Origin of the sequence: Acinetobacter sp. YH01019, assembly GCF_013420285.1 — a bacterium.
In the GTDB taxonomy this organism is placed as follows: Bacteria; Pseudomonadota; Gammaproteobacteria; order Pseudomonadales; family Moraxellaceae; genus Acinetobacter; species Acinetobacter gandensis.
The window spans coordinates 57,672-115,214 of the sequence record NZ_VOYM01000002.1 but is presented as its reverse complement, the minus strand read 5'-3'; the positions used below and the strand labels follow the sequence as shown (position 1 = coordinate 115,214).

Genomic DNA, 57,543 nt, shown 5'->3' with positions numbered 1-57,543 from the left:
CACGTAATGACGAGATTTATGATCCGGCACGTGACCGTTTGTTCTTCAAACGTCGTAATGGCATGCGTATTGATGCCATTCGTCAGCAAATTGCCACATGGCAGGCGCAAGGTGCTATTGATGATGTAGAAATGAGTGCTTTGTTGGCTCCATTGCTATATTCAGCCAGTTTTGTCAGTAACACTAGTGGTGTATTTAAAAGCTTTCACCATGGCTGGGGGGGGAAGACCCAAGCCGCGTTGGATCGGATTGGCTCATTATTGTGGTTAACGCCGAGTCGCTTTTGTGAAATTGGCGATCCAAAACGCCCAGCAGCAGAAATGTGGTGTGTCGATGCACAGCACTTAGCGAATCAAATGAGTGGCTTTGAAGTCGATGTGGCCTATCTTGATCCACCGTATAACCAACATGCGTACAGCAGTAATTATCATGTTTTAAATGCTTTAACCTTATGGGATCAGGTCGATCTTCCAACCCCTGATACCAAAGGCTTTAAGAGCGGGATTGACCGTGCATGGCGTAAAGAACGTCCTAGCCCTTATAATTCTTCAAAGCATGCCAAAGAAGCGTATGAAAAATTATTAGAAACCATTAACGCACGTTATATTCTGACCAGCTATTCAACCGATGGTAATATCAGCGCGACTGATTTGTTACAAGCCAACCTTAAACGTGGTCGTGTGAGTTTATTGACGCAAGATGTGCCGCGTTATCGCGTGAGTAAACAACGTCAGTCTGAGCGTGCACGCGTACTCGAATTTATTGTGATTACTGATACGCACGCAAAATCAGGCCCACCTATTCGTCAGTTGTTGAGTCAACTTCACCATTTTGCAGAATTAGGTGGTGTAGATACCTCAGGCGTGAGTACGCAGCTTGATTTGTGGTAAAAAAACACCGCCCATTTTAATCAGGGATTGAATATGTTTACAGGCATTATCGAAAGTTTAGGCAAGGTTGAAAGCATTCAAAATGTAGGCGGTGATGTTCGCCTGCGAATTCAAACAGATCTTGATATGTCTGATGTACATTTGGGTGATTCAATTGCCACCAATGGTATCTGTCTAACGGTCATTGATTTTGGTAGTAACTGGTATGCTGCAGATGTATCTCGTGAAAGCTTAAATCGAACCACGCTTGAACATTGGAAAGCAGGGCAGTCGGTCAATGTGGAAAAAGCCATGTTACCGACCACGCGTTTCGGCGGTCACATTGTCAGTGGTCATGTCGATGCAGTTGGTGAAATTACTATTGTTCGTTCAGATGCACGCTCGATTTATTTTGAAGTCACAGCACCGGCAGAAATTGCACGTTATCTTGCAGAAAAAGGTTCAGTGACTGTGGATGGCATTAGCCTGACCATCAATCACTTACGTGGCAATGTGTTGAGCTTGAATTTGATTCCACATACGGCACACCGAACCAATATTGCTACGTGGAAAGCTGGAACTAAAGTGAACTTAGAAGTGGATGTTTTAGCTCGTTATATTGAACGTTTATTGATGGGTGACAAAGCAGCTGAAACCACACAACAGTCAAAAATTAGTATGGATTTCTTGGCCCAAAATGGTTTCTTAAAATAAGATGAAAGAAACGAAAACCAAACAGTCTGATTGAAAAATTAGACTGTTTTTTTATTTTTGGTGATAATGTGTCGCGGTATTTAAAATACGATGAATAATCAGACAGGTGACAATGATTGATTTTTTGCTGAATCTAGAGCAGTGGTTGCCATTGTTGCTGGAAAATTATGGTGTGTGGATCTATGCCATTTTATTCCTAGTGATATTCGCTGAAACAGGTTCAGTGTTCATGTTTTTTCTGCCGGGAGATAGTCTACTTCTTGCGATTGGTGCATTGTGTTCAACCACCGATGTCATTCATTTGCACACCATGGGCATTATGCTATTTGTTGCATCGGTACTCGGTTATAGCGTGAATTACTATACGGGTAGCGTGTTGGGCATTAAATATTTTAATAAGCATACGCGCTACTTTAAGCCTGAATATATGGTGAAAACCAATAAATATTTTATGAAGCATGGCGGAAAGACCATTTTAGTGGCGCGCTTTGTTCCTTTTGTTCGTTCATTTGCACCGTTTGCAGCAGGTTCAGCGCATATGAACTTAGCAAGTTTTATGTTTTATAACGTATTGGGCGGTTTTATCTGGATTGGATTACTCTTAGGAATTGGATTTTTCTTAGGTCATACTGTGTCTGCAGTTGCTGATTTGGTCTAAATTAAAGTTAATAAATAAAAAAAGCCCAAGTAGGGCTTTTTTTATTGCGTAGTTATTAGTGTTTGGTCACAGTCACGATATCAAGTGGATGGGTGAGTGCTGTTTGAACTGGTAGATTGATAGAAAATTGACCTTTTTCAGATTCACGACTTAAGTACACGGAAATACTGTGAAAATCTGAATGACTCAGCCATAAATCTTTAGCACTAATCTTCCAAGTTTCGCCTACAGCTAAAGCGGATATCTTCTGATTAATCTGTTGGATAATGTCCATGTTTCAGTCCCGTCTGGATGCATGATTATTTTGTTCCCCAAAGTCGATGCCCGCTTCAGGGATATGAACATCATGTTGCAGAAAGATGTCAATTTGATGACAGCTTAGTCAAGGACTGAAAATATGGAGTTCACTTATTCAGTGCTTTGTGTAGAAAAACTTGAATTTTCTAAGATATATTCAATTTCTTCTTGGGCAGCGACTTTTAATTTTTCACGGAAGTCGCGCACGGCTTGTTCAATCTGCGTTTCAGCTTCGAGTTCTAAACGCACCCGTACACTTTCGAGTTCAGACAGGATTTGTCCTTCGCTCACAGAAAGGTGTTGTGATAAACCGGCTAAACCTGTTTCAGGGTTTTTGTGGTAGCGCGAAGCATAGTGCTGTACGTCACGATCTAAATTGACTTGCATCATGGCCAAGGCTTGGGTTTGTGCAGCGAAACGAACTTCTTCATCACGTTTCAGTTGTTCTGCATAAGCCTGTTCAGCCGCACGTTTTTCTTCCAATGCTTTTTCTAAGGCCAATTGTTTACGAATGCGAGCATCTTCAATCAATTGTGCTTTCAGGTCTGCATAAGCAGTTTCAATTTTTTCAAATGAAACTTTCTGCTGCTGTTGATCGTGCGTCAACCACTGTTGAATATCTGTGCTGGGATTCAACACATCGCAAATGCGACCGAGGTCATCAATAAAGGTCTGGCGTACAGCTTCAGGCACATTTAACCAACGCTGTTTAAATTCGGGACCTACATTTAATGCCATGGTGCATCTCCTTGTTCTAGCGGTATCGCATTTCGAATTAAAGTTTATGGGTGTTTGGTTGCACGCCTAATTTTCGATAATGCTTATACTTTTCACGGCCAATGATTTTGGCAGCTTCGTTATTTTCAATAATTTCGATAATGTGACTAAAACTTGCGAACTGTTCAAGTGCTTGATCGTTAAAATTAAACACAATCCAATCCGATTGTTCAGGCAGCTGCGCGGATATACACACGGTTGCATCAACTTGGTCGATACCATGTGGAATGAAGCCTGTGGGATCAAAACTCCACAGGCGTTCATCTAATTGTTGCTGCAAGTCTGCATCAGCACAGTACAACCAAATACGTTCAGGTTGACGCAGAATCTTACGGCATAAACGACAAGCACTTTCGACTTGTCGTTCAGGACTTTTTTCAAATAAATAAAAGCTAACTCTAGCCATTCGCTTGTGCACGATTCGCTAAGAATTGCATCAATAAGGGTACTGGACGACCCGTTGCGCCTTTATTTGCACCTGAATTCCATGCTGTACCGGCAATATCTAAATGCGCCCAACGGTATTCACGTGTGAAGCGCTGTAAGAAACATGCAGCAGTTACTGAGCCTGCTTTAGGACCACCAATGTTTGCGATATCTGCAAATGGAGAGTCCAATTGTTCTTGGTAATCTTCAATCACAGGCATGCGCCATACACGGTCAAAACTGTGTTGACCGGCAGCAGTTAACTCTGCAGCAAGTTCATCATCTGGTGTGAACATCCCTGTCAGCACTGATCCAAGCGCTACCACGCATGCACCTGTTAAGGTTGCAATATCAATAACGAGGGCAGGGTTAAAACGTTTAACATAAGTCAACGTGTCACACAGCACTAAACGACCTTCGGCATCAGTATTTAGAATTTCAACCGTTTGACCGCTCATCGTAGTTACAATATCACCCGGACGTGTTGCATGACCTGAAGGCATGTTTTCGGCAGCAGCAATTGCACCGACAACATGAATCGGTAATTTTGCTTCACAGAGTGCGCGAATGGTACCCAACACAGATGCTGAACCACACATGTCGTATTTCATTTCGTCCATGCCAGCGCCTGGTTTTAATGAAATACCGCCTGTATCAAAAGTTACACCTTTACCAACCAATACAACTGGTGCTTCTTCGCGGTTCGATAAATATTCAATAGTGATAATGCGGCCTGGACGGTCTGAACCTTTGCTGACAGCAAGGAATGCACCCATACCTAAGTCAGCCATTTGCTGTTCATCAAGTACGGTCACTTTTAGTTGCTCTGGGAACTCTGCTGCCAATGCTAGAGCTTGTTCAGCTAGATATTCAGGGAAACAAATATTGCCCGGACGGTTACCTAGATCACGTGTATAGCTTTGACCTAATTGAACTGCTTCAATTAAATCTAACTGTGCTGTGCTGAGTGATGTTTTAGCGGCAATTAAATCAATTTGTGTTAAAGCAAATTCATTTTTCTTTGATTTGTATTCATCAAAGGCATATGCAGCTTGAGTTAAGCTGAGTGCAAACAAGTAATGTTGCTCTTGCGGTAATGCAGAGATGTCTACACTAATATGCTGGAATTTTTTTTGTGATGCTTTAATAATGGTTTGTGCAATTTTTGCAAGTTTATTTACTTGTAATTCAGATACTTTGCCTAGACCCAAAAGTGCACTATTACGACAAGCGGCAACGCTACCGACCAGTGCTAAACTTTCATTTAAAGCAGCTTTAAATTGTGTTGCTTCAATATGGCTATCTAAATCATTGATTTGATAAGTAGTTGCTGCATTTTGAACGTGCTCAGAATCTACTAAAATCAACAAATATTGGCTGGCAGCATTCGGTTGGACAGATGTATTTATAGCAAGTTTCATGTGCGGTATTCATGCCTTTTTAAATTTATAAACCATTAAACCATTGAAACATTTATCTGAATAGAGTTTCAATGCGTAACAAGGGTATAGGTTTTATATTTTTAACATTCGGGTAAACTATCGCTAGTTTTTATTTGCCCTATTTTTGGAAGAATTGAATTGATTATTCGGCGTTATCTGGTCAAGCAAGTGGTGTCAACATCACTCGTCGTGATTTCCTTACTGACCTTGATCATGATGGGTGGCCGTTTGATCAAGTACTTTGGGGTTGCGGCTCAGGGTCGCTTAGATGCAAGTATTTTATTTAGCATCATTGGTTATCGTTTGCCTGAATTCTTAACTTTGATTCTTCCATTGGGTTTCTTTATTGGTTTGATGCTGGTGTTTGGTCGTTTGTACGTTGACCATGAAATGGCAGTATTGAATAGTAGTGGTGTGAGTCGCAATCGATTAGCACGTTTATTGGTGCCGATGGCTGTGGTATTTATGGCGGTTCAAGCCTTCTTAATGTTATGGGCATCACCATGGGGCATCCGTCAATACGAAGCGTTGACTACTTCGCAAGCAGTCCGTACAGGCTTTGACCTCGTACGTCCCAAAGAGTTTATTTCTTCTGGCCCCTATACCATCTATGCAGGTGATTTATCTGAAGATCGTAAAAATCTCAAAGATATTTTCTTCTATCAACGCGCAGAAAAAGATGGTAAGCCAGATGTGATTATCTTGGCGAAAGAAGCTACGCGTGTTGAAGTACCGGATGATAATGCTAATGTGGTGGATTTGGTTGAAGGACGTCGTTATGAAATCTATCCAGGTCAACCACGTTATACACAAGCAGAATTTCAAAGTTATCGTTTACGTTTAGAAAATGATAAAGAAGCGAAATTTGAAAGTACTGAAGTTGAAGCATTAGCGACGACTAAACTTTGGGAAAATCGCCATGACCCTGTCGTTGCAAGTGAATTGGGTTGGCGTATCTTTGTACCGTTTACCATTATTGTGGCATTGATGTTGGCAACGGCATTGTCTGAAGTGAGCCCGCGTCAAGGCCGTTACTTAAAATTATTCCCAGCTTTATTGATCTTCGCCAGCCTAATTGTGGCTTTAATGGCGATTAAAACTCGTATCAGTAAAGATGAAATGGGTATTGCTGCTTATCCACTTGTTTTGGTGATTTATGCAATCGCGGCAGCACTGTTTTCGCGTAAACAAAAGTTGGCACCCAAGATTAAGAAACAAATTCAGCGAGTGAGGTCTTAACAATGTTGGCACGTCGTATAGTTGCAAAACATGTGACCAAAACCACTGCTTTAGCCATGTTAGGTGCGACAGCAGTCTTGGCTGGTTTACAGGTGCTATTTACCTATTTAGGTGAATTGGGCTCATTGAAAGAAGGCTACAATGCATGGAATGCTTTGCAATATGTGTTGTGGAACTCACCAAATTATTTATATGAAATATTACCCATATCCGCTTTGATTGGTGCGGTTTTAGGTCTAGGAACTTTAGCGTCTAACAGTGAATTGATTGTCATGCGTTCTGTGGGCATTAGTCTGTGGCGTATTGTAGGTTGGGTGATTCGCTCAGCGTTAATTCTGGTGGTACTGTCTTTTGCTTTAAGTGAGTGGGTTATTCCACATACCAATGAGCAAGCAAAAAGTGTCAAGAGTCATCGCACTGCGGCTGAATTGGGTGAGGTAAAAGGCTATTGGTCTCGTGAAGGGCAGCGTTTTATTTACATTGATTATGCTAATTCGCAAGGTCAGATCAAAGATGTACAAGTGGTCGATTTTGATGATAACTATCGTCTACGTGGGACCTTGGATGCAGATCAGGGGAACTTCATTAAAGATGGGGCTTGGACACTGCAAAATGCAATTCAAATGGATATGCTAAATACGGGTGATGCAGTAACAAAACAAAATGCAGAGCAGCCTTTATCTTTGGCTTTACAGCCGAAATATGTACATATGGTGACGATCGATCCTGAAGATTTGTCTCCTAGTCAATTGGTCAGCTTCATGAGCTATATGAACGAGTACAGCCAAGTGCCTAAAACCTACCAATTGGCCTTTTGGCAAAAATTCGGTTCACCATTTGCATTGATTGCCTTGGTGGTGATTGCCTGTTCATTTATTTTTGGGCCATTACGTCAACAATCGATGGGTTTTCGCCTGGTCATTGCATTGTTTGCTGGGCTTGGCTTCTTCTACCTTCAAGATTTCCTCGGCTATGCAAGTTTGGTGTATTCGCCATCTCCAGCATGGTTCGTTTTTGTACCGATTATTCTCATGTTTGCAGTAGGTGGTTATCTGCTGCATCGTGCCCGCTAAGTCGGCACAACATTGGGTAAAACAATGCTGCTGACCAAGATTAACTATGGTCGCAACATAGAGTCTTCACCGAAAGTTCGGTAAGATATGATGATTAATTTATAAACGAAAGAGTATTCATTATGACGGATGCAACTGCTGGCAAAATCCCACACGTATTGGTAATTATGGATGGTGTGGGTCATCGCGAAGCGGTCGAAGATAATGCTTTTTTAGCAGCGAAGCGACCAAACTTAACAGCAATGCAAGAAAAACATCCGCATGGATTAATCTCAGGTTCTGGTGAAGACGTTGGTCTTCCAGATGGACAAATGGGTAACTCAGAAGTAGGCCACATGAACCTTGGCGCAGGTCGTGTACTGTATCAAGACTTCACTCGTATTACCAAAGACATTCGTACAGGTGCTTTCTTTGAACAAGAAGTATTAGTCGATGCTGTTGAAAAAGCCAAAGCTGCCAATGGTGCAGTGCATATCATGGGCTTATTGTCTGAAGGCGGTGTTCATTCACATGAAGATCATATCGTCGCTATGGCTGAGCTTGCTTTGAAACGTGGCGCGAAAGTTTATCTACATGCTTTCCTTGATGGTCGTGATACACCACCAAAAAGTGCTCAGCCTTCATTAGAAAAATTAGATGCATTATTTGCGCAATATCCAGGTCAAGGTCGTATTGCGACAATGATTGGTCGCTACTTTGCAATGGACCGTGACAATCGTTGGGACCGTGTAGAACAAGCGTATCGTCTACTGACTGAAGGCGAAGCTGCACGTACAGCACAAACTGCTGTTGAAGGTTTAGAGTTGGCTTATGCAGCAGATGAGAAAGATGAATTTGTAACCGCAACACGTATTGGTGAACTTGCAAAAATTCAAGATGGCGACAGTGTTGTCTTCATGAATTTCCGCGCTGACCGTGCACGCGAAATTACCAAAGCTTTTGTGGAAAAAGACTTTGCGGGCTTTGAGCGTAAAGTTGTTCCAAACTTGTCTAAATTTGTGATGTTGACACGTTATCAAGCAACGATTGATGCGCCTGTGGCATACATGCCAGAAGAATTACACAACTCAATTGGTGAATATCTATCTAACTTGGGTAAAACACAATTACGTATTGCTGAAACTGAAAAATATGCACATGTGACATTTTTCTTCAGTGGTGGTCGTGAAGATGAATATCCGGGTGAAAAACGTATTTTAATTCCATCACCAAGTGTTGCAACTTATGACCTAAAACCGGAAATGAGTGCTTATGAAGTGACGGATGAGTTGGTTGCAGCAATTAACTCAGGTGAATTTGATCTATTGGTTGTGAACTTTGCTAATGGTGATATGGTCGGCCATACAGGTGTGTTTGATGCTGCAGTTAAGGCGGTTGAAGCGGTGGATACGTGCTTAGGTCGAGTATACGAAGCGGTGATGGCAAATAAAGGTCACATGTTGGTTACAGCCGATCACGGTAATGTTGAACAAATGCAAGATTACCAAAGTGGTCAGGTGCATACTCAACATACTACTGAACTTGTTCCGTTCATTTATGTTGGTCCTACTTCAGCAACGATTGCAGAAGGCGGTGTATTAGCAGACGTTGCACCAACGCTATTAACGTTGATGAATGTTCCTGTCCCTGCAGAAATGCAAGGTCGCAATTTAATTACACTGGATGCTTAATTAGCAAAGGATTGGGAATGGCTAGAGCACATTGGACGTCTATTGTAAGCGCTACAGCACTACTGCTGTGCTCAAGTCATTTCGCATGGGGAGCCGACAAAGCAAAGTCGACTTTCGATGAGTTTGATGGAAGTTATGAACAAAGCTATGCCGAAGTACCTGTTGAATCGATTCAACAGTTTGTGCAAATTTATGGCGTGGTTAAAGAAAATTATTTAGTTGAAAAAAATGACGATGCTTTATTTCAGCAAGCCATACAGGGCTTGGTGGGAGGGCTAGACCGTTATTCGCGTTATCTTTCTGCTGAAGACTATAAACAACTATTGCAATATACCGAAGGTGATTTGGCGAGTGTAGATTTTAGTTTGCGCTACGATAATCCCTTACAACAGTGGGTCATTTATAATTTAAAAGCTGATGCTGACTCTGCGAAGCAAGGGCTAAAAAATGGCTTAGCTGTATTTAAAATAGATGATCAAGAACTCAAAAAACTTAATCAAGATCAAGTTCGACATTTGCTCGCCGGTGCAATTGGCTCGACTTTAAATTTGCAATTACTCACTTTGAATCAGCCACTGAATATTGTGCGTAATACCAAAATTGAAACGGATATCGAATCCAAACTCTTGAGTAATCAAGTTTTGGTGTTGAGTGTGCATGTTTTTCAGCAAGACACCGCCAATGAGATTAAACGCTTGATTGAAAGTCATGGGCCGCGTGTAAAAGCAGTATTGTTTGATTTAAGAAATAACCCTGGTGGTTTGCTTTCTGCAGCTGTAGAAAGTGCCGATTTATTTTTAAACCAAGGCATTATTGTTTCGACTAGAAGTCGTTCGGAAGGTGACCAAGAGTTTCAGGCACTCCCGAGTTTTGAGTTTCAAAATTTAAAAGTAGGGATTTTAATTAATAACCGTTCTGCATCAGCGGCTGAAGTATTTACTGCGGCAATGAAAGAGCATAAACGTGCTTGGGTGGCGGGTGAAAAAAGTTATGGCAAAGGTGTGGTACAAAAACTTTTTCCACTAAATAACGGTGCAGCGCTGCAAATGACCGTCTCTCAATATTTAACGCCTAATGGCAAAATGATTGAGGGTATTGGCGTACAGCCTGATTTTAATTACCCACTACAACATGACGCGCGTGACGACAATTATGTCGAGCATGTTGCAGATTTATTATTAACCCAAAAATAAAAAAGAATAAGCCGAGGCTTATTCTTCATCTTCGGTATCCAAACCAAATTTTTTCAAGCGGTAACGTAAAGAGCGAAATGACATTCCCAGTTTTTTTGCTGCCAAAGTACGATTCCAATGGGTTAAATTCAGCGCATTGAGTAATATGTCTTTCTCAATATTTTCCAAATAAAGCTCTAAGCCTTCTTCTGGTAATTTTTTAGGCAAGGCTGTGATATCCGCTGAACCTTGTGATGATACATTGGACTCAGGGTTATTTAGGGCCGAGGTATTTAAGGCACTGTTAGGATGGCGTAATGGTGCACTCTGCAAATGTTGTAAATCAATCTGCTCGTCATCACATAAAGTCATGGCGCGTTCAATAATATTGCGCAGTTCACGAACATTACCTGGATAATATTGACTCAATAAAAAATGCTGAGCGCGAGGGGTTAAGGCTTTTGCTGCAATTTCCCATTCATTGCTAATTTTTTGAATAAAATATTTTGCCAATAATAAAATGTCATCACCACGTTCTCTAAGTGCGGGTAGGGCTAAATCCATGACATGAATGCGGAAATATAGATCCTGACGGAAGCGGCCTTGTTGCACTAAAGCATCTAGGTCTTGATGACTGGCACTGATCACACGGAAATCCACATCGATTTCACAGTCTGAACCTACAGGGCGAATCCGCTTTTCTTGTACAGCACGCAATAATTTGACCTGCATGGACAAAGGCAATTCGGCAATTTCATCTAAAAATAAGCTACCGCCATGAGCAGATTGGATCAGACCTTGTTTGTCTTGGATCGCACCACTAAAGCTGCCTTTTTTATGTCCAAAAAGTTCACTTTCCATTAATTCAGATGGAATTGCACCACAGTTAATGGCAATAAATGGTCCTTCATTACGATTACTGAGACGATGTACTAGATTCGCTACCACTTCTTTGCCTGTACCTGATTCACCGGTAATAAATACTGGTGCTTGTGAACGAGCTAATTTTTTAAGCGTGGTACGTAGTTGTTGAATGGGTAAAGACTGCCCAATCAACATTTTATGTTCAAGACTGTCTTGTTGCGGTTGATTAGAATTAACCGGTTTATTGAGTGCTTTTTGCAACAATTGTTCTAAATGTTTGGTATTGACTGGTTTACTGACAAAGTCAAATGCGCCTGCCTTTAACGCTGCAATGGCAATTTCCATGTTGCCATAGGCAGTCAGTACTGCAACGGGCAGGTTTGGACAGTGTTCATTGATCCAATCCAAAAGCTGCAGCCCATTGCCATCGGGAAGGTTAAGGTCAGTTAAACAGGCATCATACACATGGTTAGATAGTGCTTTTTTTGCATCTTCAATGCGATGAGCAATATGTGTATTGACTCCCATCCGTGACAATGACATTTGCATGAGGGTACATAAATCTTCCTCATCATCGACTAATAATACCAGTGGTTGAGAATCCACATTTCACCCCAAAAAAATTAAAGAACAGCTTGTTGACTGACAATCCTAAAACACGCTCCCTGTTTTTGTTCTACATAGGAAAGCTGCGCTTGGTTCGCTTCACAGAAGCTATGTGCCAAATATAATCCTAAACCAGTTCCAGTAATTTCGGTACTAAAAAATGGTTGAAACAGTTGTGCTTGGTCTTGTGTTGCCACGCCTTGACCAAAATCACGGACATCAATTTGTACTTTTTTGAGTTCGGAACGTACATTAGACTTCCGTCATAAATCAAAAAACGTACAATTTATTTGATCTTAAATTAATCAGCAAAATTATTTAATTCAAGAGATAATCCTTGGATGAAATTCAAAGATATTCAAAAATTATCAGACGTTAAGTTTCGTAGGCTTACCGGTGTTAGTTGGGCTACATTTAACCTCATGTTGGCCGAGCTAAATAAGCAGTTACCTCGTCATATTGGTAAAGGACGACCGCATAAATTACCGTTGGAAGATCGTTTGCTCTTATGTATAGAATATTGGAGAGAATATCGAACATTTTTCCATCTTGGTATGAGTTACGGTGTATCTGAAACGAGTGCAATTCGTATCACACGTGTTATTGAAGATACCTTAATCCGTTCTGGAAAATTTAACTTGCCAAAACAACTTCCTAATCGAGATGAAGTGGATTGGGAAGTTGTTGTGATTGATGCAACTGAAATATTAGTTCAACGTCCAAAAAAAACAGAAGAAATGGTATAGCGGTAAAAAAAAGCGACATACCTTTAAATTTCAATTATCTATGCACTATACAACAGGTGAAATACTGAGTGTATGTGGAAGTCATGGAAGCATGCATGATTTTCAAATATTTAAAAAAAGCATGAGGAAATTAAAATTTAAGCCCTTTTTTATCGTTGATAAGGGGTATTTAGGGATAAAGAAATTGGGTTTTGGATGCCTCATGCCATCTAAAGCAAAGAAAACTGAAAAACTAGATTCTGAATTAAAAAAGTTAAATAGAGAGATTGGTCGTAGACGAATTCAAGTAGAGCATGTATTTGGAAGGATGAAATGTTTTAAGATTTTATCTTGTGTATATAGAAATCGTCGTAAAAGATTAAACCTGCGGTTTAATTTACTTGCTGGCATATACAATTTAGATTGGGTGAAAGATAAACAATTAAATTGATTGAAAAATGATTTATGAAGGAAGTCTATTGATTTCAATATAAGGGTGTGTTGGATCATTATGCCGAATGGCATTACGCACTAAATTAATTAAGATTTGGCGAAGCTGGGCTTCATCAAATCGAATACTGAGTTCAGGCTGGATATTCAAACGAATTTGATTTTGAATATCAGATAGATCTTCTTGAATAAATAATGGAATAAATTGTTCTAATTTCAGTACTGCTGGATGTGTTTCTTTGTTACGCACCATGTTTAGCGTATCTTGAATAATACGATCAATTCGTACGGTTTGACGTGAAATCATGCCGCTGAGCATTTTTTGTTGTTCAGTATCACTGCCGGGTAATAAATCATTCGCATGTACAATTGCGGCTAAAGGGTTGCGGATTTCATGGGCAATACTGGCAGAAAGTTGCCCGAGTGCAGCCAGTTTTAATTGTTGAACCTGTTGGTTAAGTTTCTGTGCATCTTCTAGAACCAATAAGGTTAGAACTTGATGTGGTGCAATTAATTTTTGTACTACGACTTGAATGTGATAACGGCTTTGTTGGGATTGGAATTGAAATTTTTCACCACTTTTTAATTCTTCGAATTTAAGTAATTCAAATAAGTCAGGTTGTGTGGTGTAAAGCGGATATTTATCGCTGTGGTATGAGGTTGGCATCCCGAGTAGGTAACAGGCAGCAGGGTTACTCAATACCACATGGCAATTTTCATCGAGGACTAAATAGCCTGTATCAATCTGCTCCAAGATATAGCGGTTAATATTTTGCAGGCGATGTAATTCGAGAGATTGTGAAAATTTAAATTTTCCATCAACTGGAAGCGGCGAACAGCGACTTGTGCACTGCCGTACACTACGCAAAATAAAAAGGCCAATATGGCGCTATTGGTTAAATTTTTAAGTGACGTAAATTCAAGAATTGAACCTAAAAATAGCTGATAGACCACACAGATCACGGCAACTAAGGTCACAATCAGGGCTTTTTTAGCATCTAGTAGTAAAGAGGCAGCAAAAATGGTGATCACAAATAACAAGCTAAGGTGCAGGTTGGGCCCATCTGTTGCTAAGGTCAAAAGACTTAAGGAAATGACATCGACCACAAACAACATAAGCAGTTGATTGGCAATGTAGACTTTTAAGGTCTTGAGCGACATAAACTGAATACTAGTAAGTACTAAGTATGCAGTTAAGACATAAAGATAAAGCCGTGGATAGGCATATTCGGCATTGAGCTGAGGGTAAGTCAGTAAAAAAACCAGCAGCAAACAAGCACTGATGATAAAGCGATATGCGCTGTACCAAAGCCCCAAATGATACTGGTTCAATTCAGTATGAATTGAACGCTCTGTCATGAAATTAACTACGTGTTATTAGAATGTACGTGTGAGTAGCAATTAAGGTTTGATTAAACCGTAGCGGATAGCCAAGTGAGTGAGTTTGACATCACTATCAATATTCAGTTTTTCAAAAATACGATAACGATATGTATTGACGGTTTTTACACTGACAAAAAGTTTGTCTGAAATTTCCTGTGCACTGATACAGTTGACCACCATCATCGCCACTTGCATTTCACGTTCCGACAAAGCATCAAAAGGGGATTGCTGGGTATCGGATAAATATGAACTAGCCAATTGCTCTGCAATATCGGCACTAAAGTATTTCCCACCTTGCATTACTTTATTTATGGCACGAACCATCTCAGTAACTGGAGCACCTTTGGTGATATAGCCTTTTGCACCCGCTTTTAATAATAATGAAGGGTAGGGTTCTTCCGCTAAGCCGCTCACCGCAACGACTTTGGTTTCAGGTGCTGTTTGTAATAAACGACGCGTGGTTTCTACACCGCCAATGCCAGGCATGTTGACATCTAACAGAACAACATTCGGATGATGTTGACGCACCAAAGTGATGGCATCTTCACCAGATTCAGCTTGTCCAATGACTTGTACTTCAGTGTGGTCTTCGAGCATACGGCAAATACCGGTACGTACCAATTCGTGGTCATCCACCACTAAAACTGTGATCACCTATACTCTCCCTTCAATATAAAACTGTTTTTTTGTTACATAAAGCAAAATAAGCTTGCAATGAAACGACAAAATTAGCAATGCTATTCTTATATGTAATGAAAAACTTCATCCACAATATGTGAGCAAAATATGTTCTTGATTGTGGTAAATGTACGGCATATTGTGGGTAATACGCAAATGTTTAGCATCTTGAGTTGAGTGAGTAATGGTGAAGAAAACAAATAAGTTCCTAATGCACATGTTAGGCATGTCAATTGTATTGGGTATGAGCAGCATCAGCTCTGCTGAAATTGTCATGAATAATGCTGCAAGTCAGCAGTCTAGCCTGAGTTGGTCTTCGGAAGATGCCGAGCAACTTTTAAATGGTGATGTGTCTTCGAGTATTGATGAGCCATCTCCTCAGGGATCAACAAAAGTTACGACATCCGTCCGTAGTAGTAACGGTGTGGTAGCACAATCTGCGCCTTCAAAAACGGTGCGTATTGTTGATACTAATCAATATGCTGGTCAGCCATCAGTTAATGCGCGTGCTGCATTGGTCATGGATGGTCAAACAGGTGAAGTGCTTTACAGTAAAAATAGCAATACGGCACTTCCAATTGCGTCAATTACCAAATTAATGACGGCTGTTGTCATTTCTGACGCACGCTTGAACATGTCTGAGAAAATTACACTACAACAAGCGGATTTTTCTTGCTCTGGTTGTAAAAGTTCGAGTTCAACTTTACGTGCTGGTGACAGCATGAATCGTGCAGAAGCACTGTTATTTGCTTTAATGAAGTCTGAAAATCCAGCTGCATCTGCATTAGCAAGAACCTTCCCAGGTGGCCGTTCTGCCTTTATTTCTGCAATGAATGCGAAAGCACGGTCATTGGGGATGAACTCGACACATTATATGGAATCAACTGGTTTGCATCCTGGCAATGTCGCTTCGGCACGTGATTTAGGTATTTTAGTGAATACTGCATCTCAATATGGCTTGATTCGTCAGTTCTCAACAACACCAAGTTATGACTTTAATTTGGGTTATCGTGTATTAAAATCTAATAATACCAATGCTTTAGTGCGTAATGGTGGTTGGAATATCAATATTTCTAAAACTGGATTTATTAATGAAGCTGGGCGCTGTGTGGTGATGCATACCACTTTAAATAACCGCCCAGCAGTTGTGGTGCTATTGGGAGCAGATTCTTCTGCTGCACGTACTAGTGATGCAACACGTTTAATGAATTGGGCAAGCCAGCTACCAAAACGTATCTAACATGACTTAAGTTTCATAGCAGGATTTGGATTTACTCAACGTCTAAATCTTGTAGTGAAACAAAGCAAATAAAAAGCCCTGCATTTGCAGGGCTTTTTATTTCAATCAAATATTACATATTTGAAAGAATAGAATCACGAACTTGATCCAATGTTGCATCAATTGATAGCATTACTGCATCAGAACATTGTTTGATTGCAGTATCAGGGTCTTTCAAACCATTACCTGTCACAGTACATACAATCACAGAACCTTCAGTAATTTTACCTGCTTTGATATCACGGATTGCACCACCAACAGACGCTGCAGAAGCAGGCTCAACAAATACACCTTCGTACATCGAAAGTAGACGTTGTGCTTCTAAGATTTCAGCATCAGTTAGTTCATCGAACCAACCTTTTGAATCACGTACAACAGCTTTTGCGTGGTTCCAGCTTTGTGGATTACCAATACGGATTGCAGTTGCTACAGTCTCAGGATTTTCAACTGGTGCGCCACGTAAGAACGGTGCAGCACCAGAAGCTTGGTAACCCGCCATGATCGGCAAGCCAGCAGGTTTTGGACCAGTAAAGGCATCAGTTGCAGGGTCATAAACCACTTGCTCAAATTCTTCTTTTGATTGGTTCGCAACTGCTTCGGTATACCCCATCCAGTGAGCAGTGATGTTACCTGCGTTACCTACTGGTAAGCAGTGGTAGTCTGGTGCACGGCCCAATTCATCCACGATTTCGTAAGCAATGGTTTTTTGACCTTGCAAACGGTACGGGTTAATTGAGTTTACAATCGTTACCGGTGCTTTATCTGCAATTTCTTTCACGAGGCGCATACCATCGTCAAAGTTACCGCGAATTTGCATCGTGATCGCACCATACATCATCGCTTGCGCCATTTTACCCATTGCAATTTTGCCTTCAGGGATTAAAACGAACGCTTTCATACCTGCACGTGCAGCATAAGCTGCTGCAGCAGCTGAAGTGTTACCAGTAGATGCACAGATAATGGCTTTAGAGCCTTCTTCAGCAGCTTTTGTTACTGCCATGGTCATACCACGGTCTTTAAATGAACCAGTCGGGTTTAAGCCCTCGTACTTCACATAAATTTCAACATTTTTGCCAATAATGCGCGGAATATTCGCAAGCTTAATCAGTGGGGTATTACCTTCGCCTAAAGAGATTGCTTTAGTGGTGGCAGACACTGGTAAACGGTCGCGATAGCGGTCAACTAAACCAGTATAACGATTGGCATTCGACATGATGATGTTCCAATTGTGTGTAGAGCTTGGCAAGGGGAGAGTGTCCCCTTGACCCGATTAATTATCAAGCGATTCTAAACGAATTCGTACAATTTCGCCATGAATGACGGGCAATGCTTGAATTTGTTGAAGGGCTTCATCCATTTTTGATTCTTTAACTGGATCAGTCAGAATCACGATAGGAATAAGGTCTTTTAAGCGTGGCTGTTGCATGATGGCATCAATACTGATTCCCGCACGGCTTAAAATAGTCGTCACATCAGCAAGAACGCCTGTTTGATCTTCAGCATTAATGCGGATGTAGTATCCAGTGGTCATTTCTTCACGTGGAAGAATGGTCAAATCACTTAAGCTTTCAAAAGCTAATTGCGGAATTGTACCTGAACCATCTTCGGTATAAGAAATGTCACGAACAATATCAACAACGTCAGCAACGACAGCAGATGCTGTTGGTCCAGCACCAGCACCAGCACCGTAATACAGCGTTGGACCAACTGCATTGGCCTGTACTAGTACGGCATTTTTCACACCATTAACATTAGCAATCAGTTGTTCTTCTGGAATCAATGTTGGGTGAACACGAAGCTCAATTCCTGTTGCGGCACGACGAGCAATACCTAGATGCTTAATACGGAAGCCAAGGTCTTCTGCATATTTTACATCTTGTGCTGTGACTTTGCTGATGCCTTCAGTGAACACCTTGTCAAACTGCAATGGAATACCAAATGCAATCGAAGCCAGCAATGTAAGTTTGTGAGCTGCGTCGATGCCTTCAACATCAAAAGTCGGGTCAGCTTCGGCATAACCGAGTTCCTGTGCTTCTTTCAGCACATCGGCAAAGGCACGACCTTTTTCACGCATTTCAGTCAAAATGAAGTTGCCTGTGCCGTTGATGATGCCAGCTAGCCAATCAATTTTGTTTGCAGCCAAACCTTCACGCATGACTTTAATAATTGGAATACCACCAGCAACAGCTGCTTCATAGGCAATTTGTACGTGATGATCATCAGCCAATTTGAACAATTCATTACCGTGTTCAGCTAAAAGTGCTTTGTTGGCAGTCACCACTTGTTTGCCATGAATAATCGCTTCGCGAATCACTTCATAGGCAGGGTGGATGCCACCCATGACTTCAACCACAACATCAACGTCAGGTTGACGAACAATATCTAATAAATCAGCACTTTGTTTTACAGAAGCAGGAAGATCTAAATCAGGACGAGGGCGACGCGTGCCCACATGGGTAATTTCAATTTCACGACCGGTGCGACGTTTAATCTCAGCAGCATTTTCTTTTAGTAGTTTAAGGGCACCACCACCCACAGTACCAAGACCGAGGATTGCCAGACGAACTGGTTTCACGTCACACTCCATTTAATTCATCAATTTCTTAAGTGAGTTTAGATCATAGCTAAAAAAACGCTTGGACTCTAGGGTAGAAATAACTTTATTCCCACCCATAAAAAACATTCATTTAGCCTATAAAAATTAGTTATTTAAGTGCGCTTTCTAGTTCCGCTGCAGACATGTAAGCACCGATATGAACACCTTCAGCATTGTAGATTGCTGGTGTGCCATTTACCCCAATATTTAGCCCCATTTCATACATGCTACGCACAGGGTTTTTGCATGAAGCAGGTGCAATTTGTTGACCAGCAATCGCTTGATCAAATGCAGCATGGCGGTCTTTGCTACACCAAATTGCTTCCATCATTGGCATGTGTTGTTCGCCACGAGGCCAAGCGATGTAACGTACTTCAATACCACGGGCATTGATATCATCCATTTGCTCATGCAATTTGTGGCAATACGGACAGCTCACATCGGTGAATACATAAACCACATGTTTAGTTTTACCTTTGGCTTTATAAACCAGTAAATCTTCAGATTTTAAGTTGTCGAATAATTTTTTATTGGTTTCAGCTTGTAAGTTGTCACCGACATTAAAAAGTTTTTTATCACCTAAACGAACCAAGTCACCTTGGAAGATGTATTTGCCATCGGCTGTGGCATATACCGCAGGCATACCTTCGAAGCTTACCCAAAAAATATTAGGAACTTCTGTAGCTTTCACGCCGATTACTTTGGCATTGATATTGGCTTTTTGAATATTTGACTGCAATGTGTCGATGAGACGTTGTTGAGCATTACGTTCAGACAAGGTTGATGCTTCACCAGTCGCTGGTGTGCTCGCCGTTAATGTTGAGTCTTTCTTTTCGTCGTTATTTGAGTTGGAGCAAGCCATAAGTGCCATGCTTGCAGCAAGTGTAGATGCGAGAAAAAATTTTGAACGGGTAAATAACATAAACAACCCTTTTCTTTTAGCTATATCAAACAGGTGAGTAAGCATAGCAAAAAATAAAGGGCGCGATAGAACTTCTTGGTCTGATATTTACAGCCGTTAAGCTCTTGGATGGAAACTTGCGTGAAGTTGTTGCATGCGAACTTGTGCTACATGGGTATAAATTTGCGTGGTCGATAAATCGCTATGGCCCAGCAGCATTTGTACTACACGCAGATCAGCGCCATGATTCAGCAGATGGGTTGCAAAAGCATGTCTAAGTGTATGTGGTGAGAGTTCAGTTTGTACACCGGCTTGTAAGGCATAACGTTTGATAGCGTACCAAAAATTTTGTCGGCTCATCATACCGCCATGTTGGGTGAGGAAAAGGGCATCGGTTGAACTTTTATATAACTGTGGTCGCGCTTGGGCCAAATATTTTTCCACCCAGTCACAAGCGACTTGACCTAAAGGGACGAGACGTTCTTTATTTCCTTTACCAGTAATACGTAAATAGCCTTGTTTTAGATTAATCAATTCCAAACGTAAATTGAGTAGCTCACTGACACGTAATCCGCATGCATATAAGACTTCAAGCATCGCGCGATCACGTAAGCCAAGTGCGCTGTTGATATCGGGTGCATTAATTAATGCTTCAACATCAGCTTCAGATAAATCTTTGGGCAGGGCACGACCCAGTTTAGGTGTTTTATGTGTTGCAACTGGATTGTCGCTGCGCAATTTTTGTTCACGTAGAAATTTAAAGAATGAACGTAGTGCAGAAAGTGAACGAGCGATAGATCTTGGACTTTTTCCCTGTTTTGTGAGGTTCAACAGCACATCGGCTACATCATCACTGCTCCAGTCTGTCATGCTGTGGTGATGACACTCACTGCATTGAATTAAATCAGATAAATAGGCATTTCTAGTGTGTGGGCTGACTGTCTGAGCCACCAAATAATCACGATATCCTTGTAAGAAACTTAAATTTTCTGGAATGGTTACAGGGGCAGGGATACGTGGTTTTTTATTTAACATGTAAAGCTCATTTGGGTGAATTAAACCAATAAATCACAAGGGTTTAATGCAATGTAATTTAAATTTTCTATACTGTCGATCTTTGAAAGCGAAATGCGAATTGAAATCGAATCCGATTTGTTAATTATTCTCATTTGTTTGTATAATGTTCAAAATTTTTTAGGGTTAGTTGCGTGCGATTATCTGATTTGAAAGTGAAACAAAGCGCGGTCATTCATAAGGTACATCGTAACCAGAATGGCAACGGATCTCATACTGATATGGTGGCGAGCCGTTTGGAAACATTAGGTTTTGTTCCCGGAACCAAGGTACAGGTGATTACCAAAGGTATTTTTGGTGGTGATCCTATTTTAATTCAGGTCGGGTTTACCCGTTTCGCACTCCGTAAGATAGAAGCTGAAAAAGTGGAAATAGCAATGGAAGGGGCATCGGTATGAGTGATGCTTTACGTATTGCCCTTGTTGGTAATCCAAACTGTGGTAAAACCTCATTATTTAACCATTTAACTGGTACACGTCAAAAAGTTGCCAACTATGCAGGGGTAACGGTTGAGCGTAAAGTGGGGCAATTTACTTTACCTTCGGGCAAAGCTGTCCGTGTTTTGGACTTGCCAGGTACATATAGTTTAGACGCCACCAGTCCGGATGAAGAAATTACCCGTGATGTGGTGCAAGGTAAAATTGCAGAAGAAGGTCATCAAGACGCATTTCTATGTGTAGTCGATGCGACCAACTTGAAATTGCACCTCGGTTTGGTCATGGAGATGATTGAGCTTGGTCGTCCTGTTTTACTTGTGCTGAACATGATGGATGAAGCACGTCGTCGTGGCATGCAAATTAATACGCAGAAATTATCGCAACGTTTGGGTATTCCTGTTGTGGAAACGGTTGCTGTGCGTAATGCAGGCATCGAAAACCTGATGGGCGCTTTAGATGCACAAACCTACCGAACACCTAATGTTGAACTGAGTGACATTAATCTGTCAGGCAGCAACCATGAAAAAATCGAACAAATTTTAAAAGATGTCGTCGTGTTTGTTGAACACGAAGACAAACGTTCTGACTTCCTCGATAAAATTTTCTTACATCCTGTGTTGGGTCTAATCAGCCTTGCAGTGATGATGTTTATTATTTTCCAAGCGGTATTTGCTTGGGCTGCGCCATTCATGGATGGAATTGAAACCTTCTTTGGCTGGCTAGGCGAAGTGGTGGGTGAGCATATTGCCCATCCATTGCTGAATAGTTTGGTGGTAGACGGGATTATTGCTGGTGCGGGTGGTGTTGTGGTGTTCTTGCCGCAAATTATTATCCTATTCTTCTTCATTTTAGTGCTTGAAGAATCAGGCTATTTACCACGTGCGGCATTCTTGCTTGATAAGTTGATGTTTAAAGCAGGTTTAAGTGGCCGTGCTTTCATTCCATTACTTTCAAGTTTTGCCTGTGCCATTCCGGGCATTATGGCAACGCGTAGTATTAGTGATCCACGCGATCGTTTAACCACAATTTTGGTTGCACCATTAATGACGTGTTCAGCACGTTTACCCGTGTATGCGTTATTAATTTCAGCATTCATTCCAGAACAAACAGTTTGGGGTGTCTTGAATCTACAAGGGCTTGTGCTGTTTGGCCTGTATATGGCTGGTATTGTGAGCGCATTGGCAGTTGCTACTGTAATTAAAATCTTCCAAAAAGATAAATCGCAACATGCTTTATTGATGGAATTACCAAGTTACCGTTTCCCTGACTTGAAGAGTGTTTGGATTGGTTTATTAGACCGTGCCAAAATCTTCTTAAAACGTGTGGGTGGCATCATCTTCGCGTTGTCTATTTTGCTTTGGTTCTTATGTACTTTCCCACAACCACCAGAAGGTGCGACCTTACCTGACATTGATTATTCATTGGCGGGGATGTTGGGTCATTTAATGCAACCAATCTTTGCACCATTAGGCTTTAACTGGCAGATTTGTATTGCATTGATTCCTGCAATGGCTGCACGTGAAGTTGTGGTTGCTGCACTAGGAACGGTATATGCCTTGTCTGCAACAGATGAAGATGCAATGTCGCAAGGCTTAGCAAGCTTAATCAGTAGTGATGGTTCATTAGGTTGGTCATTGGCAACGGGCTTGTCATTGTTAGTGTGGTTTATTTATGCACCGCATTGTTTGGCAACGCTCGCAACAGTAAAACGTGAAACGGGTTCAATGAAAACAGTTGGGTTCATGACCATCTATTTATTTGGTCTGGCTTATCTGATGTCATTCCTGACGTATCAAATTGCTTCACATTACTTTGGATAATTCAATTTGGGCATGTGGCCTAAATTGTCAGAGGAGATTGAAATGATTGAAATTCTAATAGTCGCTGCTCTCGTGATTTGGAGTGCTGTCGTGGTGTTTAAGAAAGTATTTCCTAAAACATCGAACTCAGTTTTCAACTCCTTGTCCTTATGGTGTGAACGCCAAGGTTGGCATGCACTGGCAAAACGTTTGAAGCCTAAAATGGCGATCGGTTGCGCCGGTGGATGTGGTTGCTCAGAATCTGAGGAACCTGTAGCTAAAAAAGTTGAAGTACAAGCTGTGAAGTGGAAATAATCCTGCGTTGAACTGCTCGTACTAGATTGTTTAAAAACCGTCATTTTAATGGCGGTTTTTTTACGAGCGGACACAAAAAAAATGTGAGAAAGTGAAAACATAAAAAGCATTCAAAACAGCAAAGTGCTAACATTTTGTCAGTTTTAAAAACCGACCAAAATAATGGGGCAGAAATGTTAATACAGCGTGGTGGATTGAAGGTTGTTGCCGGATTGGGTATCTCTGGTGTTGCCGCAGTTAATTTTTTACATAGCCATGGCTACCGCGTTGCAGTCACCGATTCACGAGCAAATCCGCCGGGTCATGATCAGATTCCAAGCGATGTACAAACGAGTTTTGGTCAGCTTGACCAAGAATTATTGCTCCAAGCAGAAGAAATTATTATTAGCCCCGGACTTGATCCTAAACTGCCAGAAATTCAAGCAGCTGTAGCAGCGAATATTCCTGTTGTTTCAGAAATTCAAATTTTACGTCGCGCTACAGACAAGCCCATTGTGGCCATTACAGGTTCAAATGCCAAAAGTACCGTAACCACTTTATTTGGTCTTATGGCTGCAGATGCTGGTAAAAAAGTAGCGGTCGGTGGCAACTTAGGTCGTCCTGCACTGGACTTAACCAAAGACGATCCTGAACTTTATGTGCTTGAATTATCGAGTTTTCAATTAGAAACCACTTCAAATTTAGCGGCTGAAGTTGCTGTTGTATTGAATATGAGTGAAGATCATCTTGATCGCCACGGCGATATGATGGGTTACCACACAGCGAAACATCGTATTTTCCAAGCCGTGAAAAAAGTGGTGTATAACCGTGATGACTCTTTAACTCGTCCCTTGGTTCCAGATGCAACCCCAATGCAAAGTTTTGGTTTAAATGCACCTGATATGAATCAGTTTGGTATTTTAAAAGATCAAGACGGTACGATTTGGTTGGCACGTGGACGTGAGCGTTTACTAAAAAGTGCAGATATGTACATTCAAGGTACGCATAATGTGGCGAATGCCTTAGCATGTCTTGCTTTAGGTGAGGCGATAGGTTTACCACTTGAAAGCATGTTAGACACCTTAAAAACCTTTAAAGGTTTAGAGCACCGCTGTGAATTTGTTAAAGAATTACATGGTGTTCGTTATTATAACGACTCTAAAGGTACAAATATTGGCGCAACACTTGCCGCTATTGATGGTCTCGGTGCTGCAATTGAAGCCAAAGGCGGTAAAGTGGCGATTATTTTAGGTGGTCAAGGTAAAGGGCAGGACTTTACAGCATTGCGTGATGCGCTTTCAAAATATGCCAAAGTTGCTGTTTTGATTGGTGAGGATCGTCCTATTATTGAAAATGCGATTTTAGATACAACGACTTTAATTCACGCTGAAAGTTTGCAGCAAGCGGTTGAGTTATGTCAGCAAAATTCTATTGAAAATGACGTGGTGTTACTTTCACCTGCATGTGCAAGTTTTGATATGTTTAAAGGTTATAGTGAGCGTGGACACCAATTTGTTGATTGTGTGAATGCACTCGTTTAAAAAACGATAAGGAAAGTTGTATGGCTGGGTTAGCTCAGACGACCATAAATAGAATAAATGAAGTTGTAGAACGTTGGATTCCTCGGCTACCTGCCGAGGTCAACGTACGCAATGTTTTAATCTTTTGTGTCTTGGCATTGTTATGTATTGGTTCAATCATGGTGGCATCCGCGTCGATGCCGTATGCAGAACGGATGCATGAAAATGCTTTCCATTACATCACGCGACACGGCATTTCAATTGCCGCCGCAGCTGCAGCAGCTTACATTGCCTACAAAGTGCCGTTAAATGTATGGTTTAACAATACCTTTTTCTTGTGGATTGTGACCATCGTACTGCTGGCGGCAGTTTTGGCAGTCGGTACGGAGGTAAATGGTTCGAAACGTTGGATTCGTATTGCCGGTTTTACCTTACAGGCATCCGAAGTCGCCAAGGTGATGATGGCCATTTTTACTGCTGATTATGTGGTTCGACGTGCAGAAGAAGTGCGTAATAACATTAAAGGTCTGGTGCGTCTTGCGATTATTATGGCTGCAACAGTTGGCCTAGTCATGGCTGAACCCGATTTGGGTGCCACCGTGGTGATTGCATTAACCATGCTTGGCGTGTTCTTCCTTGCAGGTGCGCCATTGATTCAGTTCGCGATTGCTTTTGGTGCCATCATCATGGCTTTTGTGTTCTTGATTTTATTCGAACCTTACCGTTTAGAACGTTTGATGTCATTCTCTAATCCATGGAATGATCCATTGGGAGCGGGCTATCAGTTATCCAATGCCTTAATGGCGTTTGGTCGCGGTGAATGGGTTGGCGTTGGTTTAGGTCACAGTATCCAAAAAATGTCTTATTTACCTGAGGCACATACGGACTTTATGTTGGCTGTATTGGGTGAAGAATTTGGTTTTTTAGGAATTTTTACCGTATTAACATTGTCATTTGTGATGTTGGTGAGCTGTATTCGTATTGGTCATCGAGCGCTACGCCATCAATACTTACGTGCAGGTTATTTGGCCTATGGCATCAGTATTATTTTCTTATTACAAATCTTGGTGAATGCTGGGATGAATATGGGGATGTTGCCAACCAAAGGTTTGACCTTACCATTTATTAGTTATGGTGGTTCATCACTGATTATCTGTGCGGTCATGGTCAGTCTTATTTTGAAAATCGATGCGACCACGAAAGAAGTGAATCCAAGTAAAGAAGAATCAAGCTTCTAAGTTGGAATTGCGTTGTGGATCAGGCTTTGAATGTTCAAGGACTTGAGCGGGCATTTCTGTTCCACAATGCAAACATTTTACAAAGCTGGCCTTAGCTTTAGACAGTGGAATGAGTGGAATAAAAAATAAAGAAAAGTAATTTCGTTGCTGTTTTAGCTCGTAACTACTTCGGTTGCGGCACACAGGGCAATTGAATTGGCTTTTTTCAATGACTTTGGTTTTTGGCCCCAATCCAAATATAAAAAACATTGCACACTCCAATAACACTTAATGATATAGCCATTAAAGCATATTTCTGGTTTGAAGCTATATATTAGAATGCAGGCCAAATAGTATGCGTTTATTGATACATCTGTGGCAGTTCCATGCAATGCGGGATCTTGTCGACGCTCCATTGTGCAATGGCTTGTTTGAGCATGATGTGTGGCATATCTAAGTCGACAGGTGCTTGGTGTAAGGCTTGCAGTGCCTGTTGTAACAGTTGAGGTGCTTGTTTGAGATCTAAGGCCTGCGCCATGTTTTGCTTAGACAGTTTTTGCCCTTGATCATTCATGGCTAAAGGCAAATGCATATATTCTAATCGTGGATAATTTAGTTTTTGCCCCAACCAAATTTGACGTTCCGTATTATCTAAAAGGTCCGCGCCACGAACCACATGGGTCATCCCTTGCAGAAAATCATCGACAACCACTGCAAGCTGATAATTAATAATGCCATCACGACGTTTCAGGACAAAATCACCTAAATCATGTAAAAGATTCGAGCAATGTTGGCCTTGCAAACGATCGTTGAAACAAATGGTTTGATCATCAATTTTGATGCGAATGGCTTGATCGATCAAAGGAAGCTTAAGCTCGCGACAAGTTCCTTGATAGATATGATTAGAGCCGAGCACTTTACGTGTGCATTGACAGGCATACACCAGGTCTTGAGCATGTAATTGCTCAATCACTTGCTCATAGATATCGAGGCGATCTTTCTGAAATATGATTTCGGCATCTGGTTCAAACTGAAAGGCATCAATTGAACGTAAGATATGTTCTTCACTGCCGGGAGAAATGCGGGGAATATCGGTGTCTTCAATTCGGACAACCCAACGGCCATCCTGAGCGCGGGCATCGCAGTAACTGGCGACAGCAGTAATTAAGGAACCAAAATGCAAAGGGCCGGTTGGCGATGGTGCAAACCGACCTGAGTAGCGAGTCAGCGAAACATCGTTTCCCTTCTGCGCAAAAGCCAAGCTGAGCTTGGCTGAGGAATCATCAACAGTCACAATTAACCGTTATTTTGCTTCTCTTTGATCTCTGCAAGTGTTTTGCAGTCGATACATAAAGTCGCTGTTGGACGCGCCTCTAAACGACGTAAACCGATTTCGATACCACAAGTTTCGCAGAAACCGTAGTCATCATTTTTGATCGCTTCAATTGATTGTTCAATTTTACGAATCAATTTACGTTCACGGTCACGGGTACGAAGTTCAATCGCAAATTCTTCTTCTTGCGTAGCACGGTCGTTTACGTCAGGAAGTGCAGTATTTTCATCCTGCATGGTATTGAGTGTACGATCAACTTCAGACATCAACTCAGCTTTCCAAGCCAACAGAATTTGGCGGAAATGCTCAAGCTGACCTTCAGACATGTATTCTTCATTTTTTTTAGGCTGATAAGGCTCAATACCAAATAAGCTAGCAGTAGAACCACCTTCAGTCGCCTTTGGCTTTGTTTTGCGCACGCGTTTCGTAGACTTCTCATCTACTACATCAGTTTGTTCGTCTAAGACTTGATTTTGGTTGTCATTCGCCATATAGGGCATTCCTCATCATATGCATATATCTATACGCAAAAAATATGGTGATATGCAAGTTTTTTATCCACCCACCACAGAGATTCCCCCTGCGGGGGTCGTCATCATATAGACTTTTTTTGCTTATTGATAGTCTTTGATGTTTGGATTCTAACTATCACTTTTCCTTTAGATGCCATAAAGTAAAGCAAAAAAATCAAATTGAAAAGTTAATAACCTGAAATTTCGGCATTAATTTGAGCTTGTTTGATTTTGACCCTTAAAACTTCAGTTTTGAACGCGCCAGTATCTTTTAAATGCAGTACCCGATAGCCCGGTAAGCTTTGATCTATGGCAAAATTTTCACTGAACGGCTTAAATTGTACGCTGGTTGATGGCGTTGATAAAAACTGGACACCATGCCATTCATTACATGAATCTTGATGCACATGTCCGCACAAAACAATTTTGACATTAGCGTGTTTAGCAATGACATCCATTAAATGTTCAGCGTTCTTAAGTTTATGCTGATCAATCCAATGTGACTGCATTGCAAACGGATGATGATGGCAGGCAATAATGATGTGCTGTGAAGGATGTTCAGTCAGCAGCTGATCTAATTGTTCAAGTTGTTGAGCAGAGACCCAGCCATCCACCTTTCCTTTGACAGCACTGTTGAGCAAAATCATGCTCCATTTACCCAAATGGATAATATGTGCTTGGTTTTGGTTTTGATGAAAAGGGAAATGCTCCGCATCATCGTGATTGCCAGGAATTTGGTAAAACGCGAGTTTTTGTTGCTGCATAAATTGAGTATAACGAGCATAAGTCGTCTGTACCGGCACTTGCGCAAGATCGCCAGTATGCACGAGAGCATCAACATGATTGTGATGAAGCTGAATATGCTGTATCACATCATGAAAGCTTTGTTCTGGATTCATACGAACAAACTCAAGATCTTCCTGATCCATCAAATGTGTGTCCGAGATCTGAATGATCGTCCAGTCGAATTGTTCTGAGTCCCTTAAAGTCATGTCCTTCCCCTTAGACATTCCTTGTAGTATGTAATTGCTGTTGCAGCCATTGCAAGGCCATAATGACAGGTGCGTTCTTTAGCCGACCATTGGTCAATAAAGTTGGAATATCTGCATAAGCTAAAATATGCAGTTGAATATTTTCACCTTCATCTGGCATGCCAAATACTCCACCTTGTTCTGGTAATTCTGCTTCTGCACTATATAGATGAAATAATTCTGCACAAGCGCCAGCCGATGGATAAAAGCTAAAAAGGTGCTGAAGGGTGTTTAATTCACAGCCTGACTCTTCCAAACTTTCACGGCGGATACAGCTTTCAGGCGATTCATCTCCGTCAAGTACACCTGCAATAATTTCCAGTTGCCATGGTGACTCAGCATCATCAATTGCACCAATACGGAATTGTTCAATTAAGGCAAATTTTTGTTGTTGATGGTTATAAATCAATACACCAGCCGCTTCTGGGCGATGAATTAATTCACGTTGAATGGTTGGAATCATCTCTTGGCGGTTGAATAAGCGATGTCGCAATTGAACTTTTTCGACCTGAATGAAGCCTTTAAATACGTGCTCACGTCCTTCAAGGCAATAGTCTTTATTGTTATAGGTGGCCTGTTTAATAATATTCATAAGCTCTAATCAGGATGAAACGTTTCATTTCATCCTAACCGAGATTTTGTTGAATACAAAAGATTTTTTTTAGACTTTAGACTTTATGGTACAACTTTTGACCTTGGGCATGATAGGCATCTTTCATGCTTTGATAGCCGGTTTCAATCTCTGTACGTTGTTCCGTGGAAGTCTCTGTATTTTGTTGATTTTTTGCATAATCTCTCACATTTTGAGTGATTTTCATCGAGCAAAACTTAGGGCCACACATTGAACAGAAATGCGCAGATTTATGTGCTTCTTTTGGCATGGTTTCATCATGCATATTTCGTGCAGTGTCAGGGTCTAGGCTTAAGTTAAACTGATCTTCCCAGCGGAATTCGAAGCGTGCTTTTGATAAGGCATTGTCACGGGCCTGTGCACCCGGATGGCCTTTAGCAAGGTCTGCGGCATGAGCTGCAATTTTGTAGGTGATAATGCCATCTTTAACATCCTTTTTATCTGGCAGACCTAAATGCTCTTTTGGCGTTACATAGCAGAGCATTGCTGTGCCATACCAGCCAATCATAGCTGCACCAATGGCGGAGGTAATATGGTCATAACCGGGTGCAATATCTGTTGTAAGCGGCCCTAAAGTATAAAAAGGTGCTTCTTGGCAGACTTCAAGTTGAAGATCCATGTTTTCCTTGATCATGTGCATAGGTACATGGCCAGGGCCTTCAATCATGACTTGTACATCATGTTTCCAAGCACGGTGGGTCAGTTCACCTAATGTTCGTAATTCGCTAAATTGGGCTTCATCGTTGGCATCTTGAATACAGCCTGGACGTAAGCCATCTCCTAGACTAAATGAAACGTCATAGGCTTTCATGATTTCGCAGATTTCATCGAAATGCGTATACAAGAAGTTTTCTTTATGATGTGCTAAACACCACTGCGCCATGATTGAGCCGCCACGCGATACAATTCCAGTGAGTCGATTGGCTGTTAGAGGGACATAACGCAGTAGTACACCTGCATGGATGGTGAAGTAATCGACCCCTTGTTCTGCTTGCTCAATTAAGGTGTCTTTAAAGATGTCCCAAGTCAGGTCTTCAGCAACACCATCAACTTTTTCTAAAGCTTGGTAGATGGGTACGGTGCCAATCGGTACCGGAGAGTTTCGTATAATCCATTCACGGGTTTCGTGAATATTTTTACCCGTTGACAGGTCCATGATGGTGTCTGCGCCCCAACGCGTTGCCCAAGTCATTTTTGACACTTCTTCATCAATGCTCGAACCGAGTGCTGAGTTACCAATGTTGGCATTGATTTTCACTAAGAAATTACGGCCAATGATCATTGGCTCACACTCAGGATGGTTGATGTTGGCAGGAATAATGGCACGACCTTCAGCCACTTCCTGACGCACAAATTCAGGGGTAATTTCAGTTAAGTTTTTTGCCCCGAAGTTTTGTCCGGCATGTTGACGTGCATCGACACCGTCACGTTGACGCTGATTTTCACGAATCGCGATGTATTCCATTTCAGGAGTGATGATACCTTGTTTGGCATAATGCATTTGTGTGACATTGTGTCCGCGCTTCGCTCGGCGTGGTTTTGAAATATGAGCAAAACGGATGTTGGCCGTACGAATATCGCGTAAGCGTTCTTGACCAAATGTTGAGGTTAGGGTGTCAAGGATTTCAGTATCGTTACGCGATTCAATCCAGTTTTCACGGACATTCGGTAAACCTTGATTCAGATCAATCTGTACCGCTGGGTCGGTATAAACGCCAGAAGTGTCATAGACCATAATCGGCAAGTTTTTTTCGCCGCCTAGACCTGTTGGCGTGTCCGTTAATGCAATTTCACGCATTGGTACCTGAATATCAGGGCGTGAACCTTCAATATAGACTTTACGAGATGCGGGTAAAATTCGTGTCAGATCTTTGGCATCTTGCTCATGTTGAGCAGCGCGATCAGCAGCGGTGAGATTCGTTAATTGGTTCATTGCAATGATCCTTATGAAATGACATCAACGAATCAAGCACGACCAAAAACGTGGCGGTTTTTCCCTGGCAGTACAGGTTAAAATTGTGGCTTCAGTTTTCAGATGGCTTGATTCCTACGCAGGTATTAACCTGATCAGGTTCAACGGTACTCATCCTCAAATTTGGCAAGCCAAATTTAGATGATCTCAGCAGGAAATTACCTGCGCTCCGTCAAGCTTTGGGCGGATATTAGCATGAAGAATCGGCAAATACAGTGTCATTTTTAACAGTTCTTAAAGAACACGACAGTTGCCCAGATAATTTAATGCTGGCAGCAAGGCAGGCTTAATAACAAAATGGCCTTAAGGTGATATGAATATTGTCTGAAGTATTGTCTGATGAGATGAGATGAGATTAAGAAGATGAACTGAGGCACAGCGCATCTTTAAAGCAATCTTTTTTATAATTCGGGGATGGATTTTTTAGCCCAATCGCTGCCTGTACTTGTTGAGCACTATGAGTGGTATTTTGCTCAAGTAGTTTCAGGAATTGGCGTGATTGATCCGCTATACGTGATTGATTCAGTTTAGCCAGCTTTTCGATTTCTTCTAAGGAGCTGGCTTGGATACTGAGGCGATCTGAAAAATCGTTTGATACCGGTGTATCTTGCATACCAGTAAACAAAAATTGGCTGTACAGGTACAACAATTGTTGAGCATCTTTTTGATAAGGACTTTCTGGATACTGCTTGAGATAGTCTTCCCAAAATAAAGCACGTGTTGCAATTTCTTGCGGTTCAATCATGAGGGTTTGTTGTAAAAAGACGGGTTGTAGGTTTTGTTCCGCCAGTTTTTCAATAAAGGCTTGCTCGGCATCACTCATATAAGGTGCAAAGACTTTGGCCAAATATTCAGGGCTGCGACGATACTGTAATTGTCCTGCACCGGCATCGAATAATTCCACATAGGCTTGACCTTTATGTTTGAGAAGGTATTGATCGCGAAGAGTCAATTGCTCGTAATGGCTTTGCTGAATGGTCGGGTGCTGTGCCATATCAAAAGCAAATTGTTCAAAAGCCATTTGCTGCTGTGCAGTGCGTTCAACGTGTAAAAAATTACGATACATTTGGTTAGATAAAACTAATAATTTTTTTTGTTGATCAGCTTCTAATAAAGGTAAACAAACTTTTAAATCTTGGTTAATTTGTTCAAGTGCAAAAGTGGTGCGTTGATCGTCAATTTCTTGCATATTCTTTTCAAGCTTCTGACACAGTAAAGACAAATCCACTGCTTCATTTTGAACAGTTTTTTTGTTCGGAAATTCTTGTGCAGGCTGGGGTTCAGGCTGTTGTTGGCATCCAAGCAACATGCTGAAAGACAGGCAGAGTACGCTGAATTTTACTGGCAGATTAAAAAGTTTTGACACAATGACCCGATGCGATAGAGATGAAGTTTGTCCGATGGAATGCCGACTATTTTATAGATGAAACGGGCGCATTATGTGTACTATTATGCAGTTGTTTGTTACAGCGTTGTGAGTAATGTCGAAAAACACCTAAAAACGCGATAAATTGTCTAAGTTGATGTAAAAAATTAATAAAAATCATACGCAAGTTTGCAGATTTATGATTAGTATCTGCTTAGTTTTAAATTTAAATATTCAGCCTTGGGTATTTGAATGTTAGGAATTTACGAAAAAAAATGAACAAAAAATTGGTTTTAAGTGCCTGTTTACTTTTGACGAGTCCATGGAGTTTTGCATTGGATCTTGTCGAGGCTTACGAACGTGCAAAACAAGCAGATCCCAATTGGCAGGCCAATAAACTGCAATATGAAGCAGATAAACTCAATTTAGGTATTGCGAACGGCAACTTACTGCCGACGGTCACAGTCTCAGGTAATGTTACACGTAAAAATCAAAATGCCAATCAAAGTGGAGCTCAAGCCGACTTGTTCATGCCTGATAGTACGACGTCCAAACAAATCGCGTTGACTGCGCGCCAACCTTTGTTTCGTTGGGATGCGTGGGAAGGTTTAAAACAGGTTAAAACATCAATCAATCTCAGTGAAATTAATTTAAAAATTCAAAAACAACAGCATTTATTAAATGTTTCAGAAGCGTATTTTAATGTGTTGCGACAACAAGCGCTTACAGTTGCAAATTTACAAGAAGAACAAGCGCTGTCTGAACAATTGCGTATGATGAATGCGAAGTTGAAAGAAGGTTTGGTGGCAAAAAGTGATGTCAGTGAAGCCAATGCACAGTATCAAAATGCGCGTGCCAATCGTATGGCGACCAATGTTCAATTGGTTTTGGCGCAGGAGCAACTACAACAGTTTATTGGGCCATATCGTGAAAATTTAGCCGTATTACGTGAAGATTTTGAATTTCAAAAACCTGTACCAAATAATGTGCAAGCATGGGAAGAATTAGCGCAAGGCCAGAATCTTGGCATTTTACAAGCGCATTTGCAAAAGCGTTATGCTGAAGATGGCAAACGCGTGGAAAAGGCTGCACTTTACCCACAGATTGAAGCGGTGGGGACTTATGGCTATAACAAGCAAAGTCCTGAATCGATCATGTCGCAAGACGGTCAATTTGATCAAATTGGCATTGAAATGAATTGGAATGTGTTTAATGGTGGCCGTACACAAAAATCCATACGGCAAGCGGCAGTCAACGTTGAGAAAAGCCAAGCACAAGTCGATGCTGCAATACGTAATGCAGAAACGGATGTAAAAAAAGCATATATGCAGGTTGAAACAGATCAGGCCAAGCTACAAGCTCGTAAAGCTGCAATGCAGTCTTCATCTCAAGTGTCTTTGGCTTCACAAGCGCAGTATCAAGAAGGTTTAAAAACTATGGTGGATGTGTTGTTGGCTCAGCGCAATGCATTTTCAGCTCGACAAGACTATTTAAACTCTAAGTATGATTATTTGCTACATGTACTTGAATTGAAAGCATCTGTAGGGAAATTGACCGAAGCTGATTTAGTTGAAATGAATGCATGGCTAGTTGATCAATCCAATCAACCTTCAATTTTGTTAAAGAAATGACTTTCGTCATAAAAGTTTCATAATGAATATGCTTTAATATTGCACGCAATTCTGCCGATTCATATTGCTGTGGAGATCATCCTTTGCCAAATAATCCTGTTTTAAATCATCATATTTCTTCACAATTTAATGAAGAGCTACAGGATGTTCATACCAAATTTATGACTATGGGTGGTTTGGTTGAACAGCAAGTGGCAAATGCCATTCATGCACTTTTGGACACAGATGCATCTATGGCAATTGATGTGCAGTTTCAAGACAATGCTGTCAACCGTATGGAAACAGAAATTGATGAAGCATTGACATTGATTTTAGCTCGTCGTCATCCAGCTGCAATTGATTTGCGTATGGTGATCGCTATGTCAAAAGCCAATACCGACTTAGAGCGTATTGGTGATGAAGCTGCAAAAATTGCTCGTATTGCCCAGAGTTTATGTGAAGAGGGTGGTTCACCACGTGGCTACATGGAAACACGCCATATTGGTAACCAAGTCCGTGTCATGATTCATGATGCACTAGATGCGTTTGCTCGTTTAGATGTTGATCAAGCTTTACGTGTGTTACTGGCGGATGCCGATATTGATCGTGAGTATCAGTCTGCGACGCGTACATTAATGACTTATATGATTGAAGATCCACGTCATATTACACGTGTTATGAATGTCTTGTGGGTGTTGCGTTCGCTTGAGCGTATTGGTGACCATGCACGCAATATTTCTGAGCAGGTGATTTATATGGTGAAAGGCTTAGACGTACGCCATACCAGCGTGGAAGAAATTGAACAGAAAGTTCAACGTTAATCACATCTGAACCCCCAGTTCTAAAAAGCCCATCAGTTGATGGGCTTTTTTTTAATGCAGAAGAGAGGCTGGTTTAACTATGTGTATCTTCATCCTCTTCAAAGGTACGGGCAATTTTTTCAATATTTAAACTTTTAGCCATCGCATCAAAGATCTCTTTATACACACCATCTTGGTGATAAAGCGCGTCATGCTCACCATGCTCAGCTATTTCACCCTCTTTCATGACATAGGTGTAATCCGCATCGATAATTTGCGACAAACTATGAGAAATAATAATGACAGTTCGCCCTTGTTTGATCTCGTCTAAACTTTGCTTAATTTGTTCAGTGGCAATCGCATCTAAACTTGCAGTGGGTTCATCTAAGAAAATAATCGGTGGATTTTTTAAGAACATGCGCGCCAAGGCGATACGTTGTTGTTGCCCCCCTGAAAGCATCAGCGCATCGGCATCATAGCCATTCGGCAGTTGTAAAATTTGTTCATGAATTGATGCTTTACGTGCGGCCTGCATCACGTCTTCGGTACTGGCATCGGTTTTGCCGTAGCGGATATTGTCAAAAATGGAGCCTTGGAAAATATGATTTTTTTGTAATACTAAGCCAATATGATCACGAAGATATTGTGTGTCGATATCTTTTAAATCTATGCCGTCAATGGTTATGGTGCCACTTTGCGGTTCAAAAAATTTATCTAACAAACTGATGAGCGTGGATTTTCCTGCACCAGATAAGCCAACTAAAGCAGTAATTTTATTAGGCTGAATGGTCATATTGATATTTTTCAGCGCATGGTGTCCATTCGGATAATAAAACTCGACATTGCTTAAATCGAACTGACCATGAATATTGGGTTTCTGTGTACCTGATTGTTCGATTTCGTCATCAGCCTCTAAAATCTTAAAGAAACTTTCTGAATAAATCATCGCGTCGTTCACTTCGTCATAAATACGATGTAAGGAGCGTATAGGGGCAGAGACGTTATTGAATAACAAGACGTGAAACATAATCATGCCAATACTCATTTGGCCATCAAGTACAAAATAAGCGGTCAAAATGATAATCAACACAATGCCAATTTGCTCGATAAAGGTCTTTAACCCATCAAACAAAAAACTGATTTGACGTGTTTGCATTTGATTGTCTGTGAGTTCTTTTTGTAATTTCAGCTGTTTCTCAGACTCAATACTTTCACGGTTAAATGATTTAATGACGGTGATCGAGTTAATAATACCGAGAATACCCTGACTTTTCTTTTCACGACCATCACGTAAATTACGTCGCCATCCACCTAGTTTTTGTGCTTGTTTGAAGGTGAGCCAGAAATAGATGGGTACAATACAGGTTGCCACCAAGCCAACATAGAAGTTGGCATAGTACATTAAGCCTAAAGCCACAATTGCACTGGTAAATAACGGTAAAATATCAATAAAAAATATTTGTACCAAACGTGTTAAAGAACCAATACCACGGTCGATACGCGTTTGTAATTTGCCAGCTTGATTGTTGTCATCATTAAAAAAAGCAAGGCGATAGGTCAGAAACTTTTCGATAATGCCTTGGGCTAAGTCTTGTGAAACCAAAATCCGCAGTTTTTCACCATAAAATTTTTGTCCAAATTGAACAAAAGCATTGATGATTTCTTTGCCTAATAAGATCACGCTAATGGTGATCAGAATATGCCAACCTTCAGCTAAACCTAAGCCTTGTTCGACTAGGCGATTAATACTATCAACAGCGTATTGCAAGGTGAGTGCATTGACCTGCGCGGTAAAAGAACCAATCAAGGTCATAATTAAAGTTGCAATCACCAAAATGCGATACGGTCTTACAAACGGTCTGAGCTTCTGAAACACATTCCATAAATTCATAAGCGATTATTTTTATTGTGAATAATTAAATTGAGTCTATGCCTGAAAAAATTATGCGACAAGTGATGACTTTGTATTGATTTGTGTCTGCGTTCATTGAGTTAAACTAAGCACTCATCATTATATTTTTGTGTGTGTTCTGAATATAGGTGTTTCAAATGAATTTAGACTTATTCAGTCCGATGCAACAAGACAATATCTTGCCATATGATGGGCAAGTACAAGACTATGGCCTAATTTTGAATACACAGGATAGTAAAAAGTACGCACAGTATTTTTTACAGCATTTGGCCTGGCAACATGATGAAGTAATCTTACATGGTCAATACTATAAAACGGATCGTAAAGTGGTTTGGTATGGCGATGCTAAGTATCAGTACCGTTATTCAGGCATGTTTAAACAGGCACTGATTTGGCAACCCGCCTTGTTGCGTTTAAAACAACATATTGAAAAATTGGTGGGGCACGAATTTAATTCCTGTCTTGCCAACCTGTATGAAAATGGGTTGCAGGCGGTCGGTTGGCATAGTGATGATGAACCATCTTTAGTGTCTCCGGATCAACAAGTGGTTATTGCCTCATTAAGTTTTGGTGCGAGCAGAAAATTTTGTTTTAAACATAAGTCGACTCAAGAAAAAGTTGAGATGATGTTACAGAGTGGTCAGTTGATCGTGATGCGTGGGCAAACTCAACGTCATTGGAAACATGCCATTATGAAGTCGACTAAAATTACAGAACCAAGAGTAAATCTGACTTTTCGTTATTTTTATCCTGAGTAAGGATGTAATGGAAGGTGTAATTTAAGGCATAAAAAAGCCCATACTGTGATGAGCTTTTTTAATTTCTCTGAGGAGAATTAAATTAGGAACGCTGTATTCAATGGTATAAATGAACACAAGAGCTGCTAAAGAACGATAATCATATTATGAGAATTTAAATTAAAAATATAATTATTAAATTCAATTAAATTGATTGATTCCTCAGATTAAACAAATTTAATCTTTACAACGAGACTAAATCTGTACAGATTTATAGGCTCTCATCCTCTTCAGTCATCGCGCTATATTTTTTTTCAATACGCATCGCGCTGTCTTGCATCATTTCCACCAATTTTTGAAAGTTCATAAATTCAAAACGGTTTTTAGATGCTAAAAGTGTCAAAGCTAACGGTGGCTCTTTACTGGAAAATTTGACTGGAATAGACAGGCTCGACATGTTTGGATCAACTTCACCATTAGAAAAATAATAGCCCTGCTTCTTGATCTTCTTCATCAGTAGCATGAACTCTTCTTCACTGTGGGCGAAGCCAACTTGTGCTAATTCATCAGAAAAGCGTTGGTAGTAATCTAAAATCCGCTGTTTAGGTAGTTGTGACAAAATAACTTTTGCAGATGAGCCTTTATACATTGGACGCGGGCTGCCGCGACCATAAGCCAATGCGGTATAGTCTTTGTACAGTTCATGATGCACATCAATGCAAGAATCTAGATTCAGGTGGGTCAACAGGCAACATGATTCTGTACGCTGCACAATTTCTTTCATGAAAGGAATACTGATTTGCACCAAAGGATCGGTGGTGCGAGAGATAAAATCTAGAACAGCAATTTTGGAACCGAGAATGTAATCCCCTGAAGTGCCACTTAAACGTTGTAACAACTCAGCAGACACCAGCTCTTTTAAATAACGGTAGCTCGTTGGTTTAGATAACCCCAATTCTTCACTAATAATGTCCACATTAATGACAGGACGTGAGACGGAGTATAAATCGAGCACGGTGAGAATTTTACCAAAACTGGAGAGCGCCATAAGAACCTGCTTGGTCAAAATAAAAATAAAATCAGTTAAGTTACTTTATAACAAATTGCGCGCGGTGATGCTGTGCTTTTCTACGTAACACATCGATATGGGCATTAAATGATGATTGTATGGTTAAGTTTCATGATAAATCATCAGTCGAACGTAGAATTATTTGTTATAAAAATACATAAATTATCATATTAAGATATTTTAATTGACATATATAATTATATTTGAAAAAATTGGTTCGAAAATATCCTATATTGATTAAGTAATCTGCATTGAGATAATGCGGTGAGATATTTTCTATTATTCCTATTCAAGTGACTGATTCCACTCACGAATAGCTTCTAAATTTTTGAACAAATATTCATCTAAGTCCTGATGGTTTGGGCAATTCATTGTGTGCTTCGCGACACGATGTGATGACTTATTTGCTTTAAAAGATGCCTCATAGAGAATACATATGTTGCTAACGAAACAAATACTCGCTTTTCGGCCCAATCGTTTGGACTGGATATTTGCGTTTAAAACGTTTACAGCAGGGATGTTGGCTTTATATGTGGCATTCGAACTGAATTTAACTTATCCCATCTGGGCGATTGGGACGGTATTTGTTATTGCAAATCCATACTCAGGTATGACGTCATCGAAAAGTATCTATCGCGTTTTAGGGACTTTTTTAGGTGCTGCTGTGTCGGTCGTGGCCATGCCACATCTGATCCACATGCCCGTCTTATTTACCGTATTTCTAGCGGTTTGGGTTGGCTTTTGCTTATATTTATCATTACTTGACCGTACACCCCGTAGTTATGTGTTTTTGCTGGCAGGTTATACCACCGTCATCATTTGCTATAACGTGGTGTACTTCATAGATACCGCTTCTATTTTTGATATGGCGGTAGGCCGCTTTTTAGAGATTACTGTCGGTGTGGTCTGTAGCGCACTGGTGGGCACCACAATTTTTCCAATGCATATTGGCCCAGCAGTAGAAGGCCGAGTTTTAAAAACTTTTCAAGATACCAAAGCGATTTTTGACCGTATTTTGCAAGATGCATCAGAGCTGGATAATTATTCTAAGTCTTTGGGAACAATAGCCCGTGATATTGCCGATATTCATGTTATGGCAGTGCATTTATCCTACGAAAAATCGACTTTGCAAGGGATGACTCGCCCGCTACAGGAAATGCTACATCAACTCAGTTTGTTGGTGTGTAATTTGGTAGCGATGTCGGAGCGCATAAAACAATTGGATGAGGTCGATGGACGCTATCGTCTAAATTTGGCCAAAGCACATGCGCATATTTCTGATTTTTTACAAGATCGGCATGAGATTGATGAAGCTACGCTGAATCAATTACCAGAACATTTTGAAGCAGACTTTGCTGCAATTATGGCGAATTCACATCCGTCTCAACAGATTATGTTGGGTAGCTTAAAAATGGATATCCGCCATTTTATTCAAAATGTGCGCGCGGTGAAATTGTTGTGGCAACGTATTCAATGCGGTGATTCAACCTTGCCCGCAATGTTAATGCCAATGAATACGACGCCTTATCCAACATTACATCGTGATGCTGGCGTGGCGATTCGTGGTGGAATTTCAGCATGTTTAATTGTGTTGATTGCTACGGTTTTTTGGATTGTCAGTGGCTGGAAAGCAGGCTTTATGATGGCTGAAATGGCGGCCATTAGTGCATGTATTTTGACGTCCATGGACAACCCTGTACCTGCTTTGAAAATGTTTATCCGTGCCAATTTATATGCAGGGGTGATGGTGTTTATATATGCCTACGGCATATTTCCGCATGTGACTGTATTTTGGCAGTTAATCGTGGTGCTAGCGCCATTTGTAATGTATTGCCTGATGTTGTTTTTACATCCACCGCTAACAGGAATTGGTTTGCCATTGTTAATGGGAACCATTATGGGGCTGAACTTCCAGAACCGTTATAGCCTCGATCAAGTATTTTTCTTTGATGCTTCGATAGGGACAGTTATTGGTCCCATTATTTCAGTATTTATCATTCATCTGGTTCGTGCGATGTCTCCAGATATTACAGCACAGCGTATTTTAGCCCTGCACTATAAAGCTATACGTCAAGCGTTGTATTTGCCGTATGGGCTGCAATTCCGTATTCATTTACGTAGCATGCTCGACCGTATTGGGGTGTTAAATAGCAAAATTGTGCAATCTGATCCATTAAAACAATACATTCAATTGGCTTTGGTAGAATCCAGTGCAGTGGTTGATTTACCGCGTTTACAAGAGTTGAAAAATAAATTTGATGTAGAGCATCCGATCGTGGTGGCTTTAGAAGACCTGCAACAGGATTTAGATGAATATTTCCGTGCTAAAGAGAATGCTCAACATCATTTGATTGCTGATTTACAGCAGCAAATGATTGAAAAAATACAACAGTTGCATGTCGCAGCTTCTGAACTTGAACAACAAGATATAAGTCTGAGAATTCAATATTCTTTAAATAATATTCAAAGTAGTTTGTGCCATGTTTTGCACAGTTACCCAACCAAAACTGAAATCGGGAGTGTGTAATGGGTGAGCTCAATATCTATGGCGTTTATGTTCCGATTTTATTGATACAAGCCGTGTTGGCGTATGTGTTACTGCGCATTGTCATGTTTGGGGGCGACCGTTTGGTGGAACAGGGGTGGATTGCGCAACCGAATATTTTTTACCTGTGTGTATTTGTCGTTTTGCTGTGGTTGGTGCATTACGCTTGTATTTTGTGCCAAATCTAGGCCAATGTTCTGAAATGATTGAGGTGAATTCATGAATACTGTCAACGTACGTAAATTCGTACGCCCCATTTTATTAATCATTGTGGTCTGCGTGGCATTAATGGCTTTAAAACATATTTGGGATTATTACAATTCTGAACCATGGACACGCGATGGTCGTGTACGTGGAGATGTGATTCAAGTTTCGTCAGATGTTTCAGGCTTGGTTACAGAGGTCTTGGTACAAGATAATCAGCAAGTGAAAAAGGGACAAGTACTGTTTCGTATTGATGTGGCACGCCAAGCTTTAGATGTCGAACAAGCAAAGTCTGATTTAGCAAAAGCCAAAGCTGAACTTGCAGGCGCAGAAGCAGAATTGGCCGCATCTAAAGCCAATTTGGTGAAATCACAGGCCAATATTCATTTGGCAGATAAAAATGCCAACCGCTATGCCAACTTAATGGATGGAGCAATTTCGAAACAAGAGCAAGATCAAATGTTTGCAGCGCGTGATCAATCACATGCTGAACATGAACAAACTGCTGCAGCCATCGAGCAAGCCAAAGCCAATGTGATTCAACAAAAAGCATTAATTGAAGTGGCTAATAGTAATTTGCATTTAGCGCAGTTGAATTTAAAACGCTCTGCTGTGATTGCGCCGAATGATGGCACATTGTCGAATTTTGAATTAAAGGCAGGGAATTACGTCAAAGTTGGGCAGGCGGTTGCAGCATTAATTGATCGTGAGCAAATGTACGTGGTGGGCTATTTTGAAGAAACCAAACTAGATAAAATCAATGTTGGTGCGCCTGCAAGCGTTCAGCTCATGGGGAGTTCAGAGACTTATAAAGGGCATGTACAAGGTGTGGCAAGTGGTATTGAAGATCGTGAACGTACTTCAACAAACGGTCTTTTGGCCAATGTCAATCCAACCTTCAGTTGGGTGCGTTTAGCACAACGTGTTCCTGTGAAAATTGTATTGGATGAAGTGCCGCATGATCAATTGGCCTTTGTGGCGGGACGTACTGCGACTGTGCATATTATCGATAAAAAATAAAATCAAAGACTGTTCATTTTCAATCATTTTATAAATTTCAGCACTCAATCATCATAAAAAAAGCATCCTCAAGAGGATGCTTTTTTTATATCGGTTAATGCTTTTTTCAGCTTAAGGTTTTACCCCAACTGGATTGCGATACCAACTTTCTATAAATAACGCAGCTGCGATACTGTCGGCTGAAATATTTTTACCGCGACCTTGCGCTTGGTAGTGTCCCAATTCGTCCCGTGCTTCACGTGTAGTTAATCGTTCATCTACCATTAGGGTTTCAATATTGGTCTGATGACGTAAACGGCGCGCGAATTTACGTGCCCGCGTTGAAAGTTCAGATTCACTGTCATCCATATTGAGAGGTAGGCCAATAATGAACAAATCGGGTTGATATTGCTTCACAATTTTAAGCAAGTTATCCCAATTAGGAATACCATCTTTCATCGGGAAGAGCGGAAGTGGATTGGCGCTTTCAATCAGTGCTTGTCCTACTGCCATCCCTGTTTTCTGTGTGCCAAAGTCGAAGGCCATAATCATTTGATGCGTTGCTGTTTCAGGCATGTCCAATCTCAGACGATAACCACATACGGTCAACCCCCATTTTTTTATAGGCGGCATCCCAACGGTCGTCATAAGGTAAGTTAAAAATTAAATCCATATCTGAGTCGCAAATGAGCCAATCACCACGAGTGATCTCTTCTTCAAGCTGGTTTTTACCCCAACTGGCATAGCCTAACGCTACTTGATAACGACCAACACCTTCATTGTGGGCAATTGCATCTAAAATATCTTTGGATGTGGTTATACAAACATTTTCACCAATTGCGATCGATGAATGCCAAGTCGGTTGACCGGTGTGAAGAACAAAACCTGCTTCTGGGCGTAAAGGGCCACCTTGCAACACTTCATGAGGTCGCACATTATCCGCCTCAATTTCGAGATCATTCAAGAGTTCTTTAATTTGCAAGCCAGATGGACGGTTAATAATTATACCTTGAGCACCATCTTCGTCATGACGCGCAAGGTAGATCACGGTATTGGCAAAAAAATCGTCGCTCATGTCTGGCGGAGCAATTAGGCAGCGATGCGTCAGGTATTGTTTTGTCACCAGGGGCATTCTCCTTTTATTCTTGGTGGAGCCAAGTATTGTTTTACTTGATGCTTTCAACTTACAAGAGAAATACGTATTCACCAAATGATTTTGCAAAGAAAGATAGAATTTATCACCGGATAGGCTGGTTTTATCTGAGTAAAAATGATGAATTGGGCAGTGAAATGGCGATATTCAGATACGTATTTACATCATAACCCTGCATAATCCATTCGAGCTGAGTTGCTAAAATAGTCTTTAAGCAAACGATATGTATGTTTAGAGATTAGGGTGATTAAATGAAAATAAGTCATAAAATGATCGTTTTATGTTTTTTGGGTTGTATCTCAAATGCATCCTTTGCTGATCTTGCGACACTACAAAAGCAAGAGTCTAAAGTCATTCAACAATTTCAAAAATCTAATTTTTATGAAGTGAATACTGATATTGAACAGGCCGTAGTCAGACTCATTGCCAATGATCCAAGTAGCTTTAAACATAATTTTGCCCAGTTAGAAAAACAAGGCTATGTGCATATCCAGTATTCACCTGACAAAAAACTGAAATTTTATAGTTTTGATGTTTCGGGTGGTGGAACGATGGGTGAGTGGAGTAATTATGTACAATATGCTACCGCTAAAACTCAGCACTTAGATGAATTTGAATCAGGTTATATCAATCAAATACAGCCAGTACGTGTTCAAAATAAAACTGTTTATTTGGTGCGAAGCTACTATAAAGGCGATAGTTGTACCGGTGTACATCATTTAAGAGCAGTAGAAATTGGCCCGAAGCAATTACTCAAATCCTATGTATTCAACACCAAGCAAAAGAATTTGCATGAAATATCCGTTGATTACGATTGTCGTTATGATCAAGAGCGTAATAATCAGCAAAATTATATAAAAGTTGCTGCTAAGCAGGTTGATGTAATGCTGTTAAATCAGAAGCTACAACCACAGCATCGTTATTTGCGCTATAGCTTGGGTTCAAAAGGATTCGTTTATCAAGGTATTGTTAAATAAAAAAGTATTTTTTATTTAATTAGAAAACTTCGTCTATAAAAAGCCTCGTTCATACTTGAACAAGGCTTTTTAAAATCATTAAAATATTAACTGTGTTGAAACTTTAATTGACGTAAGTGCTTGGCGTGTTGCAATGTGGTATCGCTTATTTCGACACCGCCTGTCATGCGTGCTAATTCTAGAATGCGCTGTTCTTCTTCCAAGTCCACAATTGTACTGCTAGCTGGGTCTGTCTGACGTTTTTTCACCAACAGATGTTGATCAGATTGCGCTGCAACTTGGGCCTGGTGAGTAATACATAAAATTTGCACATGTTGAGCAAGATCAGCTAAGAGACGGCCAACGATTTCTGCTGTACCACCACTGATCCCGACATCAATTTCATCAAAGACTAAAACTTCTGAATCGGTTTTCTCAGCATTCATCACTTGCATGACCAATGCAATACGAGACAATTCACCACCTGAGGCAACACGTGCCAAGGGCTGTGCAGGAATCCCTTTGTTGGCAGTAAATAATAATTGTATGAAACTTAGACCTTCACTGGATGCTTGCTCTAAAGGCTCAAATTTAAATTCAAAATGGGCTTCAGGTAGCGCAAGTTGTTTGACTTGCTCAGTGAGTTGTTTCGCGAGCGAAGTTGAACCTTCACGGCGAATATTATCCAAATGCTGTGCTTTGGCTAAAAAGTCTTGATGTGAAACTTCGACTTGTTCTGCAAGGGTTTCAGGATCTTCCAATTGATGTAATTGTTCAAGCTCGGTTTGCCACTGTTCGTACTCGGCTTTTAAATCTTCTGGCTGGGTACGATATTTACGTGCTAGGCGATGGAAACCTTCAAGTTGAGTGTTCAATTCTTCCATACGCTCAGGGTCGAAACTTTGACGATCCATGAATTGACGTAAATTTGCTGTGGCATCTTCCATCTCACTTTGTGCATTCAGCAGTGAAGCATGAATTTCTGAAAGTTGGTCACTTCGTCCTGCATGTGATTCGAGACGACGTAAAATGGAAGAAACTTCCTGATTGATATTTTGTTCTGCTTCATCTAGCGCATTTAAGCTATATGAACAATCTTGCATGATATGTTCATGATGGCTGAGGCGATCAAATTCTTGTTCAATTTCTTTGTAATCTTGCTGAACTGTGTCTTCAAGTTCTTCGAGTTGTAATTCAAGCGTTTCAATGCGCTGTTTACGTGTCGCTTGTGCATCTAAGGCAGCTTGATGCTGACGAATATCTTTTTGCCATTTACTATATGCATCACGCACATTTTGTGCAGGTTCATATAGGTTGTAATAACGGTCTAGCCAATGCTTTGGATAGGGCGGTTCTAGTAACTGCTGCTGACTATGTTGGCTATATAATTGCACCAAAAGACGGCCAATTTCTTTTAATTCAGATAGGCTGCTTGGTCGGCCATTAATCCATGCTTTACTACGTCCTGTAGCAAAAATCACACGGCGTAAATGGATTTCACCTGATTCATCATCCAGTTCATGTTCTTTTAACCAGATCGCCTCAGCACTATTGTCTTGATAGCTAAAAGTAGCTGTGACATCGGCTTTTTCTGATCCGAAACGTACATAATTGGTATCGGTACGTTCACCTAAACATGCTGACAGTGCATCGAGTAGAAGTGATTTACCTGCACCTGTTTCACCGGTTAGAACATTAAAACCTTTTTCGATATCAATGGCTAAATGGTCGGCTAAAGCAAAATTGATCAGAGTTAAGTGTGTCAGCATAAACGCATCCAAGCTGCGAAAAGTGTAGGTTAAAGATAGTCAGAATTTGTTTTTGTCACAAGATCAGTTTTATTTTTTGATGAACTAAAACAGTCATATTCTATCTGAAAATGATGATAAAAATATAACTTCAATGTGCTAGAGCGTCATTCAGTTAAATACAATTTTTTTTTAACGATGTATTTTGTAGCATTTGAGTGATGGACTGCATGGCTAAATTTTTTTTCATATTTTGAAGGAATCGGGCTAAAGCGAATTGGGGATTGGGCTTCGATCCTTTTCATTAAATTGAAATGAGGCTGGATAAAAATAGCCATGTGCTTAATGGTGCTAATTAATTGTTCGTTCAGTATTTATTAAAATGAGATCTGTAAAGATTTTATTGGTTGTTCAATTTTAATATTGGGTAATGATAAAAGGTTTTTTAATGGTTGGTTTTTATTTAAATTTAATACACAAAAATGCTCTGCAACTTTAGTGGATGATCCCTGAAAATGCATTTGTCAGCTAAGGGGGAGTTGATTTAGACTTTCGAAAAATCAATTGCTTTGACCCTGAAATTCATGCTGTTGGTTCAAGGATGAGTTTATAGAAAATATTGATTCACGCTTCATCAAACACAGATTGATTAGTTGTTGCAGCACAATTAAACTACATCCATCAAAATATTATAAATATGCTTTATCTGGAGAAAACGCATGTCAGCTCAGTTTGATCATGTATCGGTAATTAAGAAATCAAATGTTTATTTTGGCGGTCTATGCATCAGCCATACTGTGCAATTTGAAGATGGAACAAAAAAAACACTGGGTGTTTTACTTCCAACTGAACAAGCTTTGACATTTGAAACACATGTGCCTGAACGTATGGAAATCATTTCAGGTGAATGCCGTGTTCAAATTGCGGATAGCGAAGAAAGCGAATTGTTCCGTGCGGGTCAATCTTTCTATGTCCCTGGCAACAGCCGTTTTAAAATTGAAACTGATGAAGTGCTTGATTATGTATGCCATTTAGAAGGTTAATCACTACACTGATTTAGACACAGTTTTTTTAACCTGAATCGGTTAAACTACTGTTCAAGCATAAATCCTGTAAAGCTTGCTTTGCAGGATTTTTCTTTTTGGATATATGTAAGTTCAGAGGGTTATCCACTCTGTAGCTCAGTTAGATTGAAGTTTGCAAATTTAGAGGTCGTTCATGGCAAAACCGGAATATTTTTATGGCGTTCATGCAGTGGAGTCATTACTGGAACTCGAGCCAGAACGTGTTTTAACTTTGTTTGCTTTAAAAGGTCGTGAAGATCAGCGTTTACAACGTATTTTTGAATTGGCTGAACCTTTTGGCGTATCTATTCAAAAAGCCAGTCGTGACAGCTTAGAAAAATTAGCAGGTCAACCCTTTCATCAAGGCGTAGTGGCTGCGGTTCGCCCGCATCCTGTATTAAATGAAAAGGATTTAGATAGCTTACTTCAAGCCAAACCAAATGCTTTACTTCTGGCATTGGATCATATTACCGACCCACATAACTTAGGTGCGTGTATTCGTACAGCAGCGGCAATGGGTGTGGAAGCAGTGATTGCGCCTCGTGATCGCTCAGCAACTTTAACGCCGACTGCACGTAAAGTTGCTGCAGGTGGCGCTGAGAAAGTGAAGTTCATTCAGGTTACGAATTTGGCACGTACTTTAGGACACATGAAAGAAGAATTTAATGTGCGTGTTGTTGGTACGATGTTGGATGAAAAAGCACTCCCAATTCAACAGTTTGATTTTAAAGACACAGGTATTTGTGTGGTAATGGGCGCGGAAGATACTGGACTACGTCCAATTACCCAAAGCCAATGTGATCAAACTGTTTACATTCCAATGGCGGGCAATCTACAAAGTTTGAATGTGAGTGTCGCAACCGGTATGGCATTGTACGAAGCATGTCGCCAACGAAATCTTTAATGAATACTCGATAGAAACTTAATATGTCTCCCCAAAAGCAAGGTTACCTGTATGTCCTGATTACGATGTGTATTTGGGGTGGGTTTACCTTAACGGCACGTTTAAGTGCCAATTGGGGCATTAGTGCTTGGGATATTACCGCGCTGCGGTTTGCTCTAGCCTTTTGCATCCTGATGCCGATATTAATTTATAAAAAAGATACGGCTTTTTTATGGAAAAAAGAGCCGTTTATCTTGGCAATGATTGGCGGGGTGACATATTGTTTGACTGCCTATAGCGCATTTCATTATGCACCAGCTGCACATGCTGCCATTTTTCTCAATGGTTGTATTCCATTATGTACAGCCTTTGCGGCTTTTCTTATCTTTAGACAGCCACTAGATAAACATACTTGGATCAGCGTCTCGATTATGCTGAGTTCCATTGGTGTTATGAGTTATCTGATGTATATGGAATCAGGTGTAGCTTTTGGTTTAGGTGATTTGCTATTTTTCATCAGTGCAATCTGGTGGGGGATATTTACCGTACTGTTAAAGCAGTGGAAACTATCGGCATGGCATGCAATGTCTGGTGTGGCGATCTGGTCCGCTATTATTTTTGTGCCCATCTATTTGCTATTTTTCCCGAAACATTGGTCTGATCCTGAGCCGATGCAACTGATTGGTCAGGTCGTTTTCCACGGTATTTTTGTGGTAATCATCGCAACATTAACTTATGTCGAAGCGATTAAGCGATTGGGTGCATTTAAGGCAGGAAGTATTGTGACTTTGGCGCCTTTTATCGCAGCAGTTTTGGCAGTGCCTTTACTGGATGAGCCTTTGAGCGTGGCTATTATTTGTGGTTTGCTCGGGATGGGTATTGGTGCAATACAACCATGGAAATGGTTGGGCCGGCAAGATACTTTAGAGAAGCAACTACAGCAACAAAAAAAGCAGTCTGATTGAGACTGCTTTTTTATATCAGTGGATTTCAGCCTGAGCTAAATACTTAAGATGTAATGGTCGCAGTTGAGCATAGAGATGCTCTAAATGACCATCATTCAATACCACGTCATTGGCATGCTGAATTTTTTGCTCGCGTGGCATTTGAACTTGAATAATTTTTTTAATCTGTTCAACACTTTGTCCATCACGATTGGACGCGCGCTGAATTTGTAATTCTTCAGTGGCATCAATGAGCAGTATGTGATCAGTTAATTCATGTTGATTTGTTTCAAACAGGAGTGGCGATACCAAAATCACATACGCACTTTGTGCTGCTGCTAATTGTTCAATAATTGCAGTGCGAATTGCAGGATGGGTAATTTCCTCAAGTTTTTGCCGGGCAGACGGATCTTTAAAGATATGCTCGCGTAATGCAGAACGATTCAGTGCTCCATTTTCAAGAATTACCCAATCACCAAAGATGTGTCGAATTTGGACTAGAGCAGGCTGTCCGACTTCAACAACTTCACGTGCCACTATATCTGCATCTACAACAACAATATTCTGGGCTTCGAACCATTGGCTGGCAGCTGACTTACCGCTGCCAATCCCACCTGTTAATCCCAGAATAAAAGTCATCGTTTTACCTTATTGGCCTAAATAGATTTTCATAATTTGATCACCCCAAAGAAAAGCAATCCAACCCGCAATGGCAATATAGGGGCCAAAGGCGAATGGCTGATTTTCTTTACGGACTTTCAAGAGAATGATCCCGATAATGGCACCAACAAGCGAGGAGAGCAAGACAATCAGTGGAAGTAAAAACGGTCCCATCCATGCCCCAAGAGCTGCTAGCAACTTAAAATCACCGTAGCCCATGCCTTCTTTACCAGTAATAATTTTAAACAGGTAGTAAACAATCCAAAGACATAAAAAGCCAATAATATAGCCCCAAATTGATGAAGTTGGAGAGGTATAGATTGCGTAGCTATTAATACCTAAACCGAGTGCAGCAAGTGGTAGTGTATAACGGTCAGGGAGTAATTGAGTGTCAAAATCGATAAATGTGAGTGCAATTAGAACATACGTTAATACTAGACCAAATAACATCTGTAAGGTTGGTCCAAATACAGCGACAACAGTGATACCACAAATGGCTGTTAATAACTCAATGAGTGGATAGCGGATGCTAATTGGATTATGACAATCACCGCATTTTCCACGAAGGACGAGCCAACTAATGACAGGAATATTTTGATACCAATGAATCGGTGTCTGACATTTTGGACAAGTCGAATTGGGCTTACTTAGCGTGATTTTATTTTCATCAATGATTGGTTGTTCTGGGTGAAGGAAAAGTTGGCAATCAGTACGCCACTCTTGTTCCATCATTTTAGGTGTACGGTAGATCACTACATTGAGGAAACTACCAATACAAAGACTAAAAAGCCCAACCGCGATATACAGCGCAATTGGGGTGTTGATGAGGTAAGTTATTAATTCTTGCATTAAACCACAGAACCCATTTGGAAGATTGGAAGATACATTGCAATCACAAGGCCACCAACAAGCACACCGAGTACCGCCATAATTAATGGTTCCATCATTGATGTAAGACCATCAACGGCGTTATCTACTTCATTTTCATAATGCGTTGCAACTTTATCGAGCATAGCATCGAGAGCACCAGATTCCTCACCAATTGCGACCATTTGAATGGCCATTGATGGAAATTTATCCGTAACACGCATGGCAAATTGAAGTTGTTGGCCAGTTGCGACATCTTCACGAATTTTCATGACTGCAGTCTCGTATACGACATTGTTAGTTGCACCTGCTGTAGATTCCAGCGCATCAATGAGTGGTACACCTGCAGCAAAAGTAGTCGCTAATGTACGGCTATAACGAGCGATAATCGCCTTATAAACTAAATCACCAAAAATAGGGGCTTTGAGTGCTGCTTTATCTAAGAAGTCACGGAAGGCTTTGCTGCGTTTTTTTGTTTCCATAAAGCCCGCGATGACCGCACCAATACCGATGATCAGAAAGAACCAATATTTCTGCATCCATTCTGACATGTTGACGACCATTTTGGTAAAAGCAGGAAGATCTGCACCAAATGAACTAAAAAGATCTTGGAATACTGGTACAACCTTAACCATCAAAATGATAGTGACAATCACTGCTACAACAATGACTGCAGCAGGATATTTCATGGCTTTCTTAATTTTTTGCTTGAGCAATTCACTTTTTTCTTTATAAATCGCTACACGATCTAACATGGTTTCTAAAGCACCCGATTGTTCACCGGATTCAACCAAAGAGCAAAATAAATTGTCAAAATATTGAGGATATTTTCGCAGCGCACCCGCAAAGGTATTCCCCCCCTCGACCTCACCTTTGATGCCGAGCACAACTTCACGCATTGCTGGATTTTCTAAGCCTTCCGCAACAATTTCAAAACCTTGAACCAGTGGAACACCTGCTTTCATCATGGTCGCAAGTTGGCGAGTGAAGACGGTAATATCTAAAGTTGAGACTTTTTTCTTCATCAAACCTTCAAGAATGTTTTTACGCTTTTCCCGAATGGTTCGAATGGTAATACCTTGCTTACGTAAGGTCACTTTAGCCAAAGCCATGTTGCGAGAAGGCAATTCCCCTTTAATTTTTGCCCCTTTGCGATCTACACCTTCATAACTGAAGGTTGGCATCATCTGCGCTTTTTTTACAGCCATGAATTTATCCTTATTTTTAAATACTAATTCACTTACTCACTGGTTACACGATTGACTTCTTGAAGTGAAGTCACCCCCTGCATAACCTTAATTAAGCCTGAACGGCGTAAATTGTTAAAACCGGCTTTGTTAGAAGCTTCGAAAATTTGCAATGCATTTCCGTCTTCCATAATAATTTTTGAAATTTCAGGTGTGACCTTCATCACTTCATAAATACCGACTCGACCTTTATAGCCTTCGCGGCATTCAGAGCAACCAACGGGTTGATAAATTTTTAAATCTGGATTCGCTAAATCATCTTCAGTAAAGCCAAGTTCTAATAAACTTTGCTTTGGAATATCTACGGGTACTTTACATTGGCTACAAAGGCGTCGTGCAAGACGCTGTGCAATCACCAAATTGACAGATGTTGCAATATTAAATGACGGCACACCCATATTTCTAAGGCGTGTCAGTGTCTCTGGAGCACTATTGGTATGTAGCGTAGACATCACCATATGGCCGGTTTGTGCTGCTTTAATGGCAATTTCGGCAGTTTCTAAGTCACGAATCTCACCGACCATCACAATATCTGGATCCTGACGCAGGAATGACTTTAATGCGGCAGAGAACGTTAGCCCGACTTTATTGTTGACGTTAACTTGGTTAATACCTTCTAAGTTAATTTCGACAGGGTCTTCGGCAGTTGAAATATTGGTATCTTCACGGTTTAAAATATTTAAGCCGGTATAAAGTGAAACGGTTTTACCGGAACCTGTTGGGCCGGTGATCAGCAACATCCCTTGCGGTTTATCCAGTGCCTGCATAAACAATTCTTTTTGATCCGGTTCATAACCCAGTGCATCAATGCCGAGCATGGCGCTGGATGGATCTAAAATACGTAATACGAGTTTTTCACCAAATAGAGTCGGTAGTGAGTTAACACGGAAGTCAATTGCTTTACTTTTTGATAGTTTGAGTTTAATACGACCATCTTGCGGGACACGCTTTTCTGAAATGTCCATTTGCGACATCACTTTTAAACGTGATGCCAAGCGTGTTGCAAGTTGAAGAGGGGGATTGGTGATGGTACGAAGTACCCCGTCGACACGATAACGTACCCGATAGGTTTTTTCATACGGTTCGAAATGCAAATCTGATGCGCCCATACGAATCGCATCAACCAATAGTTTATTAATGTATTTAACAATTGGCGCTTCATCACCTGTTGCTTCTTCTTCATTTGATTCAGATGGATCAGCCATGTCTTGTTCTAAATCAAGATCAAAATCATCATCAAAATCAAAGGTACTTTCTTCAGCAAAATTTTGCTCGATTAACTTTTCGAGTTTGTCATGCTCAACAATAATGGTTTCAGTATTCAGCTTGCTGCCGAAGCGAATAGCATCTACTGCTTCTACATTGGTTGGATTGCTGATTGCAACAAATAGCAGGTTGCCATGTTTGAAAATCGGTAAAATACGATGCTTGGTAATCAGTAGACTTCCGTCATAAATCAAAAAACGTACAATTTATTTGATCTTAAAGTAATCAGCAAAATTATTTAATTCAAGGGATAATCCTTGGATGAAATTCAAAGATATTCAAAAATTATCAGACGTTAAGTTTCGTAGGCTTACCGGTGTTAGTTGGGCTACATTTAACCTCATGTTGGCCGAGCTAAATAAGCAGTTACCTTATCATATTGGTAAAGGACGACCGCATAAATTACCGTTGGAAGATCGTTTGCTCTTATGTATAGAATATTGGAGAGAATATCGAACATTTTTCCATCTTGGTATGAGTTACGGTGTATCTGAAACGAGTGCAATTCGTATCACACGTGTTATTGAAGATACCTTAATCCGTTCTGGAAAATTCAACTTGCCAAAACAACTTCCTAATCGAGATGAAGTGGATTGGGAAGTTGTTGTGATTGATGCCACTGAAATATTAGTTCAACGTCCAAAAAAAACAGAAGAAATGGTATAGCGGTAAAAAAAAGCGACATACCTTTAAATTTCAGCTATCTATGCACTATACAACAGGTGAAATACTGAGTGTATGTGGAAGTCATGGAAGCATGCATGATTTTAAAATATTTAAAAAAAGCATGAGGAAATTAAAATTTAAGCCCTTTTTTATCGTTGATAAGGGTTATTTAGGGATAAAGAAATTGGGTTTTGGATGCCTCATGCCATCTAAAGCAAAGAAAACTGAAAAACTAGATTCTGAATTAAAAAAGTTAAATAAAGAGATTGGTCGTAGACGAATTCAAGTAGAGCATGTATTTGGAAGGATGAAATGTTTTAAGATTTTATCTTGTGTATATAGAAATCGTCGTAAACGATTAAACCTGCGGTTTAATTTACTTGCTGGCATATACAATTTAGATTGGGTGAAAGATAAACAATTAAATTGGTTAAAAAATGATTTATGAAGGAAGTCTAGTTTGTCTTCAAACTCATCACGAATAATCAAAGCGGTGTCATAGGTTGAAATATCAAAAACAGGTTCACCGAACTCCATTGAAATGGTTTCGGCGATTGTGCGGGGAGAAAGCTGATATTCATGAATCAAATGTGGCACGATATCTTGCTTGGCTTTTTTTGCATTTTGCAATGCAGCCTGCATTTTTTCAGCCGATAGATGTCCCTCATCAACTAAGCGACGAACAAACCCCGTAAATCTTGGTGAACCTTGAACTGCAGTCATGCTTTTGTGTGCCTATGCGTCAGTCTGTTTATAATTGGTATAGTAAAATTATACTTTTGTTGCATAAAAATACCATATCTGAAAGTGTTGTCACTAGCTAAGAATTGGTTAAAAGCATGAACCAGTCCTTAAATCAGCCTAATTATTTTACAGAAATGATGAATGGCTTAAGTCACTTAGCGCAAATGTGACGCTAAAAATATGGAAAATTATCTTCAAAAAAATGATTTACGTGTAGAATGTGCCCGATTTCATCTTTGTTATGTGGGATAGATATGTCGGGTTCGACGATTACGCCTTGGGTTGTTGGTAACTGGAAAATGAACCCAATGCAGGCCGATGCCAGCGCGCTTCTTCAAAATTTTAAACAATTATTGAATAATCAAAATATTGCAGAAGAAAATTGTCATATTGGTATTGCACCAGTGGCGATTGCATTGACGGCTGTGCGTGATTCGCTGCAACAGGCAAATCGTACTATTTTGACAGTTGCGCAAGATGTTTCACGGGTTGCAGGCACAGGCGCATATACAGGCGAGATCAGTGCTGAATTGTTAAAAGACAATGCGATTGACTTTGTACTGGTAGGTCATTCTGAGCGCCGTGAAATATTCGCTGAACAACCGCAAATATTGAATGAAAAAGTAAAAAATGCTTTAAATGCAGGGCTAACTGTCATTTACTGCGTGGGTGAAAGTCTTGAGCAGCGTGAAGCTGGGCAGGCAGAGCAAGTGGTCTTGCAACAAATTTGTGATATTGCTGCAGTAGTAAATGCAGAGCAATGGAAAAATATTGTGGTTGCTTATGAGCCTATTTGGGCGATTGGAACGGGGAAGACAGCTTCTCCTGAAGATGCTCAAGCAATGCACGCAAAAATTCGTCAAGGTTTAAGCCAAATCACCGCAGAAGGCCAAAATATGGCAATTTTATACGGTGGTAGTGTTAAGCCTGAAAATGCAGTAGAGTTGGCAGCCTGTCCAGATATCAATGGTGCACTGGTCGGCGGTGCATCACTCAATGCTGAGTCTTTTTATAAAATTGCTCAAGCATTTGCAAATACAAAATAATTAGGAGTTCAGCATGCATACGTTTGTGCTGGTGGTACATATTATCTTAGCTGTATTAATGATCGTGCTGATTTTAGTTCAGCATGGTAAAGGCGCAGATGCAGGTGCATCTTTTGGTGGTGGCGGTGCTGCGACTGTGTTTGGTGCATCAGGTTCGGGTAATTTTATGACCCGTTTGACTGCGATTTTGACGGCACTTTTCTTTGTGACCAGTCTAACGCTTGCGGTGTTTGCAAAAAAACAAACCACCGATGCATATAGCTTAAATGCGATTTCTTCAGCACCAACTGCGCCTGCAAAAGTGGCTGAAACTTCGCCAACTGCACCAAAAAGTTCTGAATAATTTATTTAGACCTTTCTTTTTTGACGTGTTGCGACTAGAATGCGTCACAGCTGCGGTGGTGGTGGAATTGGTAGACACGCTACCTTGAGGTGGTAGTGCTTTCGGGCGTGGGGGTTCAAGTCCCCCCTTCCGCACCAACTTATGAATCCAGAATATAAGTTGGTGTATGCAGCGAACTCTGTTGATGCGGGATGGAGCAGTCTGGTAGCTCGTCGGGCTCATAACCCGAAGGTCGTTGGTTCAAATCCAGCTCCCGCTACCAATCAATTCTATTTTAAAGACGCAAACTTTTTAATGGGCAGCTTTTAAAGCTGAGAGAACTATTTGTTTTTGTTGTTGCGGGGTGGAGCAGTCTGGTAGCTCGTCGGGCTCATAACCCGAAGGTCGTTGGTTCAAATCCAGCCCCCGCTACCAATCTTATATAGTCACAATCTATATAAGCAGTTTTTAACTGAAGATTATTGTGATGTTGTTGCGGGATGGAGCAGTCTGGTAGCTCGTCGGGCTCATAACCCGAAGGTCGTTGGTTCAAATCCAGCTCCCGCTACCATTCTTATATAGTCACAATCTATATAAGCAGTTTTTAAACTGAAAATTATTGTGATATTGATGCGGGATGGAGCAGTCTGGTAGCTCGTCGGGCTCATAACCCGAAGGTCGTTGGTTCAAATCCAGCTCCCGCTACCAATCCTCTGAGATGCAACTCAGTGGAGCAATCATTTAGCTTGTTTTAGATTGAAAATGGCGAATGAATTGTATATAATTTTTGCATGTTGATGCGGGATGGAGCAGTCTGGTAGCTCGTCGGGCTCATAACCCGAAGGTCGTTGGTTCAAATCCAGCTCCCGCTACCAAGTTTCTAAAAAGAGGCTCACAACTAGGTGGGCCTTTTTGCACAGTGGGCTTTGGTTTTCTGTGTAATAATGGGGCGATTACGCCCTTTTTTATTGGCTATCGTGTAGTGTCGACAGTATTTTGGTCAAACCGTCATGTTTCACTACTACTATAGTTTTCATCGGTCAGTAGTGGTCATCTCGACCATCGAATCGCGCAAATTTGACGAGAGTAAATGAAG

53 protein-coding genes, 6 tRNA genes, 6 pseudogenes and 1 riboswitch (2 of these 66 running past the window's edge) are annotated in these 57,543 nt (G+C 40.7%); of the genes and pseudogenes, 36 read left to right on the top strand and 29 right to left on the bottom strand.

The features are described from left to right. From FTT84_RS01890 to FTT84_RS01880, 3 genes are all read left to right on the top strand, one after another. Positions 1-890, top strand: the 3' portion of a protein-coding gene (locus tag FTT84_RS01890) for a DNA adenine methylase (RefSeq protein ID WP_067763166.1). 403 nt of this gene lie to the left of the window's left edge; 890 of the gene's 1,293 nt are visible here — the last part of the coding sequence; its start codon lies beyond the left edge, outside the window; its stop codon occupies positions 888-890. Between the two features lie 33 nt (positions 891-923). Next, positions 924-1,583 carry a riboflavin synthase gene (locus FTT84_RS01885; RefSeq protein ID WP_180057637.1) on the top strand — a complete coding sequence of 220 codons (660 nt, stop codon included), beginning with the start codon at positions 924-926 and terminating at the stop codon, positions 1,581-1,583. A 112-nt stretch (positions 1,584-1,695) separates the two neighbouring features. Next, positions 1,696-2,241 (top strand): VTT domain-containing protein, encoded by a 546-nt coding sequence (locus tag FTT84_RS01880; protein WP_067763161.1) that lies wholly within the window; start codon positions 1,696-1,698, stop codon positions 2,239-2,241. A 55-nt stretch (positions 2,242-2,296) separates the two neighbouring features. Here the strand turns inward: FTT84_RS01880 and FTT84_RS01875 are convergent, their stop codons facing one another. The 4 genes from FTT84_RS01875 to FTT84_RS01860 all read right to left on the bottom strand — a co-directional run bounded on the left by FTT84_RS01875 (position 2,297) and on the right by FTT84_RS01860 (position 5,162). Next, entirely contained in the window at positions 2,297-2,515 is a 219-nt protein-coding gene (locus FTT84_RS01875; protein ID WP_180057634.1) for a hypothetical protein, read from the bottom strand. 134 nt (positions 2,516-2,649) lie between these two features. Continuing rightward, entirely contained in the window at positions 2,650-3,276 is a 627-nt protein-coding gene (locus FTT84_RS01870; protein ID WP_180057631.1) for a hypothetical protein, read from the bottom strand. Positions 3,277-3,313: 37 nt separating this feature from the next. Then, complete coding sequence (locus tag FTT84_RS01865; protein WP_180057628.1) at positions 3,314-3,721, bottom strand: DNA polymerase III subunit chi; 408 nt, start codon at positions 3,719-3,721, stop codon at positions 3,314-3,316. After that, positions 3,714-5,162, bottom strand: coding sequence for a leucyl aminopeptidase (locus tag FTT84_RS01860; RefSeq protein WP_180057625.1), 1,449 nt, complete (start codon positions 5,160-5,162; stop codon positions 3,714-3,716). The genes FTT84_RS01865 and FTT84_RS01860 overlap by 8 nt, the downstream gene beginning before the upstream one ends. A 159-nt stretch (positions 5,163-5,321) precedes the next feature. Between FTT84_RS01860 and lptF the strand changes: the two genes are divergently transcribed. From lptF to FTT84_RS01840, 4 genes are all read left to right on the top strand, one after another. Then, positions 5,322-6,422, top strand: coding sequence for an LPS export ABC transporter permease LptF (gene lptF, locus FTT84_RS01855; RefSeq protein ID WP_067763151.1), 1,101 nt, complete (start codon positions 5,322-5,324; stop codon positions 6,420-6,422). A gap of 2 nt (positions 6,423-6,424) precedes the next feature. Further along, positions 6,425-7,495 carry an LPS export ABC transporter permease LptG gene (gene lptG, locus FTT84_RS01850; RefSeq protein WP_180057622.1) on the top strand — a complete coding sequence of 357 codons (1,071 nt, stop codon included), beginning with the start codon at positions 6,425-6,427 and terminating at the stop codon, positions 7,493-7,495. 122 nt (positions 7,496-7,617) lie between these two features. Further along, entirely contained in the window at positions 7,618-9,165 is a 1,548-nt protein-coding gene (gene gpmI, locus FTT84_RS01845) for a 2,3-bisphosphoglycerate-independent phosphoglycerate mutase (protein WP_180057619.1), read from the top strand. Positions 9,166-9,182: 17 nt separating this feature from the next. Beyond that, the gene (locus tag FTT84_RS01840) at positions 9,183-10,358 is read left to right on the top strand and encodes a S41 family peptidase (protein WP_180057616.1); all 1,176 of its coding nucleotides are present in this window, start codon (positions 9,183-9,185) and stop codon (positions 10,356-10,358) included. Positions 10,359-10,376: 18 nt separating this feature from the next. Here the strand turns inward: FTT84_RS01840 and FTT84_RS01835 are convergent, their stop codons facing one another. Both FTT84_RS01835 and FTT84_RS01830 read right to left on the bottom strand, forming a co-directional pair. Then, positions 10,377-11,807 (bottom strand): sigma-54 dependent transcriptional regulator, encoded by a 1,431-nt coding sequence (locus FTT84_RS01835; protein ID WP_067763143.1) that lies wholly within the window; start codon positions 11,805-11,807, stop codon positions 10,377-10,379. Between the two features lie 17 nt (positions 11,808-11,824). Next, positions 11,825-12,040 (bottom strand): annotated as a pseudogene (locus tag FTT84_RS01830) (ATP-binding protein); the annotation flags it as partial. A gap of 108 nt (positions 12,041-12,148) precedes the next feature. On the opposite strand from FTT84_RS01830, the gene FTT84_RS01825 reads away from it, so the two are divergent. Together FTT84_RS01825 and FTT84_RS01820 are read left to right on the top strand one after the other, a co-directional pair. Continuing rightward, on the top strand, positions 12,149-12,553 hold the full coding sequence (locus FTT84_RS01825) for a transposase family protein (RefSeq protein WP_159515935.1): 405 nt from the start codon (positions 12,149-12,151) through the stop codon (positions 12,551-12,553). A 37-nt stretch (positions 12,554-12,590) separates the two neighbouring features. Beyond that, positions 12,591-12,983 (top strand): annotated as a pseudogene (locus tag FTT84_RS01820) (transposase family protein); the annotation flags it as partial. Between the two features lie 18 nt (positions 12,984-13,001). Here FTT84_RS01820 and FTT84_RS01815 read toward each other — a convergent pair. Both FTT84_RS01815 and FTT84_RS01810 read right to left on the bottom strand, forming a co-directional pair. Next, positions 13,002-14,341: pseudogene (locus FTT84_RS01815) on the bottom strand (histidine kinase dimerization/phospho-acceptor domain-containing protein); the annotation flags it as partial. A 42-nt stretch (positions 14,342-14,383) separates the two neighbouring features. Further along, positions 14,384-15,019, bottom strand: coding sequence for a response regulator (locus FTT84_RS01810; RefSeq protein ID WP_067763139.1), 636 nt, complete (start codon positions 15,017-15,019; stop codon positions 14,384-14,386). Between the two features lie 211 nt (positions 15,020-15,230). Here FTT84_RS01810 and FTT84_RS01805 point away from each other — a divergent pair, with 211 nt between their 5' ends. Continuing rightward, positions 15,231-16,283, top strand: a complete 1,053-nt coding sequence (locus FTT84_RS01805; protein WP_167348720.1) for a serine hydrolase — start codon at positions 15,231-15,233, stop codon at positions 16,281-16,283. Between the two features lie 112 nt (positions 16,284-16,395). Here FTT84_RS01805 and thrC read toward each other — a convergent pair whose 3' ends face one another. From thrC to xerD, 4 genes are all read right to left on the bottom strand, one after another. Then, positions 16,396-17,535, bottom strand: coding sequence for a threonine synthase (gene thrC, locus FTT84_RS01800; protein WP_180056187.1), 1,140 nt, complete (start codon positions 17,533-17,535; stop codon positions 16,396-16,398). 57 nt (positions 17,536-17,592) lie between these two features. Beyond that, the gene (locus FTT84_RS01795) at positions 17,593-18,897 is read right to left on the bottom strand and encodes a homoserine dehydrogenase (protein WP_067763268.1); all 1,305 of its coding nucleotides are present in this window, start codon (positions 18,895-18,897) and stop codon (positions 17,593-17,595) included. Positions 18,898-19,027: 130 nt separating this feature from the next. Next, positions 19,028-19,840, bottom strand: coding sequence for a DsbC family protein (locus FTT84_RS01790; protein WP_180056188.1), 813 nt, complete (start codon positions 19,838-19,840; stop codon positions 19,028-19,030). Between the two features lie 96 nt (positions 19,841-19,936). Continuing rightward, entirely contained in the window at positions 19,937-20,854 is a 918-nt protein-coding gene (gene xerD, locus FTT84_RS01785; RefSeq protein ID WP_180056189.1) for a site-specific tyrosine recombinase XerD, read from the bottom strand. A 173-nt stretch (positions 20,855-21,027) separates the two neighbouring features. On the opposite strand from xerD, the gene FTT84_RS01780 reads away from it, so the two are divergent. From FTT84_RS01780 to ftsW, 5 genes are all read left to right on the top strand, one after another. After that, positions 21,028-21,291 (top strand): FeoA family protein, encoded by a 264-nt coding sequence (locus FTT84_RS01780; RefSeq protein ID WP_180056190.1) that lies wholly within the window; start codon positions 21,028-21,030, stop codon positions 21,289-21,291. Then, on the top strand, positions 21,288-23,150 hold the full coding sequence (locus FTT84_RS01775) for a ferrous iron transporter B (RefSeq protein ID WP_067763126.1): 1,863 nt from the start codon (positions 21,288-21,290) through the stop codon (positions 23,148-23,150). Before FTT84_RS01780 ends, FTT84_RS01775 begins: the two co-directional genes overlap by 4 nt. 42 nt (positions 23,151-23,192) lie before the next feature. After that, entirely contained in the window at positions 23,193-23,444 is a 252-nt protein-coding gene (locus FTT84_RS01770) for a DUF6587 family protein (RefSeq protein ID WP_180056191.1), read from the top strand. A gap of 173 nt (positions 23,445-23,617) precedes the next feature. Further along, positions 23,618-24,964, top strand: coding sequence for a UDP-N-acetylmuramoyl-L-alanine--D-glutamate ligase (murD, locus tag FTT84_RS01765; RefSeq protein WP_180056192.1), 1,347 nt, complete (start codon positions 23,618-23,620; stop codon positions 24,962-24,964). A gap of 20 nt (positions 24,965-24,984) precedes the next feature. Then, positions 24,985-26,181: a putative lipid II flippase FtsW gene (ftsW, locus tag FTT84_RS01760; RefSeq protein ID WP_067763122.1), complete on the top strand. Its 1,197-nt coding sequence runs from the start codon at positions 24,985-24,987 to the stop codon at positions 26,179-26,181. On the opposite strand, the gene FTT84_RS01755 is transcribed toward ftsW, so the two are convergent. The 7 genes from FTT84_RS01755 to FTT84_RS01725 all read right to left on the bottom strand — a co-directional run bounded on the left by FTT84_RS01755 (position 26,170) and on the right by FTT84_RS01725 (position 32,948). Beyond that, positions 26,170-26,430 (bottom strand): zinc ribbon domain-containing protein, encoded by a 261-nt coding sequence (locus tag FTT84_RS01755; RefSeq protein WP_180056193.1) that lies wholly within the window; start codon positions 26,428-26,430, stop codon positions 26,170-26,172. The two genes, ftsW and FTT84_RS01755, sit on opposite strands and share 12 nt — an antisense overlap. 91 nt (positions 26,431-26,521) lie before the next feature. Next, complete coding sequence (gene gluQRS, locus FTT84_RS01750) at positions 26,522-27,454, bottom strand: tRNA glutamyl-Q(34) synthetase GluQRS (RefSeq protein ID WP_180056194.1); 933 nt, start codon at positions 27,452-27,454, stop codon at positions 26,522-26,524. Positions 27,455-27,456: 2 nt separating this feature from the next. Then, positions 27,457-27,984 carry an RNA polymerase-binding protein DksA gene (dksA, locus tag FTT84_RS01745; RefSeq protein WP_067763116.1) on the bottom strand — a complete coding sequence of 176 codons (528 nt, stop codon included), beginning with the start codon at positions 27,982-27,984 and terminating at the stop codon, positions 27,457-27,459. Between the two features lie 209 nt (positions 27,985-28,193). After that, the gene (gene cpdA / locus FTT84_RS01740; RefSeq protein WP_067763114.1) at positions 28,194-28,997 is read right to left on the bottom strand and encodes a 3',5'-cyclic-AMP phosphodiesterase; all 804 of its coding nucleotides are present in this window, start codon (positions 28,995-28,997) and stop codon (positions 28,194-28,196) included. Between the two features lie 10 nt (positions 28,998-29,007). Continuing rightward, a complete protein-coding gene (locus FTT84_RS01735; RefSeq protein WP_180056195.1) occupies positions 29,008-29,628 on the bottom strand; it encodes an NUDIX domain-containing protein in 621 nt (206 codons plus the stop codon). A gap of 76 nt (positions 29,629-29,704) precedes the next feature. Continuing rightward, positions 29,705-31,600, bottom strand: coding sequence for a phosphomethylpyrimidine synthase ThiC (thiC, locus tag FTT84_RS01730; protein WP_180056196.1), 1,896 nt, complete (start codon positions 31,598-31,600; stop codon positions 29,705-29,707). Positions 31,601-31,694: 94 nt separating this feature from the next. After that, a riboswitch (TPP riboswitch) is annotated at positions 31,695-31,821 on the bottom strand. Between the two features lie 173 nt (positions 31,822-31,994). Continuing rightward, positions 31,995-32,948 (bottom strand): hypothetical protein, encoded by a 954-nt coding sequence (locus FTT84_RS01725; protein WP_180056240.1) that lies wholly within the window; start codon positions 32,946-32,948, stop codon positions 31,995-31,997. Between the two features lie 332 nt (positions 32,949-33,280). Here FTT84_RS01725 and FTT84_RS01720 point away from each other — a divergent pair, with 332 nt between their 5' ends. Both FTT84_RS01720 and phoU read left to right on the top strand, forming a co-directional pair. After that, positions 33,281-34,636, top strand: coding sequence for a TolC family outer membrane protein (locus FTT84_RS01720; protein ID WP_180056197.1), 1,356 nt, complete (start codon positions 33,281-33,283; stop codon positions 34,634-34,636). A gap of 83 nt (positions 34,637-34,719) precedes the next feature. Continuing rightward, positions 34,720-35,436 carry a phosphate signaling complex protein PhoU gene (gene phoU / locus FTT84_RS01715; RefSeq protein WP_067763104.1) on the top strand — a complete coding sequence of 239 codons (717 nt, stop codon included), beginning with the start codon at positions 34,720-34,722 and terminating at the stop codon, positions 35,434-35,436. A 73-nt stretch (positions 35,437-35,509) separates the two neighbouring features. Here the strand turns inward: phoU and FTT84_RS01710 are convergent, their stop codons facing one another. Then, entirely contained in the window at positions 35,510-37,306 is a 1,797-nt protein-coding gene (locus tag FTT84_RS01710; RefSeq protein WP_180056198.1) for an ABC transporter ATP-binding protein, read from the bottom strand. 158 nt (positions 37,307-37,464) lie between these two features. Here FTT84_RS01710 and FTT84_RS01705 point away from each other — a divergent pair, with 158 nt between their 5' ends. After that, positions 37,465-38,085 (top strand): alpha-ketoglutarate-dependent dioxygenase AlkB, encoded by a 621-nt coding sequence (locus FTT84_RS01705; RefSeq protein ID WP_180056199.1) that lies wholly within the window; start codon positions 37,465-37,467, stop codon positions 38,083-38,085. Positions 38,086-38,335: 250 nt separating this feature from the next. Here FTT84_RS01705 and FTT84_RS01700 read toward each other — a convergent pair whose 3' ends face one another. Continuing rightward, positions 38,336-39,112, bottom strand: a complete 777-nt coding sequence (locus FTT84_RS01700) for an IclR family transcriptional regulator (protein ID WP_067763097.1) — start codon at positions 39,110-39,112, stop codon at positions 38,336-38,338. A 457-nt stretch (positions 39,113-39,569) separates the two neighbouring features. Here FTT84_RS01700 and FTT84_RS01695 point away from each other — a divergent pair, with 457 nt between their 5' ends. The 3 genes from FTT84_RS01695 to FTT84_RS01685 are packed head-to-tail and all read left to right on the top strand — an operon-like array spanning position 39,570 to position 42,902. Further along, a complete protein-coding gene (locus FTT84_RS01695) occupies positions 39,570-41,660 on the top strand; it encodes an FUSC family protein (RefSeq protein ID WP_180056200.1) in 2,091 nt (696 codons plus the stop codon). Beyond that, on the top strand, positions 41,660-41,866 hold the full coding sequence (locus FTT84_RS01690; protein ID WP_180056201.1) for a DUF1656 domain-containing protein: 207 nt from the start codon (positions 41,660-41,662) through the stop codon (positions 41,864-41,866). Before FTT84_RS01695 ends, FTT84_RS01690 begins: the two co-directional genes overlap by 1 nt. A 31-nt stretch (positions 41,867-41,897) precedes the next feature. Beyond that, the gene (locus FTT84_RS01685; RefSeq protein WP_180056202.1) at positions 41,898-42,902 is read left to right on the top strand and encodes an HlyD family secretion protein; all 1,005 of its coding nucleotides are present in this window, start codon (positions 41,898-41,900) and stop codon (positions 42,900-42,902) included. A 111-nt stretch (positions 42,903-43,013) separates the two neighbouring features. Here FTT84_RS01685 and ruvX read toward each other — a convergent pair whose 3' ends face one another. Beyond that, positions 43,014-43,457: a Holliday junction resolvase RuvX gene (gene ruvX, locus FTT84_RS01680; RefSeq protein WP_067763090.1), complete on the bottom strand. Its 444-nt coding sequence runs from the start codon at positions 43,455-43,457 to the stop codon at positions 43,014-43,016. Continuing rightward, a complete protein-coding gene (locus FTT84_RS01675; protein WP_067763263.1) occupies positions 43,450-44,004 on the bottom strand; it encodes a YqgE/AlgH family protein in 555 nt (184 codons plus the stop codon). Before FTT84_RS01675 ends, ruvX begins: the two co-directional genes overlap by 8 nt. A 281-nt stretch (positions 44,005-44,285) precedes the next feature. Here FTT84_RS01675 and FTT84_RS01670 point away from each other — a divergent pair, with 281 nt between their 5' ends. Beyond that, positions 44,286-45,011 carry a hypothetical protein gene (locus tag FTT84_RS01670; protein WP_180079717.1) on the top strand — a complete coding sequence of 242 codons (726 nt, stop codon included), beginning with the start codon at positions 44,286-44,288 and terminating at the stop codon, positions 45,009-45,011. A gap of 86 nt (positions 45,012-45,097) precedes the next feature. Here the strand turns inward: FTT84_RS01670 and recN are convergent, their stop codons facing one another. After that, a complete protein-coding gene (gene recN / locus FTT84_RS01665) occupies positions 45,098-46,759 on the bottom strand; it encodes a DNA repair protein RecN (protein WP_180056204.1) in 1,662 nt (553 codons plus the stop codon). 698 nt (positions 46,760-47,457) lie between these two features. Here recN and FTT84_RS01660 point away from each other — a divergent pair. The 3 genes from FTT84_RS01660 (at position 47,458) to FTT84_RS01650 (ending at position 49,650) form a co-directional block, all read left to right on the top strand. Then, positions 47,458-47,781, top strand: coding sequence for a pyrimidine/purine nucleoside phosphorylase (locus FTT84_RS01660; protein WP_067763086.1), 324 nt, complete (start codon positions 47,458-47,460; stop codon positions 47,779-47,781). Positions 47,782-47,956: 175 nt separating this feature from the next. Then, the gene (gene rlmB, locus FTT84_RS01655) at positions 47,957-48,706 is read left to right on the top strand and encodes a 23S rRNA (guanosine(2251)-2'-O)-methyltransferase RlmB (RefSeq protein WP_067763084.1); all 750 of its coding nucleotides are present in this window, start codon (positions 47,957-47,959) and stop codon (positions 48,704-48,706) included. Positions 48,707-48,729: 23 nt separating this feature from the next. Further along, positions 48,730-49,650: a DMT family transporter gene (locus FTT84_RS01650; RefSeq protein WP_180056205.1), complete on the top strand. Its 921-nt coding sequence runs from the start codon at positions 48,730-48,732 to the stop codon at positions 49,648-49,650. A 15-nt stretch (positions 49,651-49,665) separates the two neighbouring features. Here FTT84_RS01650 and coaE read toward each other — a convergent pair whose 3' ends face one another. The 4 genes and pseudogenes from coaE to pilB all read right to left on the bottom strand — a co-directional run. Then, positions 49,666-50,268, bottom strand: a complete 603-nt coding sequence (coaE, locus tag FTT84_RS01645; protein WP_180056206.1) for a dephospho-CoA kinase — start codon at positions 50,266-50,268, stop codon at positions 49,666-49,668. Positions 50,269-50,277: 9 nt separating this feature from the next. Beyond that, entirely contained in the window at positions 50,278-51,138 is an 861-nt protein-coding gene (locus tag FTT84_RS01640) for an A24 family peptidase (protein ID WP_180056207.1), read from the bottom strand. Further along, complete coding sequence (locus FTT84_RS01635) at positions 51,138-52,364, bottom strand: type II secretion system F family protein (RefSeq protein WP_180056208.1); 1,227 nt, start codon at positions 52,362-52,364, stop codon at positions 51,138-51,140. Before FTT84_RS01635 ends, FTT84_RS01640 begins: the two co-directional genes overlap by 1 nt. Before the next feature lie 32 nt (positions 52,365-52,396). After that, positions 52,397-53,842, bottom strand: a pseudogene (gene pilB / locus FTT84_RS01630) (type IV-A pilus assembly ATPase PilB); the annotation flags it as partial. A gap of 88 nt (positions 53,843-53,930) precedes the next feature. On the opposite strand from pilB, the gene FTT84_RS01625 reads away from it, so the two are divergent. Together FTT84_RS01625 and FTT84_RS01620 are read left to right on the top strand one after the other, a co-directional pair. Next, positions 53,931-54,335 (top strand): transposase family protein, encoded by a 405-nt coding sequence (locus FTT84_RS01625; protein WP_180056209.1) that lies wholly within the window; start codon positions 53,931-53,933, stop codon positions 54,333-54,335. A gap of 37 nt (positions 54,336-54,372) precedes the next feature. Next, positions 54,373-54,783, top strand: a pseudogene (locus tag FTT84_RS01620) (transposase family protein); the annotation flags it as partial. Here FTT84_RS01620 and FTT84_RS18170 read toward each other — a convergent pair. Beyond that, positions 54,777-55,058, bottom strand: a pseudogene (locus FTT84_RS18170) (type IV-A pilus assembly ATPase PilB); the annotation flags it as partial. The pseudogenes FTT84_RS01620 and FTT84_RS18170 sit on opposite strands and share 7 nt — an antisense overlap. Positions 55,059-55,333: 275 nt before the next feature. Between FTT84_RS18170 and tpiA the strand changes: the two are divergent. From tpiA to rimP, 9 genes are all read left to right on the top strand, one after another. Then, a complete protein-coding gene (gene tpiA, locus FTT84_RS01615) occupies positions 55,334-56,125 on the top strand; it encodes a triose-phosphate isomerase (protein ID WP_180056210.1) in 792 nt (263 codons plus the stop codon). Between the two features lie 13 nt (positions 56,126-56,138). Continuing rightward, positions 56,139-56,468: a preprotein translocase subunit SecG gene (secG, locus tag FTT84_RS01610; RefSeq protein WP_067763070.1), complete on the top strand. Its 330-nt coding sequence runs from the start codon at positions 56,139-56,141 to the stop codon at positions 56,466-56,468. Positions 56,469-56,520: 52 nt separating this feature from the next. Further along, positions 56,521-56,605: transfer RNA gene (locus FTT84_RS01605), tRNA-Leu, on the top strand. A 48-nt stretch (positions 56,606-56,653) separates the two neighbouring features. Then, positions 56,654-56,730: transfer RNA gene (locus FTT84_RS01600), tRNA-Met, on the top strand. Between the two features lie 75 nt (positions 56,731-56,805). Then, positions 56,806-56,882, top strand: a tRNA-Met gene (locus FTT84_RS01595). 59 nt (positions 56,883-56,941) lie between these two features. Beyond that, a tRNA-Met gene (locus FTT84_RS01590) sits at positions 56,942-57,018 on the top strand. A gap of 60 nt (positions 57,019-57,078) precedes the next feature. After that, positions 57,079-57,155 (top strand) — tRNA-Met (locus FTT84_RS01585). 90 nt (positions 57,156-57,245) lie between these two features. Further along, positions 57,246-57,322: transfer RNA gene (locus FTT84_RS01580), tRNA-Met, on the top strand. A 215-nt stretch (positions 57,323-57,537) separates the two neighbouring features. After that, on the top strand, positions 57,538-57,543 hold the 5' portion of the coding sequence (gene rimP, locus FTT84_RS01575; protein WP_180056211.1) for a ribosome maturation factor RimP. Its footprint extends 519 nt past the window's final position; only the first 6 of its 525 coding nucleotides appear in the window; the start codon lies at positions 57,538-57,540; its stop codon lies off the right edge, out of view.

Excerpts from the sequence above, each read along its gene's own strand:
- gpmI (WP_180057619.1), top strand. The coding sequence starts at position 7,618 with ATGACGGATGCAACTGCTGGCAAAATCCCACACGTATTGGTAATTATG.
- FTT84_RS01885 (WP_180057637.1), top strand. The coding sequence starts at position 924 with ATGTTTACAGGCATTATCGAAAGTTTAGGCAAGGTTGAAAGCATTCAA.
- FTT84_RS01710 (WP_180056198.1), bottom strand. The coding sequence starts at position 37,306 with ATGAATTTATGGAATGTGTTTCAGAAGCTCAGACCGTTTGTAAGACCG.
- dksA (WP_067763116.1), bottom strand. The coding sequence starts at position 27,984 with ATGGCGAATGACAACCAAAATCAAGTCTTAGACGAACAAACTGATGTA.
- cpdA (WP_067763114.1), bottom strand. The coding sequence starts at position 28,997 with ATGACTTTAAGGGACTCAGAACAATTCGACTGGACGATCATTCAGATC.
- FTT84_RS01725 (WP_180056240.1), bottom strand. The coding sequence starts at position 32,948 with ATGTTGCTTGGATGCCAACAACAGCCTGAACCCCAGCCTGCACAAGAA.
- FTT84_RS01635 (WP_180056208.1), bottom strand. The coding sequence starts at position 52,364 with ATGGCTGTAAAAAAAGCGCAGATGATGCCAACCTTCAGTTATGAAGGT.
- recN (WP_180056204.1), bottom strand. The coding sequence starts at position 46,759 with ATGCTGACACACTTAACTCTGATCAATTTTGCTTTAGCCGACCATTTA.
- FTT84_RS01880 (WP_067763161.1), top strand. The coding sequence starts at position 1,696 with ATGATTGATTTTTTGCTGAATCTAGAGCAGTGGTTGCCATTGTTGCTG.
- FTT84_RS01670 (WP_180079717.1), top strand. The coding sequence starts at position 44,286 with ATGAAAATAAGTCATAAAATGATCGTTTTATGTTTTTTGGGTTGTATC.
- lptG (WP_180057622.1), top strand. The coding sequence starts at position 6,425 with ATGTTGGCACGTCGTATAGTTGCAAAACATGTGACCAAAACCACTGCT.
- thiC (WP_180056196.1), bottom strand. The coding sequence starts at position 31,600 with ATGAACCAATTAACGAATCTCACCGCTGCTGATCGCGCTGCTCAACAT.
- FTT84_RS01640 (WP_180056207.1), bottom strand. The coding sequence starts at position 51,138 with ATGCAAGAATTAATAACTTACCTCATCAACACCCCAATTGCGCTGTAT.
- FTT84_RS01790 (WP_180056188.1), bottom strand. The coding sequence starts at position 19,840 with ATGTTATTTACCCGTTCAAAATTTTTTCTCGCATCTACACTTGCTGCA.
- FTT84_RS01860 (WP_180057625.1), bottom strand. The coding sequence starts at position 5,162 with ATGAAACTTGCTATAAATACATCTGTCCAACCGAATGCTGCCAGCCAA.
- FTT84_RS01770 (WP_180056191.1), top strand. The coding sequence starts at position 23,193 with ATGATTGAAATTCTAATAGTCGCTGCTCTCGTGATTTGGAGTGCTGTC.
- FTT84_RS01660 (WP_067763086.1), top strand. The coding sequence starts at position 47,458 with ATGTCAGCTCAGTTTGATCATGTATCGGTAATTAAGAAATCAAATGTT.
- ruvX (WP_067763090.1), bottom strand. The coding sequence starts at position 43,457 with ATGCCTGAAACAGCAACGCATCAAATGATTATGGCCTTCGACTTTGGC.
- FTT84_RS01870 (WP_180057631.1), bottom strand. The coding sequence starts at position 3,276 with ATGGCATTAAATGTAGGTCCCGAATTTAAACAGCGTTGGTTAAATGTG.
- FTT84_RS01685 (WP_180056202.1), top strand. The coding sequence starts at position 41,898 with ATGAATACTGTCAACGTACGTAAATTCGTACGCCCCATTTTATTAATC.
- coaE (WP_180056206.1), bottom strand. The coding sequence starts at position 50,268 with ATGACTTTTATTCTGGGATTAACAGGTGGGATTGGCAGCGGTAAGTCA.
- FTT84_RS01625 (WP_180056209.1), top strand. The coding sequence starts at position 53,931 with ATGAAATTCAAAGATATTCAAAAATTATCAGACGTTAAGTTTCGTAGG.
- FTT84_RS01690 (WP_180056201.1), top strand. The coding sequence starts at position 41,660 with ATGGGTGAGCTCAATATCTATGGCGTTTATGTTCCGATTTTATTGATA.
- rlmB (WP_067763084.1), top strand. The coding sequence starts at position 47,957 with ATGGCAAAACCGGAATATTTTTATGGCGTTCATGCAGTGGAGTCATTA.
- FTT84_RS01865 (WP_180057628.1), bottom strand. The coding sequence starts at position 3,721 with ATGGCTAGAGTTAGCTTTTATTTATTTGAAAAAAGTCCTGAACGACAA.
- thrC (WP_180056187.1), bottom strand. The coding sequence starts at position 17,535 with ATGTCGAATGCCAATCGTTATACTGGTTTAGTTGACCGCTATCGCGAC.
- FTT84_RS01840 (WP_180057616.1), top strand. The coding sequence starts at position 9,183 with ATGGCTAGAGCACATTGGACGTCTATTGTAAGCGCTACAGCACTACTG.
- FTT84_RS01650 (WP_180056205.1), top strand. The coding sequence starts at position 48,730 with ATGTCTCCCCAAAAGCAAGGTTACCTGTATGTCCTGATTACGATGTGT.
- tpiA (WP_180056210.1), top strand. The coding sequence starts at position 55,334 with ATGTCGGGTTCGACGATTACGCCTTGGGTTGTTGGTAACTGGAAAATG.
- FTT84_RS01700 (WP_067763097.1), bottom strand. The coding sequence starts at position 39,112 with ATGGCGCTCTCCAGTTTTGGTAAAATTCTCACCGTGCTCGATTTATAC.
- FTT84_RS01825 (WP_159515935.1), top strand. The coding sequence starts at position 12,149 with ATGAAATTCAAAGATATTCAAAAATTATCAGACGTTAAGTTTCGTAGG.
- FTT84_RS01695 (WP_180056200.1), top strand. The coding sequence starts at position 39,570 with ATGTTGCTAACGAAACAAATACTCGCTTTTCGGCCCAATCGTTTGGAC.
- FTT84_RS01705 (WP_180056199.1), top strand. The coding sequence starts at position 37,465 with ATGAATTTAGACTTATTCAGTCCGATGCAACAAGACAATATCTTGCCA.
- FTT84_RS01755 (WP_180056193.1), bottom strand. The coding sequence starts at position 26,430 with ATGTTTTTTATATTTGGATTGGGGCCAAAAACCAAAGTCATTGAAAAA.
- xerD (WP_180056189.1), bottom strand. The coding sequence starts at position 20,854 with ATGTTAAATAAAAAACCACGTATCCCTGCCCCTGTAACCATTCCAGAA.
- FTT84_RS01720 (WP_180056197.1), top strand. The coding sequence starts at position 33,281 with ATGAACAAAAAATTGGTTTTAAGTGCCTGTTTACTTTTGACGAGTCCA.
- ftsW (WP_067763122.1), top strand. The coding sequence starts at position 24,985 with ATGGCTGGGTTAGCTCAGACGACCATAAATAGAATAAATGAAGTTGTA.
- FTT84_RS01735 (WP_180056195.1), bottom strand. The coding sequence starts at position 29,628 with ATGAATATTATTAAACAGGCCACCTATAACAATAAAGACTATTGCCTT.
- FTT84_RS01875 (WP_180057634.1), bottom strand. The coding sequence starts at position 2,515 with ATGGACATTATCCAACAGATTAATCAGAAGATATCCGCTTTAGCTGTA.
- FTT84_RS01775 (WP_067763126.1), top strand. The coding sequence starts at position 21,288 with ATGAGTGATGCTTTACGTATTGCCCTTGTTGGTAATCCAAACTGTGGT.
- secG (WP_067763070.1), top strand. The coding sequence starts at position 56,139 with ATGCATACGTTTGTGCTGGTGGTACATATTATCTTAGCTGTATTAATG.
- murD (WP_180056192.1), top strand. The coding sequence starts at position 23,618 with ATGTTAATACAGCGTGGTGGATTGAAGGTTGTTGCCGGATTGGGTATC.